This is a genomic window from Thalassospira sp. MCCC 1A01148, assembly GCF_001613795.1.
GTDB lineage: Bacteria > Pseudomonadota > Alphaproteobacteria > Rhodospirillales > Thalassospiraceae > Thalassospira.
The window spans coordinates 517,006-564,483 of the sequence record NZ_LPVZ01000012.1; the positions used below are offsets into that span (position 1 = coordinate 517,006).

The following is a 47,478-nucleotide window of genomic DNA, read 5'->3' on the forward strand; positions in this document are numbered from 1 at the left end:
CGACATTGTCGACAAGGTTAAGGCGGCTGTCTGGAACCCCGGCGTGCTTTCACTTGCGGATTTCGCCACCTATCAGGTCAAGGAACGTCCGGCTGTCTGTATCGAGTATCGCAAACATGACGTGTGCGGCATGGGGCCGCCTTCTTCGGGCGCGCTGACGGTTGGACAGATACTTGGATTGCTTGAACCATATGACATCGCAGCGATGGGCCCTCGTTCCCCACAAAGCTGGCGTTTGATTGGCGATGCATCGCGTTTGGCATTTGCTGATCGCGGCCGTTACATGGCCGATATTGACTTTGTTCCGATGCCATTGACCGGTTTGCTCGATAAAACCTATCTGACGGAACGATCCAGACTGCTTGATCGGAAGACCGCGCTTGAAACCGTCGACCCCGGCATGCCGAGCTTCAGCCACGCCATGAAATGGGCTGACGACAACGCGATTGAACTGCCAAGCACCAGTCATTTCTCGATTGTTGATATCTATGGCAATGCGGTTTCGATGACGACCACGATTGAAAACGGATTTGGTTCACGCCTTATGGTCAACGGGTTTATGCTCAATAACGAGCTGACGGATTTCTCATTCCGTACCCATTCCGATGGCGTACCGATTGCCAATGCTCTGGCACCGGGCAAACGGCCACGTTCATCCATGGCGCCCACCATCGTCATGAAGGACGACAAACCGCTTATTGTGACCGGCTCCCCGGGGGGATCGCGCATCATTGGTTATGTTGCGCAATCACTGATCGGCATGATTGACTGGAACATGTCCCCGCAGGAAGCCATTAACATGCCCCATCTAGTCAACCGGTTTGGCACCTTTGACCTTGAGGCCGAAACAGATGCGGAAATGCTTGCCCCTGCCCTTGAGGACATGGGCTTCAAGACCAGCATTCGCGACCTTAATTCCGGAATTCACACCATTATGGTGACACAAGACGGCTTGATTGGCGGGGCCGACCCCCGCCGCGAAGGCATTGTTATCGGTCAGTAAGGATCCCGTAAAAAGGGCAGCGCCTTTGCGGTGCTGCCCTTGTTTTCAGATCACCTGCCTAGGTACTTTCACCAGACCAACACCCAGTCTTCCAGCAGGCGATAGAGATCGTTGTGATCGGTTGCAATATGATGCGCGCCTGCATCAAGCAGATATTCAGCGGGCGTAATGTCCACAAGACCGACAGTCGTCGCCCCGGATGCAACGCCCGCCCGTACACCATTCTGGCTGTCATCCACGACGATACAGTCGCTGATATCCACACCGATCTTTTCTGCTGCCAGCAAGAACACGTCTGGATGCGGTTTGGCGTTGGCAACATCATGGGCAGAGCATACCCGCCCCGCAAAGCGGTCTTTCAACCCCACCTTTCCAAGCGACACTTCCATCTTTGCATGCGGGCCATTGCTTCCGATTGCCATCGGAATGTTATTTTGGTCAAGCAGATCAAGCACCGGGTCAAGATGCGGGAACGGTTTCAGATCATTGCGAAACGCAACAAATGTCCGCTCATAACATTCAGCAAGCCAGTCGTCGGGCAATGTCACCCCGAACATCGTTTCCATCTTTGGCGGCACCATGGCCAATGTCCCGCCAATGAAAAGGTCATGTGTTTTGGCCATATTCATGTCGCAGCCATAATCACAGAGCTGTTCGGTCAACACCCGGCATGCCAATGTCTCGGTATCAACCAACACACCATCACAATCAAAAATCACGCCACGAACGACAGGCTTGTCCATAGGTTTTCCCCTTATCAACCGGCCAGTTCCGTCCAGCGTGCCTCATCATAAGACACTGTGCGGGTAGATCCGAAATCGACAACCGGGCGCTTGATTACAGTCGGGTTGGCAGCAAGGATTGTGGCAGCCGCAGCACCGCCCTGATCAAGCGTTGCCTTGTCGTCATCGCTTAAGTTGCGATAGCTCGGCCCGCGCTTATTGATCAAAACCTTGCCACCGACTTCATCAAGCCAACCTTCGATAGTCTTGGCAACAATACCGTCAGCACGGAAATCATGGAGCTTGTTTTCAATGCCCTTTGCATCAAACCATTTCAGGGTTTTGCGGACAGTATCGCAGTTCTTGATGCCGTAAATCGTAACCATATCAATTCCTGTGCTTTAATATCTTCGGGATGCAGCCATGCATCACGCAATCGGTTTTGACCCTAAATCCCGGAACCTATATAAAGACCGCGCTTGGAATACAGCAACCCTCTTCACCCCGCTTTGATGAAAAACGGTAGGCATATGACTGTTAATCGGCGTATTTCCGTCGCCCCGATGATGGATTGGACGGACCGGCATGATCGCTATTTCCTGCGGCAGATCAGTCGTCATACGTTGCTTTATACCGAAATGGTCACAACCGGCGCCATCCTGCATGGCCGGGTAGACCGGCATCTGCGTTATAACAATGTCGAACATCCGGTTGCACTTCAGCTTGGCGGTAGCGATCCGGATGATCTGGCTCGTGCGTGTGAGATCGCCAATGAGTATGCCTATGACGAAATCAATCTGAATTGCGGTTGCCCGTCTGATCGCGTCCAGAACGGCGCATTTGGCGCCTGTCTGATGGCGACACCCGATATTGTTGCAAACTGCGTGAAATCGATGATCTCGGCCAGTGACGCGCCGGTTACGGTCAAGAACCGCATTGGCATCGATGATCAGGAAGATTACCCGTCGCTCAAACGCTTTACCGAAACGGTTGCCGAGGCCGGCTGCAAGACCTTTATCGTTCATGCCCGCAAGGCGTGGCTCAAGGGGCTGTCTCCGAAGGAAAACCGTGAGGTACCGCCGCTTAAATACGAATTGGTCTATCAGCTCAAACAGGAATTCCCCGAACTGGAAATCCTGATCAATGGCGGTATCAAGACGCTTGATGACACAGAAGAACATCTGAAGCAGGTAGACGGTGTCATGATCGGGCGCGAAGCCTATCAAAACCCGTATATTCTGGCCGATGTGGATCGACGTTTTTACGGCGACGACGCCAAGGCACCAACCCGCCACCAGGTGGTTGAAGCCATGCTGCCCTATATCGAAGAGCACCTGAAAGAGGAACATGGCACCATTGGCCATGTTACGCGGCACATGCTGGGCCTTTTCCAGCAAATGCGTGGGGCAAAACAATGGCGTCGCTACCTTAGCGAAAATGCCCATCGCAAAGGGGCTGGTACCGACGTCGTGCGCGAAGCCCTGTCCCTTGTCCCCGAACAGGATGACGAGGTCCTGTCTGCATGACCGCAGATCAAAATGCCGACGAAAAAGATCAAAAGGCCGGTGACATCACTTGGCGTGATGGTGACGTACCCTACTCCCCGCATTTTGGTGACATCTATTTCAACCCCAAGGACGGGCTGGCGGAAACGCGCTATGTGTTTCTGGGGGGCAACAACCTGCCCAATGCTTGGCAGCACCGGGAAAACTTCACGATTGGCGAGACCGGCTTTGGCACGGGGCTTAACTTCCTGGCTGCATGGCAATGCTGGGATAGCGATGCCAATCGCTCCAAACGCCTGCATTTCGTTTCGGTCGAGAAATACACGCTTACCCGCAATGACATGATCCGCGCCCATCAGAGCTGGCCAGAACTGTCGCAATACTCCAAAAAGCTTGCCGATATCTGGCCCCATGAGACCATGCTACCGGGCGTGCATCGGTTTTCCCTGGCGGATGGTGCGATCAGCCTCACCCTTCTGATCGGCGATGCGATTGAATGCTGGTCGGGATATGACGGCAAAATTGATTGCTGGTTTCTTGATGGTTTTGCGCCGTCGCGCAATCCCGAGATGTGGCATCCAGACTTATTTGCAGCGCTTGCCAGTGCCTCTTGCCCAACTGGCGCAAGCCTCGCGACTTTTACTGCAGCGCGCATCGCGCGCGACGGACTGGAAAGTGCTGGCTTTGAAATCAACAAGCGCAAAGGATTTGGCTATAAGCGCGACATGATCACGGCGACGCTTTCTGCGTTTGAAGAAGCTGACAATAAACCGCCAGTATTCGAGATCGCAGATGATCCATGGTTCAATCTGCCAACGCCCGAAAATGCAAAAGCGGTGGCCATCATCGGTGGTGGCCTTGCCGGTGCATCTTGCGCCGATGCCTTAAACGCACGCGGATGTGCCGTGACGCTTTTCGAGAAGGCCGATCAACTGGCGAATGCCGCATCGGGCAATCCAATTGGCATGCTGGAGCCCTATCTGACCGTTGATGACGCAATCATGGGTCGATTTTATGAGGCAGGCTATCGTTTCAGCCATCGCAAGATCAAAAGGCTTGCCGATCAGGGACAGGTAGAAGCCGAATTTTGCGGCGTGATTGATCTTGCCACCAACGCACGTAAACACGAACGGCTGGATGGTTTGATTGCCCGTCTTGGTGACAAAACTGATCTTGTTGAGGCGCTTGATGCAAACCAGGCGTCAGAGCGGTTTGGCCTGGCCTTGCCGTTCGGTGGCGTGTTCTATCCATCGGCGGGATGGGTCAATCCGCCGTCTGTCGTTCAGGCGTTTGCAAGCGGTATAGACATTCACCTATCGAGGACAATCATACGCATCCGTGATTGCGATAAAGGCAAATGCCTGACAGACGAGAACGGCAATGAATACGGTCCGTTTGACGCCGTTATCATTGCTGGCGCATTGGAGACCCTGACGCTGGATCAGACAAGCTGGCTTTCCAGTCATCTTAACCCCGTGCGAGGCCAAATCAGTTACCTGCCAGCAGAGCTTGTCGCAAAAACCGGCGAGCACGCCCGGATTAAATGTGTCCTGAGTCATAAGGGATACATTACGCCCGCCAGAAACGGCGTTCACGTGTTTGGCGCAACTTTCGGCCGCGATGATGCCCGGATTGATCTGCGCGATGATGATCACGATTTTAACGTCAAACAACTTGCCAAGGTCCTGCCCGATATCGCAGCAAATTTGTCGGCGACGAAGTTAGACGGGCGTGCATCCTTGCGGACCACAACCGCCGATCATTTGCCCCTGATCGGCCCTGCGCCGGATTTCGATGCCTATCTGGCCTCCTATGGCGATATAGACAAAGGCAAAAAAGGCGCCCGATATCCGGATGCGCCCTACCACAAAGACGTGTATATCTGTACCGGCTTCGGGGCGCGCGGCTTGATCGGTGCCCCACTTGCCGCCGAGATTATTGCCAGTGAGATTTGCGATATGCCCCTGCCTCTGGAAAAGGTGCTGATAGATGCCATCCACCCTGCGCGTTTCATCATTCGCGGCCTCAAACGACGGCAAATCACGGTATGAAAACACCAAGCGCCGCCGCGGCCTCAACGCCAAGACCAGACAAAGACCCTGATCGCATGAAAACGGCGACCGTACTGGCGCTGTTCTTTTCCGGCCTGTTTCTGATTCAAGGGGTATTTCTGCCATATTGGCCGGTTTGGCTGAAATCACAGGGTTTGTCGGCGGCCGAAATTGGTATTTTGCTGTCGTTGCCCAACTGGGTACGCGTCTTTGCCGATCCTTTGATTGCCCAGCGCGCTGACCGTACCGGCAACCGCAAAACGCCTATGCTATGGCTTGCGGGCATCTATGTGATCTCCATTTTGGCCTTTCCGCTCTCAAGCGACTTCTGGTGGCTTGCAGCCCTTTCAGTGGTTATCGGCTTTACGTTCTCCCCGCTTTTGCCCCTTGGCACCACAATTACGGTGCATGAATGCAAGGCGCGTGAGCTTGATTACGGACGGGTACGGCTTTGGGGATCGCTTGCCTTTATTCTGGCCTCCTATGGCGCAGGCTGGGTTCTTGACAGCACATCGACGGAATGGATCGTCTGGATGCTGTTCGTTGCCGGAATTGTGAATTTTGCCATCACAACCCGCATGCCTGATCCGCAAACGGACCGCCCGTTGCGGTCTGGGTCATCCCTGATTTATCTCCTGCGCAAACCGGTTTTCCTGATCTATCTGGCCTGCATCGGCTTTGCCCAAGGGGCACACGGCACCTATTACGCATTTGCGTCTGTCCACTGGGAATCGGTTGGTTTTTCCCATGAAATGATCGGTATTTTCTGGTCGATTGGTGTGATTGCGGAAATCGTTCTGTTTGCGGTCGCCGGACGCTTTGTCCGCGGTCGCCACCCGGGCATATTGTTTGCGCTGGGTGCCGCTTCAGGGATTTTGCGATGGATTGTACTGGGCACAAGCGACAATCTATGGTTGATTATTCTTGTCCAGCCTCTTCACGCCATGACTTTCGGGATCACGCATTTGGCAGCTGTCAGCTTTATCGCCCGCGCCATACCGCAACAACTTGCGACGTCGGCGCAAAGCCTAATGGCCACCTTGTCGATGGGTGTGTTCCTTGGCAGCAGCATCTGGGTTTCCGGACCGCTTTATGAACAGTTTGGGTCGCAGGTTTATTACCTGATGGCGGCTTTCTCTGCGATTGCATTTGGCTTTGCTATATGGCTATTGCAAAGCTGGCGCGGCGAGGATCAGACCTTTTGCGACGATTGAAACCAGCCAATAAGAAACGACTGAACGCCACATTGAATTCAAAGGGGCCTTTGCAATGACCTCCATGCCGTTCTCTCGCAGAATGCGTCGCTGGAAACTGGGTTTGAAGACCCTGTTTGGCAACGCGCCAGCAGGCTATTTCATTCCATACCGCTACGCCAATGAGACAGGCAAGGCCGTTGGACGCCCTACCTACCCGGCAATTGAAAACATGATGGACGGCGCGGCCCCCACCATGAAAGCATGGCTTACAAAGGCTGCACAGTATCATGATGCATTTGCGAGTTTCGGCAACGCCACCCCGCCCAACCCGCGCTGGCAGCAAAGTTGGTTTCCGCGCCTTGACGGCATGATGGCATATGTCTTTACGCGTGAATTTCGCCCTGATCGCATCATTGAAATCGGATCTGGTCATTCAACCAGATTCTATTACCGCGCGATCAAAGACGGCGAACTTGAAACATCATTTCACGCCATCGACCCGGCACCACGTGCCGATATCGCAAAGCTGCCAATCACGGTCGAGCGCACCATCGTCCAGAAGGCCGATCCGAAGGTGTTCGATACGCTGACAGGCGCAGACATCTTGTCCATCGACTCAAGCCATATTCTGATGCCCGGAACGGACGTTGACCTGCTTTTCTCATCGGTCATCCCGGCCCTGCCAAGCGGGGCGATCATTCATATCCACGACATCACCCTGCCTGATGACTACCCGGAAATCTGGCAATGGCGCGGATATAACGAACAACAGGGGGTCGCGGCCCTTCTGGCCGGCGGCGGGTTTGAAATCATGTGGTCAAGCGCATATGCCACGACCCGCATGCGTGACGAGGTTGATCACTCCATAGCCAACGGCATCCACCTTCCCGAAGGCGCGCATGAAACAAGTCTTTGGCTGCGCAAGCGCTAGATAACCTCGCTCAGAACAGCAAAAGGCAGCCTACGCGGCTGCCTTTTGCATGTGTGATGGTTATCGTGTGTCAGTTCTTGTAGGGGTCGGCCGCATCGCGCAACCCATCACCCAGGAAGTTAAAGGCTAGCACCACGACAACCACTGGGACAACCGGCAACATCAGCCAGGGATAAACCGCGACCGCATTGATGTTTTGCGCTTCATTAAGCAAAACACCCCAACTGGTCACCGGCGCACGAAGCCCCAGCCCAAGAAAACTAAGCGCTGTCTCGCCAAGGATCATGTTCGGGATTGAAAGTGTTACCGATGCGATAAGGTGGCTGGCAAAGTTTGGCAAAAGATGACGCCCGATGATGCGTTTTGGTTTTGCACCCATCAGGCGGGCTGCCAGGGCATAGTCTTCTTCGCGCAGAGCCAAAAGCTTTGACCGCACAGCGCGGGCAAGTCCGGTCCAATCAATCAGGCCCAGAATGATGGTGATACCGAAATAGATCAGGATCGGGCTCCATGTGACCGGCAAGGCCGCCGATAATGCCATCCAGAGCGGGATTTCCGGCAAGGAGCGAATTACTTCGATCGAACGCTGAGCTGTTGAGTCGACCCAGCCACCGTAATAGCCGGCCGCCCCGCCGATCAGAATGCCGAGCAAGAAACTTACCGCAATCCCGACAAGGCCAATGGTCAGCGAAACACGCGCGCCATAGATGATGCGCGAAAACATGTCGCGTCCCAGTCTGTCGGTACCAAATAAGAACAGTGTGCCGTTCTCTGAGGGGCAGATGAAATGGAAGTCCATATCAACCATGCCCCAGAATGCGTACTCATCCCCGGAACAGAAGAAACGAAGCTGTTCAAGCCGGTCAGGGTTAACCGTATAGATCGGCTTGAGCGTTTCCATATCCACCGAGAAATCCGTGCCATAGGTAAATGGCCCAACAAATTCCCCGTCATGGAAAAGATGCACCCCCTGCGGCGGATGGTGGATGTATTCGGAATTACGCGTTTCCTGTGCATAAGGCGCAATGAATTCGACGATAAAGACCGACGCGTACATAATCGCCAAAATAATCAGCGAAAAATAGGCCAGCCGGTGGCGTTTCAAACGCCACCACATCAATTGCCATTGCGAAGCGAGGAAATACTTTTCCTGCTCTGGCGTCAGTTCCTCGCGGTCCCAGGGATTGAACGGTGCAGTATCAACAAAATGTTCGTTCCGCTTTTCTGTTTCCTTGCTCATTTGCCAACCCCTCCCTGCAAGCGGATACGAGGGTCAAGCCAAGCAAGCAAAACATCGGAAACAAACATCCCGACAACCGTCAGCAGTGCCAGAAACATCAGGAACGAACCAGCCAGATACATGTCCTGACTTTGCAAAGCGGTAAGCAACATCGGCCCCGTAGTGGGCAATGACATCACAACCGATACCAGAACCGACCCCGAGACCACCTGTGGCAGGATGTTACCGATATCGGCAATGAATGGGTTAAGAGCCATACGGAGCGGATACTTGAACAGTACCTTGGTCGGTGAAAGCCCCTTGGCATGGGCGGTCACAACATACTGTTTGCCCAACTCATCAAGAAGGTTCGCACGCAGACGGCGGATCATGGATGCCGTGCCAGATGTCCCGATAACGACGACAGGCGCCCAAAGGTGTTCGACCACCGACATCATCTTGCCCAAGGACCAGCCTTGGTTGATGTATTCCGGGTCCATCAGGCCACCGATTGATGTGCCAAAAACGACGTTGGCATAGTAAAGCAGGATCAACGCGAACAGGAAGTTCGGCATGGCAAGACCAAGGAATCCCAGAAGGGTAAAGCCATAGTCGCCCCAGCTATATTGCCGGGTTGCAGAATAAATCCCGATCGGGAAGCTGACGATATAGATGAACAGAACCGTGCTGAAATTCAGGACCAGAGACAACCAAAGGCGGTCGCCAACCACGTCGGTTACCGGCAGGTTGTATTCAAAGGAGAACCCAAGATCACCCTGCAAAAGGCCCCACGCCCATTCGGCGTACTGAATATAAATCGGCTGATCGAGCCCATATTGCCGTTTGAGAAACTCGATCTTGGCTGGATCGACCGCCTCACCCTGTGCTTGAAGCTCGTTGAGATAGGTGGTCAGAAAATCACCGGGTGGCAGCTGAATGATCACAAAGACCAGCACACTGATTATCAACAGTGTGGGTATCATCACAAAAAGCCGTCTTGCCAGATAGGTCAGCATCGGCGCTGTTGCTCCCCCGATGCTGTTTCACGCCATTCCCTCAACAGCGCAAAACAGCAGGTTTCCAGTTAAAAGATTATCGATCCCACCAAAAGGTATCAGGTCGATAAATCCCAAAGAACGCGCCCGGCTCCCAGCTGTGGATGCCTTTTTCCGGCACGTTGCGCATATTCTTGTCGATGATCACCGGTTGCGGCACGTTACCGATCAGACCGATCGAAAACATGTTTTCGGAATTGATGTCCAGAATGGCCTGCCATGCTTTTTTCTGGCCGGCTTTATTGCTGGTTTGCCATTTGCGGTATTGTTCCATCAGTTCCTTGGCCGCAGGCATATCCGGTGCCTCGCCCGCTTCGCCGTCGGTTTGATAGTACTGCCCCCATTTGGGCCATTGCAGGCTGTCTTGCAGAACGGGAACGAACTCATCCGGTGCGGTATTGGGCGTGGCCAGTCCGTTATCAATACCGTTGAAGATCGACATGATCGTCTCGCCGCTATAGGCACGGCTACGCATTACTTCGCGCTGCAAGCCTTTGACGAACAACTTGATCCCGACCTTGCGCCAGCTGTCACCAATCAGTTCAAGCATATCGTCATGTTCGGGGTTCTCGCCAGATGTCTCTACAATGATTTCCATCGGGCGGCCATCGGGCAGAAGACGGATACCTTCGCCATTGCGTTCATCCAATCCGATCGCATCAAGCAGCCTGTTGGCTGCCTTGACATCGAAATCGGTATAGCTTTCGCGGTATTCCGGTTTGAAAAGCGGGCTTTTTGGCAGAACAGTGTTGTTGGTCGGCTTGGCCAGCCCAAAGAACATGACCCGATTGATCTCGGTCCGGTTGATCGCCAGTGACAACGCACGACGGAAACGCACATCGCGCAAAACTTCGCGCCAGACCGGATCGCTACATGTCAGGTTCGGGTACAGGGCGGCATAAGCCCCTGCCCCGACATCCCACAGACGCACATTATAATTCTGTTTGGCCTCGGACTGTTTTAGGAAGGTGTAATCCTTGAGCGACAGAATTCGGCTTTGCAGATCAACTTCGCCCGCACCGACCTTTGCCGGAACCAGTTTGGCATTCGAGATATCAAAAACCATCCGGTCGATATAAGGAAGCTGGTTACCTTCCGGATCGACCCGGTGGTAATACGGGTTTCTGACAAAAACAAACCGGTCAGACGGCTCTTCGGTTGTGATCAACCATGGTTCAAGCGACGGGCGCTGAATATTGGAAAGCTTGTAGGGCCGGTCCATGTCCGTATGTAAAACTGCCCAGCTTCGTAGCCCGCGCTCTTGAACAATTGCTTCAAGTTCGCTGGCGTCGCGATAGTTCTCGTGAAACTGTTTCAGATAATGCGCAGGACGATAAATGAAGGGCGGACGGGTTCCGGCCAGCTCCGTCAGGAAGAACGGGTTTGGCTGCGACCAGCTATAGCGCACTGTATATTCGTCAAGAATTTCAAAGGTTGCCGGTTCGTCGCCAACAAACAGGAAACGCGGCGGACCAACCGGAAACAATTCATCGTTATTGACGATATCTTCCCAATAATAGCGGAAATCCTCTGCCGTGAATGGTTCGCCATCTGACCATTTGTGGCCTTTGCGAATATGCAACGTGAAAACATTGCCTTCTTCATTCACTTCAAGATCTTCAAGGATATCGGGCTCAAGGTTCAAGTCCTGGTCATACCCGATCAGTCGCGCATACCCATAAACGACGGCCATCCGAATATCCTTCGACCGCCCCATAATCGTTACGAATTCCCCGCCATATTTGCCGATTTCCTTGTCCTCGGCAGCGAAGTCAATGACATGCGGGTGTTCCGGCAGGCGGTCGTTCATCGCGGGTAAGGAACCACTAGCAACCGCGTCCTCGAAATATGGGATTTCTGCATTGGCAGTCGACGCAATCGCACCTGCCCCCACGATGCCTGCTGTCATCACCAGACCGGTCAAGGCGCATTGAATCATAGACTTCGGCTGGTTCGAGGGACTGATCATATGGCGATCTCCTTAAAGTCGGCACGTTCGGCGCGAACAAAGTGATCTTCGGCGACCTGCATCATCGTGGGGTCGCTGGTCTGATTGATCGTGAATGGTGCAGGCCAACGGGACGGATCAGACGCCTTTCCATCCACGATCTTGTCAAAATCAAGCAGGTGGTCCAGATCCGCAAACGGCACAGCATGCAGCAACGCCTGGGTGTACGGATGGATCGGATTTTTAAACAGCAACTCACGCGGTGCAGACTCAACAATGCGCCCGGCACACATCACTGCAATCCTGTCTGCCACATAATCCACCACCGCCAGATTGTGCGATATAAACAGATACGTCAAATTAAGATCACGCTGCAAATCTTTCAAAAGATTAAGTATTTGCGCCTGAACTGACACATCAAGTGCGGATGTCGGTTCGTCAAAGATCAGCAAATCGGGTTTAAGGCTAAGCGCACGTGCAATCCCGATACGCTGGCGCTGTCCGCCCGAAAAACTGTGCGGATAGCGGTTCAAAAAGCGGGGATCAAGACCGACCAAATCCATCAGTTCCAGCACCATTTTCTGCCGATAGGCACTGTCCCCGACACCGTGGATAAGCATCGGCTCTGTGATGATGTCCTGTATCGTCATCCGCGGATTAAGCGATCCGAACGGATCCTGAAAAACAAATTGTATCCGTTTCCGGTATGGATTTAGCTGATCTTCATCAAGACCGGTCAATTCGGTCAACTGACCGCTTTCACCCCGAAACATAATGGACCCTTCATCCGGGCTCATCGCGCGCATGATAAGCTTCGACAACGTCGTCTTGCCGCAGCCACTTTCCCCCACAAGCCCGACACATTCACCCCGATTGACGGTCAGCGAAACGTCTGCGACTGCGGGTATAAGATGCTTTTCAGACTTGATCCAGTTGCCCTTGCGGGTGGTAAAACTTTTGCTCAGGTGACGCACCGCAAGAACCGGCTCGCTTGCCATGGTCGGATGCAACGCCAGCGACGCGGGAACATCGGATGGCTCACGGTCCGTTACCTTGTCACCAGCATCCGCCAGCAAACTGCCTGTTTTTGGCTTGATCTCGCGCAGGGGACGCAAACGTTCATCCGGTCCCATGTCAAAATGAGGAACAGCCGCCAACAATGACCGTGTATAGGCATGCCCGGGATTGATGAACACGTCATCGGTCTTTCCCGATTCCACAACGCGCCCGTCATAAATGACAACCATCCGATCTGCCATATTCGCCACAACGCCCAGATCATGGGTGATCAATAAAAGCGACATCTGAAGTTCTGACTGCACCTCCTTGATCAGGCGCAGAATTTGCGCCTGGATCGTCACATCAAGCGCAGTCGTCGGCTCATCAGCAATCAGCAATGCCGGTCGGCAAACCAATGCCATCGCGATCATTGCGCGCTGGCGCAAGCCACCGGAAAGTTCAAATGGATAGGTTTTAAGTGAATGGTTGGGCTGCGGAAATCCGACCAATGTCAGCATCTCAACGGCAAGTTCACGCGCCTCGGCCGCGCCAACCTTGCGATGAAGCTTTACTGCCTCGCAGATCTGGTCACCAATGGTGTGCAGTGGAGACAGGGAACTCATCGGTTCCTGAAAAATCATCGAGATTCGACCGCCGCGGATAGAACGCATTTCCGAGCCGGAACGATCCAGCATAGCAATATCGACACGCGTACCCGGCTTTTTAGGATCGGCAAAGATGATTGATCCGTTGGTAACTTCGGCCACCCTTGGCAGCAGCCCCATAATGGCCTGCGAGATCGTACTTTTACCTGATCCAGACTCGCCCACCAGCGCGACGGTTTCCTGCGCACCAATGCGAAAGCTTACATTCTCGACCGCCTTGACACGCATGTGCGGCAGAACAAACTCAACTTTCAGATCCTTGATACGCAGAATATCGGTCATTTCCAGTTCGTACCACCCTAAGTGCGTTCGGATGCGGCGGCCTTGACCAGCGTTTCCGCCTCATCCATGCGCATCAAGTTTGTTCTTGTGACGTCATCAACCAGCAATTGGTTATCTTTCGCCCAATCACGAGAAATTTCAAGGAGATCGTCAAATCCGTCCAGTGTCGATTCTGCGACAATTTTGGCTTCACCAGCTTGTAAGGTCAGCTCGAACCACCCCTTGTTACCGTCACGCTTGGTACTAAAGTAACGCAAACGGAACTTGGAAAGTTCCGGCCACGCGAAAGCCGTTCCTCCGCGCAGACTGGAAAGACGTATCCCGTACTCCGAAACATAAATCTTCGACTGGAACCGCAAAATCGTGCGCGCAAAATAGAATACGAACAGCAACGCCAGCCCTGCCGCGGTCCATTGAATAATTTCAAGCATCTCGGGGATCAGCGCGATTACCCCGCAAATCAGCAAACCGACAACAGACTTTGCCAAATCAGGCGCCATCAGCTTTGACGGATAGCCCATGGTCTGAACTTCGCTGTCACCAACACCAGCCGGTTTTACGGGATCCGCAGCACTGGGCGTTGCAGGCATGCTGGTGGTTGCATCTGGCTCCAGATGTTCTTTGGGACTTACTGCCATGGAAATACTCCGGGTATTCTCAGCCAGCACAAAGCTGAATGGTCCATCGAAAACAGATTATCAAGGAACTTCGTGGTGGCTTCGTCATGCACAAGATGATGGGTCAGAATGCCGGTTGGTTCATCGGCATCCACCTGACCGGTTCGTCTGGCGGCAAGGTGACTGATCATTGCCCCAAGGGCGATATCTTCGCCAACAAAGCCACGACTGCCTCGCCAATCAATAACATCCACATGTGTGTTGACCTGCATGATGCCTTTGTATGGCTCTGCCACCTTGCGCGGATTAAACGTGCTAATTCCGCAAAAGCCAAGGGAATGCAACGCCGCCACGACATCTTCGGCCACCCTGTTCCATGGCGGCACCAAGACCGGCAGAAAACGATTACCAAACCGCGATTGTAATACAGAAAATCCGTTACGCAGATCAGCGACCACATCGCCGATGTCACGCACGTCATCAAGTTCCTGTTTCTTGCGCCCTTCTGGCATATGGTTCTGATGAGACCAGCCATGCTGCAAGACCCGCGTATCGAGGGTCTCAACCAGACGTTCAACCAAGTCGTCCTGCAGTTCTGCCGGGATAACAGCCAGTGCAAGCGGAACCTTGTAATCCTGCTCCAAGGCTAAAAGGGTCTCAAGTTCAGGGGTAACGGAAACCGCATCATCGTCGCGCCACCATGCCGTGGCCGTCCTTCCTTCGGACTGCCACAGATCAAGTTCCGCGCGCAAATGGTCCCAACTGCTCATGCCTGCCCTTTTATATTTTCTGCGATGATAGACGCAGTTCTCGCCGCGCCATCCAAGTCAATCTTAATCCCGCTTGGATCTCTGGCGTTATCTATTTGTTTTGCTAATGATTGCGCAGACAGGCCATCAAGATCAAGCAGGGAAATAACCCCTTCATCTGCAAGAACTTCCGCACGCTCCGTTTGTTCGCTTTCACCGCCTTCTGCAAACGGCACCATAACCGCAGGTGTTTGCGTTGCCAGCACATCCATAAGTGTATTGTATCCGGCCTGGGACACGGAAACCGCTGCGCCCGCCATCCGGTCACGAAAATCAGACAAGAACCGATGCAAAACGACACCGTCGGGCAGGTCTTTGTTCAGCATTTCAAAATGCGCTGACGGGAAATGCGGGCCAGTCACAATATCCCATTTGGCGTCATGGTAGTTCCGAGAGTGGGCGCGCGCAGCAATGGCATGTCTGATCAAATCGGCCCCGACGGCCCCGCCACCTGCAGAAACCAAAACCCCCTGGCGATGGCCATTACCAGTGTTGCTCGGCGGGTTCGGGACTGTTGGTGCGACATAGCCCGTGTAGGTAATCAGATCAGCGATACCGTCAGCAAGCTCAAAACTGCGGTCAAACCCGAACAGTTTCTGATCTCCGTGGACCAGCACTGCATCAAGATATTTGCGCGCAGTATCATGCATCCACTGTGTTTTACGGATGTCTTTTTTGCGCACCAAAAGGTCTCTGACAGAACAAACCACGGGCACTCCGGCTTCTTTTGCCGCGTCAAACAGCGGAATCAATTCAAACCGGAACGCTCTGCGGCCGAACGGGAACATCTCAATCAAAAGAAGCTTGGGCGATGATGATTTGAAAGCCGCCAAAAGCTGACTCTTACGCTTTTCCTGCCAATCATCACCTAATGGATTCCCATAGGGATCGACAAGCGCAGAGAAACCCGTATCAGACGTCTTGCACGGTGATAGCTGAACCACCTCATCAGCCGCAAAATCAAGATTGTCATCCGGGACACCGCCGCTTGCGACGATCACACTCAGACCCCGGTTACGAAGCGCCTGATTGATCAGCGCCATGCGGCGTACATGCCCAATACCAAGCAGGTGCTGCACATAAACCAGAACGTCGCTCATAACTCTGGCTCCGAGGATACAAGTGGCACGTTCAATGCCTCGATAGATAGGCCAGACATCTCGGACCAGCCAAACACCTGCAGACATTGCCAATCAAGTTTGTCAGGAATCTTGCCCATCATGTTCCAGCCACGCGCGGCGGCATAAACCGATCGTATGACACCCTTGTGGGTCACGACACCAAAACTTGGCATATCGCAGCCCCGCAAAAACGCTGTGACACGTTCAAGAACATCTCGCGGACTTTCACCCTTATCCGGTCGAAAGTCCCAACCACGGTCCTCGTTCTCGCGAAGCTGTTCTCCAAGTCGGGTGCGAAGATCAGGAAGTTTCTCGCCTTCCCACATACCCCAATCCATTTCAATAAAAGGTGATGCTGGCGCTATGGACCCGATCCCCAAAGCGTTAGCTGTTTCACGGGTGCGCGATAGCGGAGAAGTAAACCAGGGCACCTGACACCAGTCCTCGGGCAATTTGTGCTTTTGATACCAGGCAACGGTTTCTGGCGTGATTGATATATCTGTGTGCCCCTGAATGCGTTTTTCAGCATTCCATTGGGTTACGCCGTGGCGCAGCAGGGCAAAACGGGTATTGATCATGCGCTGCTTTGCCCGTCCTGTTGATTTCCGTAGTTTGATACGACCTGTGTGATGGTTGCTGACAGCAGGTCTGCTGCAGCCTCAACCGTATGAAGCTGTTTGGCTTTCGACGCACCCGCATGCCCAATGGTCCGCAACACCGGCGCATCGTCCTTGATACAGCGGGAAAGTCGGTCTGCAAAGGCGTTCACGTCCCCAACCGGAACAAGCCAACCTGTTACCCCACCAGACACAATACCGGACACGCCGCCTGCATCCCCAGCCAAGACAGGAAGGCCGCTGGCTTGGGCTTCGAGCAGCGCCATGCCGAATGCTTCGTTGATGGCTGGCCAGACAAACAAATCAGACTTGCCAAGAATGTCGCGGGTTTGCTGCGGCGTGGTTAACCCCATAAACGACACTGCATTTTGCCCAATGCTGGCATCATCAAACAAGTGTTCGACCGTTTGGCGTGCCGGACCATCGCCAATAACCGTCAGATGCCAGTTATCAATCCCCTCCCCCAAAAGTTTCCCCAATGCCTTTGCCAGCGCCTCGTAGGATTTCAGTTTGTCACCATCGCGCATCATTGCAGTTGTCACCAATCGGATGCAGTCGCGATTGATCTCGGGGCGCTCGGTGACTGTCCAGTCATCTACCCGGTTAAAGGGGTGTAAAAAATGCAAACGGCTTGATGGGCACACCTGTTCAAGGCACGCCATATCCGCGCGGTTTAGGGAAAAAACTGCATCCGCCTGTTGCAAGGCGGTTTTAACGGCCACATGGCTTTGCGCCCATAAACCAGTGGCGCGTTTTGGTGCGAAAGATGCTTCGGCCACGACATAGGGAATACCCAATGCATCCGCGACAATCGGCCCGATCCAGTCTGGTGCCTTGTAATAGAGATGATAGGTAAACCACACGTCCGGTTTGGGGCGGAACCCGGAGTGATATTGGCGAAGCAACCTTGCCGCAAGATTTGTCCCGACTTCTGCCATCCGCGCCTGCCTGAAGGCGTTCCCATCCGCGACCCGGCTTCGAAGGCGCACCGCAACGTTAACGTTCATACCTGCCGATTGCAGGGCGTCGCAAAGCATGCGCGCGATCAGACGATCACCAGACGGAACTGGATGATCAATCGGTTTTAGGGGCGCATAAAAGGCAACCTGCAAATGTTTGCCTCCTACTCTGCAGCAGATTGATCGGTGGGCCTTGAGCCCTGTTCTGCTGGCTGAACCACACCAAAGCGGTCTGCCAGATCTTTCATGCCGCGATAGAATGAGAAGTCACGGCGGACGATTTCGTTGCCCTTGCGCCCCATTTCTTCGCGGAGCTTCGGGTCAACAATCATGGTTTCAAGAGCAACCGCCAAAGACGCGGGATCACGTTCAGGCACAAGCTTGCCGTTCACACCGTCCTCGATCAGCTCAGGAATGGCCGATATCGCCGTTGAAACTGCCGAAAGTCCGCAAAGCTGTGCTTCCATCAAGACGTTTGGCAGACCATCGCGGTCGCCATCCTTCTCAATGCGACTGGCCAGCACAAACAAATCAGATGACTGACAAGCAGCAATCACTTCCTTCTGATCACGCGCGCCTTGCCAATCGCAGCGATCGGCAATGCCAAGTTCCCTGGCCAGCTGTTGGTATAATTCGCCACTGCCGCCACCAATGTGGACAAAACGCCAATGAAGGCCATCGGGCAGTTTCGCCAATGCGCGCAGAAGATCGTCATACCCCTTCTTCCCAACCAACCGCCCGACAGACAGGATCACCACCGGGTTTTCAGGATCGCTGCCATCGCGCAAGGGCCGTTCTGACAAATCTTCCGGGAACCGGGAAAAATCCAGACCATGATAAAGAAGATGAACCTTTGCGGGGTCTTCGGCAAGCGTACGCAGGTAGTCGACATTGGCCTTGGTGCAGGTCACGAGCCAATCCATATCACGCAGCTTTTCACGCATATCCCAGTCCTGACTGGTATAGATATCCTTGGCGTGGGCCGAACAGGACCACGGGAGACCACGCATGATGGCGCAATATCGGGACACAGAAGCCGGTGTATGCAAGAAGTGCGCGTAAATGCGCGTGATATCATCTGGAAGTTCTGCGGCCATCACCATTGCCTGCGCAAATCGGCGTGCGCGATTGGCTGTACGGTCGCGCCGGTAATCCTGCCACCAGAGATTCACGGCACGACGGTATCCCGGCATCTTGCGGGCCTTGAACCAGCCACGCAAAACGCGCATCGGTTCCTGATAGACATATTCAGGCAAGTAATCGACCGAACCGGCAATGCGCTCATTGATCGGGTGACGTTTTTTGTCGGTTGGATGACGCAGTGAGACAATCCGATAAGGAATTCCGGCCTGTTGAATGCCGAGAATTTCCTGCGCTATGAAGGTCTCCGACAATCGCGGATATCCCTTCACCACGATTGCCAGACTATCGCGTGCCATCAACTTGTTTTCCCGATGCGTTACTCTGCGGCCATTTGCGGCGGAAGCCAGCGATCCACAAGATCACCCACGCGATCCAGCCCGCCCATAAGGTTCGGAACAGTGACATTGGACGGTTTTGGCTGCTGGATCAAACCATGCAGTGCATCCGCCATCTCACGCGGATCACGCCCGTCATCCTCTGTAAGCATTTTGACCAGGCCAAGTTTTTCAGCTGCCGAAGCGCGCACATATTGTTCAAGGCGTGGCACGGTGCGTGGCACGATGACAGCTGGCTTGTCAAAGGACAGGATCTCGCAGAACGTATTGTAACCGCCCATGCCGATCACCCCGGCCGACTTGTGCATCAGTACTTCGACATTGGCATCAAAGGTAATGACAGACAGCTTGTCGATCTTCTCGGCACGCTTCATGAATTCATTTTGTTGCACCGGGCCCATGAATGGCCCAAGAACCACAAGTGAGGGTACCGGAATGGTCGGGTCGGTCTCGTAGGCACTGATCACCCAATCCACCAGATTGACCCCATCCCCACCGCCACCGGTGGTAACCAGATAAAACGGCTCTTCCAGGCCAAGCGCGCCGTGCTCTGGTGCTGGCCGGCGGGTCGCCGTACGCGGCAGATAGCCGGTATAGGTCATCTTTTCTTCAACGCCCGGGGGCAAATCGATCCCTTCGAGCGGATTGCAGATTTCCTTGAGACCATAGACCCATATTTCATCATACAGATCTGCCAGAGCCGGAACGCATTGCTTCCTGTCCCATTCCTCGCGCAGGTGCACCGGATCATCCATCACATCTCGCAAGCCCATCACCAAACGGGTGCGGCGATGGCGCAGCATCTGCAGCGTAGATTCGACCTCGCCGCGCAAACCAAGCGGTTCCTTGTCGACGATAAATATGTCCGGGTTGAATACATCTGCCGTGTGCTGAATGATCGACTCTCGCATCGCGAGGATCTGGTCGACATCAATATTGAGATTGAGCGAGGTATATTCGCCATTGGAAAGCTTGATCACACCCGGAATGCGGACAAAGTCAACGCGCGAACGAAACTCGAAACTGCCAATGATCGGCGAGCCTGACAAAATCAGAACCGATACATCATCACGTCGTGAAACCATCGCATGCGCAATGGTGCGGCAACGGCGCAAATGCCCAAGCCCGAACGTATCATGGCTATAAATCAGAACCCGATAACCGGAATTCCCTACGATTGACATATACCCGCCCGTCTGCGTAGTGGTCTCACACCCCGACACAACCTGATAACAGGGTGACAGGTTCTTCTTGTTTGACAAGTGAATCCGTGACTTCGGGGTTTTCCCCCTTCATTTGGCTTCCGGGTAATTGCTCTCACACTGACCCGATATCGCGCAAGACTTTTTCGAGCATCTCCTTCCTTTCTTCTGCCGTTTCAAGCGAACGCAGCTTCTCGGAAAGTGCTGTTACTGTACCTGCATAAAGGTTGTGCCAGTCATCACGCGACAGTTCTTCCCCTGAAAGTCTTGCGGCCGGAACCTCCGTTTGTGCCTTGCCCTTCTTGAGCGTGACCGTGTCATCAAGCATTGGCATGGCAATCAGTTTTTCGTCAATGCCCTGCCCCATCAGCACTTCGCGGAATGCCGCACGCGCGCCCTCTTCACCGTGGGTAAGGAAAATGCGCCGCGACACCGGCAGACGACTTTTTGTCCAGTTCAGAAGCATATCCTGATCGGCGTGACCAGAATAGACATCAAGGGTTCGAATACGTGCGCGAACCTCGATTTCTTCGCCATGGATACGCACATGTTTCGCACCACCCTGCAGAACGCGCCCAAATGACCCCGCCGCCTGAAATCCGACGAGCAGAACCGTGCAGTTAGATCGCCACAGATTGTTTTTCAGATGATAACGAATGCGGCCCGCGTCGCACATGCCGCTCGCCGAAATGATGATGGCGCCACTTTTAACCTGAGCCAGTTGTTTGCTGGCCTGTACGTCGGGCACCATATGGAATTTCGGGTGGGACAATGCCTGTGCATCGCCACGTTTAAGGTGTTTGGCAAACACATCGGTCGCACGCTGTGCAAGTGGACTGTCGACAAAGACATTTGCAGGCGGCAACTTTCCACGGTTAAACAGATGCGCCAGATCGACCAGCAACTCTTGGGTTCTGGCCACCGCAAAGCTTGGAATTACCAGATTGCCCCCACTGCCAAGCGCATCCTGCACTTCCTGCCCCAGCAGTTCGCGGCGTTCTTCGTCGGAGATGACCGGACGATTTCTATCCCCATAAGTCGTTTCGACAAACAGGTAATCCAGATCTGTCGGGGCCTCAGGGGCCTCGTTAAACACGGCCTCACCGGTGCCAACATCGCCGGAAAACAGTAATCGGGTAGGTTTGTAGTCTTTATCGCCGTTTTCGATTTCAATTTCGATCGAAGCAGACCCCAGAAGATGTCCTGCGTCCCAGAAACGGGCCCGAACACCATCAATCACCGGTAGCCATTCGTGGTATTCGACCGTTTTGAGCTGTGAAAGCGTATTCTCGGCATCTTCACGCGTATAAATCGGTGTGACTTCCGGACGGCCACGACGCGCATTGCGACGGTTGAGTCGTTCGACTTCGCTTTCCTGAATGTAACCGGAGTCCGGCAGCATATATGTCAGCAGATCACATGTCGGCTCCGTGGCATAAATCGGGCCACTGAAACCGGCCTTAACCAGTTTGGGAACCAGACCTGTATGATCGATATGCGCATGGGTCAGCAGTACCGCTGAAATCCGGGATGCTTCAAACGGGAACTTGCCATAATTCAGTTCACGGACCGTTTTGCTGCCTTGGAACATGCCGCAATCGACAAGGAAATTACCGTGACCGGTTTGCAAAAAATAGCAAGACCCGGTCACACCGCCAGCCGCACCACAAAACGTCACCGATATTGTCATTCTATTCACTTTCACGGATTGTAAGAGATCCAAACGTCCGGCAAAGCACCTCGCTTTGCAATGACATGGATCATTACGGGCGCAATCACTGTAGCCCTTGTAACGGCAGATAGAGAACCTGATCACCCTTCACGACCTGCCCGCAATCTTCGGGCAGTTCAATCAGACCTTCGGCCCACACCATGGATGACAACATGCCCGAACTGGTCGAGGCAAAGGCAAGCGCTTCGAGCTCACCATTATCATTCCGAACAAGACGTGCGCGCAACCATTCACGACGCCCGGTGCCACGTTTGAAATCGAACCCTGCGCGCACAGGAATGCGCGTGGGTGCGAGGTGTGACCGGGCAGCCCCCATCGCATGACGCAACAGCGGTTGAACGTAAAGCAATCCTGAAACCAGCACAGATACCGGGTTCCCCGGCAACCCGATAACCAGGCAATCACCGATCTTGCCCCGCATCAGGGGTTTTCCCGGCTTGATCGCAAGTTTCCATGCCGTGATATCGCCCAGACTTTCGACAACCGGCTTCAACAGATCAGCCTTGCCAACCGAAACACCGCCTGACGTCATAATGACATCGTGGGTGTCAGCCGCATTCGCCAACGCGTTCTGCAAAACGTCAAAATCATCTGCCAGCAGGCCAAGGTCGGTGACATCGCAGCCAATGGCTCGCAGCATGCCGATCATGGCAAACCGGTTGGAGTCATAAATGCCACCGGGCGGCAATGGGTCCCCGGGTTTTGCCAACTCGTCACCGGTTGAAAAAACCGCCACCTTCAATGGACGGGCCACCGACAGAACACCCACCCCTTGCCCGGCGGCGATCGCAATATCCTGCGGGTGCAGGACGGCTCCTGCCTTAAGAACGATATCCCCGGCTTTGATATCTTCACCTTGCCAGCGGATGTTTTGGTGCAGACTGGTACGTGCGATCACATCAGCAGAAATTTCAATTACCGTTTCATCAGCGTTGGCCGTGACATTTTCCTGAATGACCACACAATCCGCCCCGCCAGGGATCGCTGCACCTGTCGCAATGCGAATTGCAGCACCCTTTGGCAGCATTCCCTCATACGGATGACCGGCCAGCGAAACACCTGCCACCGAAACCGGTCCGTCGATCGCGGCAATATCCGAATGACGCAGCGCATAGCCATCCATGGCAGAGTTATCCACTGATGGAACAGAGACCCTTGCGATCACATCCTCACGCAATATGGAACCGTAGCATTCGTTAAGCGGACGTTGTTCGGCGGGCGTCATAACCGGCACTTCGGCAAAAGCAATATCGAGCGCATCGGAAAGCGTTGTGAGCCCCGGTTTGAGATCACTCATCTGGAAAGTCTCCTGCTTGCGGTCGCCATATATTGTTCCGCTGATTTGATATCAGGACAGCCCGGACACAAACCGGTGTATCATGATTGTCCACTGTGCCCCGGACGGGATTTTGAAATCGCACGACTAAGCATAATCACCGGCACCACCCCGACAACCACAATTGTCAATGCGCCCAATGCAGCCTGTTCGATCATTTCATCCTTGGCAAATTGATAAACATGGGTGGCCAGCGTATCAAAATTGAAAGGACGCAGAATAAGTGTGGCTGGCAGTTCCTTCATACCATCGACAAACACCAGTACCGACGCGGCCAGAATGCCCCCACGAACCATCGGAAAATGAATGCGCTTAAGCGTTCCCCAAGGGCTTTCACCAAGGGTACGGGCCGCGTCATCCATGCTTGGACGTACCTTGCCAAGGGCAGCTTCGATCGAGCCATAGGATACCGCCATAAACCGCACCGCATAGGCAAAGACAAGCGCAAACACCGTCCCACTTAACAGCAATCCGGTCGAAATCCCGAAGGTGTCGCGCATAACAGCATCAAGGGCATTGTCAAATCGCGCAAACGGGATCAGCACCCCGATCGAAAGCACAGCACCGGGCACCGCATAGCCAACCGATGACAGGCGGACAAAGAACTTCAGAAGCGGTTGCGGGAAAAGGCGCAGGGCATAGGCCATGAAGATCGCGCACCCTACCGCCAAAAGTGTCGCCAACCCTGATACAAGAAGGCTGTTGCCTGCAAACTCGAAAAAGTCTGCTGTCCAGCTTTGATCAAAATAGCCGATGGAATAGTAGATCAGCACCATCGACGGTACGACAAAGCCCAGAACAATCGGCAGAATGCAAATCGCCAGCGCAGCGGTCTTGGCCAACGGGGCCAGTTCATAGCCCGGCAGTTCCTGAAAACGGCTGGTCGTGTCGTGGAAACGTTGACGGCGGCGGGAATAACGTTCGATCACCATAAGGGCGATTACAACGGCAAGCATGGTCAGTGCAATTTGTGCCGCACCACCGGCATTGCCCATCCCCAGCCAAACATTGAAAATACCGGCCGTCAGGGTATGCACGGCAAAGAAATCAATCGTTCCAAAGTCATTGAGGGTTTCCATCAACGCAATGACAACACCCACGACAATTGCCGGGCGCGCCAGCGGCAAGGCCACGGTAAGAAACGAACTCCACGAACTACGACCAAGAATACGGGCAGCTTCAATCGCGCAGATTGATTGCGACAAGAATGCAGCACGCGCCAGCATGTACACATAGGGATAAAGCGTCAGGCTAAGCACGATGATTGCACCACCCTTGGTGCGAATATCCGGGAACCAGTAATCCATCGCCGTCTGCCAGCCAAACAGGTCGCGCAGCATTCTTTGCACCGGACCGGCATATTCCAGAAGATCGGTATAAACATAGGCGACAATATAGGCCGGGACAGCCATCGGAAGCAGCATTGCCCACTCAAAGAACCGCTTGCCCGGCAATCGGCACATGGTCACGACCCATGCCGAAGACACACCAATCAAAGTCACGCCGATGCCAACGCCCAGCATCAGAATACCGGTGTTCTTGAGGTACCTTGGCAACATGGTCGATGCCAGATGCGGCCAGATATTCTCTGTTGGAAACAGTGCAATCCAGGCAACAGCGACAATCGGTGCAGCCACCATCGCCGCAACAACAAATGCCCCGATCAACCAGAACGCCGATTGACCACGCGGCAGCCACCGCATTGCGGTAAGCCCTGTCGGGGAGCGCATCGGGTCAAAGGTATCCGCAACGGCGGCGGGCCGAATGTCGTCATCCTTTTGCGTCTGGAAAGCGTTATTCAAAGCTGTTTCCGTTTCATCCGTCGCGGGTCACACACCCGATGCAGGCCGGCTGGTTTTGATACATTGGGGTTAATCGCAGGTCTACTCGTTGAAGCCGACCTCATCAATCAGACGGATTGCCGCCCCACGATTGGCCGCCACCGTGCTAAGCGTCAGGTCATCGTGAACAAAGGTGCCCCATGCCCGAACCCGCTCGGACCAGGCCACACCCGGCTTGACCGGATATTCAAAATTGATATCGGCATACATGTGCTGGGCTTCGGTGCTCGAGAGGAATTCCACCAGTTTGATGGCGTTTTCCTTGTTGGGTGCATGCTTCATCAGCGCAACACCGGAAATATTAACATGTGTGCCGCGCCCGCCCTGATTGGGGAAGACGATGCGCACCTGTTTGGCGGCACCCGCTTTATTCGGGTCATCAAGCATCTTGCCATAATAGTATGAGTTGCCAATTGCCACATCACACACGCCTTGTGACACGGCCTCGATCTGGTCGGTGTCACCACCCTGCGGTTTGCGCGCAAGATTGTCCTTAACTGCAGTCAGCCAGGCTTTGGTTTCTGCTTCGCCATGATGGGCAATCATCGATGCGATCAGGGCAATATTATAAACATGCATGGCCGAGCGCACACAAATGCGCCCATTCCATTTCGGATCCGCCAGTTCCTCGTAGGTGGTGATGGCATCCGGCGCGACACGATCAAGCGAGGTATAAAATACACGCGCACGTGTCGTCATCCCCACCCAAAGCCGGTCATCATCGCGAAACTGATCGGGAATGTTCGCGTCCAGAACAGCACTTTCGATCGGTTGGGCAATGTCGGCGTCAACCGCGTCCTGAATGCGTCCGATATCCACCGTTAAAAGCAGGTCAGCCGGGGTATTGCGCCCTTCATGTTTGATCCGTTCCACCAGACCGCTTTGCGAAAACAACGTATTGACGCGAATGCCCGTTTCCTCGGTAAAGCGCTTGAACATCGGTTCGATCAGGAACGGCTGTCTGAGCGAGTAGACATTGACCTCTTCTGCGGCATGCGCGGCGGGCAAAAGGGAAAGCCCCATCGCCGACATAACAAGACCAAGAACGGTTTTGCGCAGAGAAATCATAAATGCCTCGTTTGGATCAGTTGCAGGTGGCACAGCAATTAGGAATGATTTGTATTTGCTGCGGCCGAAATTAAAGGGCCTGCACCGCCTTTTGCAAGCAAGAAAACCACATAAGAGCCATACACATGGTCACGAATCCGCGACAATCCCCCACCCTTCGCCTGACATTGGAAATGCAAAAAAGGGGTGGCATTGCACCACCCCTTTCAAAAAGCCATTCAAGCTCAGTCGGTTTGACTATTCGTTATAACCGATCTCATCGACCATCTTGATCGCATCCGGGCTAAGGCGGGCGATTTCCGCCAGCGACAGGTCATCGGCCTTGAACGTGCCCCATGACTTTACGTTGTCAGCCCATTCGACGCCCGGTTTGACTGGATATTCGTAATTGACCTCGGCGTAGATTCCCTGCGCAACGTCGTCAGACAGGAATTCCATCAGCTTGATCGCGTTTTCGCGGTTTGGCGCGTCGGCGATCAGGCTCATGCCCGAAATATTCATCGACATGCCACGGCCATTCTGGTTGGGGAATACAAGGTTGACGGCATCTGCCCACGGACGCTGTTCCTCGTTATCAAGCATTTTGCCGTAATAATAGGTGTTGCCAATTGAAAGGTCGCACACGCCTTCCTTGATCGCCTTGACCTGTGCGCGGTCATTGCCCTGCGGTTTGCGTGCAAGGTTGTTCTTGAGACCCTGCAACCATTCCTTGGCCTTTTCTTCGCCATGAACGCTGATCATGGATGCGAACAATGCCACGTTATAAACATGGCTGCCTGAACGGGTGCAAATGCGCCCTTCCCATTTCGGGTCGGCCAGATCTTCGTAAGAGGTAATCTCACCTTCTGCGACGCGATCCTTGGAGGCATAGATCGCACGACCGCGCTGGGTCAGGGCAAACCAATGGCCTTCCGGATCACGGAGATGGGCCGGGATATTGGCGGCCAATGTATCGTTGGAAACGGCCTCGGTCACGCCGGCGTCAACCGCCTGCTGGATACGGCTGATGTCAACCGTCATCAGGATATCGGCCGGGCTGTTCGCCCCTTCCTGCTTGATGCGTTCGACCAAGCCTTTTTCGGCAAAGATCACATTAACGTCGATGCCGGTTTCAGCCGTGAATTTCTCAAACAGCGGTTCGACCAAAAAGGCCTGACGCAGGGAGTAGACATTAACTTCCTGTGCAACTGACGAAGTAGCAGCCAGCGCAGTCGCGCCGAACACGGCACCACCGATGAGTTTTTTGATATCCATGAGAACGATCCCCGTTGAATTTGGTTCAGGCGCGATGCGCCTTGACGATGCAAATCACTTGCATACGCAATGCAATTAAGATCAAATCGCACTTAATTCAACAGAATTTCGCCTATTCCGACAAAAAAATGTGAACAAACTCACACCAAAGCATACCCGTCATGTCTGAATAAACCAGCAATCACAGCGCGTTAAACGATCCGTCACTTGATTGCCGCCAGGCATCAAGAAACTCCTGATAGGCGGGAATGTCCCCTGCCCGTTCTTCAAGCCAACCCACGGTCAAATTGATCGCATGATTGTAGCCATCATGATCGGTCAGCCCGGTATGAAGCGCGTGACGCAGATACAGCAAATAAGTATTGAGAACATCAGTCTCGCAATAACGGCGAATGCCATCGATCTCGCCATTGTCATACATATCCGAGATCTTGCTGCCATCAACCCCGGTCTTGCCCGGCAGATCAAGGGCCGCACACACCTCGTTCATCTTTGTGCGTGCCGATGCACCGTAATCCGATAACACCTCGGCCAGATCGCAATGCCAATGCGGCGCATAGCGCGCGGTATAGTTTTCCCACTTGTTCGATGCCTGATGCAGCCAGCCCGCCGACACCCCATGCTTCATCGCGCGGTACTTCAACACCGGCAGATCAAACCCGCGACCATTGAAACTGACCAATCGCGGATACAACTTGCCGCAATAGGCAAAGAACCCGTTCACAAGGTCCTTTTCCTCGGATGCCAGTTCTCCACCCGATCGCAGTTCCTCTATCTCGTACATTTCGGTATCGCCGTCGCGCTGAATGGTTGCGCGCAGGAAGCTGATCGCCACCACCTTGTGAAACGGCTGACGCGGGAAGCCATTGCGGCCACTGGTGATTTCAAGATGATAATCTTCGAGCATCTTGCGCCCGGTTTCCGGATCGGGTGCCGTTTCACCGGTCAATTGCGGCAAGACATCAATATCGGGGACGGTTTCGATGTCAAAGACGAACAGGCTGGAATGCATCATGGTGGCCCCCGATGGTGTGTGCCGGTGAATGTCGCGGGTTTGTCCTGCGCCCAACATAACGACAAAGCCAGACAAATTCACGGGCGGAATTAAACCAATCTCTACGACAACCGTAAATCATAGTACCTGACATCTCCTGCCATTCCTGTCAGGAGCATTGTGCAATGATCTCAGGGCCCAAACGACATCACGTCACCGTTACATTCCATACCCGGGGTTGCACCTGCCTGAGAGCCATGTCTAGAATTGGTGCACCTGTATCAGGGGCACGGTCATATGAATGCTCCGGACCAAAAGCGATCCGGACGTTTGCGGGGGATACCGCACCGACCATGCATTTGATGCGATTCCGGACCGCAACAACGAAGGGACAGAAGGATGAAAACCCTGCCTACCGGAGCCGCAATGCTGATGGCCGCTGGCCTCGCATTTATTTCTCATTCAAGCGCAAACGCGCAAGAAGCAACCTGCGAGATTGATCGACCGGTGATGTTTGCCGGGCTCAATTACGACAGTGCGCTTTTCCATAATGCCGTTGCCCGCTTCATTATTGAAAAGGGCTATGGCTGTCAGACCGATGCCCTACCGGGCGATGTCATTCCGCTTTTGACGGGTGCAGGCAAGGGGGACGTTGATGTCGTCATGGAAATCTGGCGCGACAACGTTGCCGAAGCCTGGACCAAGGCCGAGGACGCTGGCAATGTCAGCCAGATCGGGGTGAATTTCGATGACGCCGTTGAAGGCTGGTTCGTGCCAAGCTACGTGATCGAAGGGGATGCTGATCGCGGCATTGAACCGATGGCACCCGACCTTAAATCGGTCGATGATCTGGCAAAATACACCGAGCTGTTCGAAGACCCGGAAGAACCCGGCAAGGGCCGTTTTTATAACTGCCCGTCAGGCTGGGTCTGTGAAAAGGTCAATTCGGCCAAACTTGGTGCCTATGATCTTGATGACAGCTTCACCAACTTCCGCCCGGGCACGGGTGCAGCCCTTTCGGCTGCCATCGCATCGGCGCATAAACGCGGCAAACCGGCCCTTTATTACTATTGGGGGCCGACCTGGGTCATGGGTCTTTATGACAGCACGCGTCTTGAAGAACCGGCTTATGACAAGGCGATCTTTGATGCGCTGAAAACAGAAGAAAACCCGACCAAGGCAACAGCTTACCCGCAAAGCACGATCACGATTGGTGTCAATAACGACTTCAAAGCCGCCGCACCAACTCTGATCACCTTCCTGACCAACTACGAAACCAGCAACGCGCTGGTCTCGGAAATGCTGGCCTATATGCAGGAAAACAACGAAAAGCCGGATGGGGCTGCGATGTATTTCCTGAAATCCAAGCCGGACGTCTGGAAAGCCTGGGTACCGGAGGATGTTGCTGCACGTGTTGAAAGCGCGATGTAATCGACCTAGACCGGAAAGCGATCAAACACCCCGCAGAAGAAATCTTGCGGGGTGTTTTGTTTGGCGATCCTAATACTTTTGAAATTGGCCAATCAGTTTTGTCGCGGCTGATCCGCGACAGCCGCAACTTGGCAATGAGTAAGGCGTTTGAAGCGCCATGCGGCCCACAGTCGATATACAAGATTTGCGATCTGCCGAATAACCGGCAGCGCAACAACGGCTGCCAAAACACGCCATCGGTCAAGCTGGCGCCAGATCAGAATGAACGCATCTGCACCTGCATGCCATTGCCCGTCTGAATCCAGTGCACGCATTTGCTTTAACCCTTCGACAAGGGAGATGCCGTGCTTTTCAAGATCACCTGCGTGTTCCCTGACGTCGCGCCATTCGAAAACGCCGCTTGGTGCGATATTGCGGTAGTAATTGATTTCGCGCGAACACAGACCGCATTTTGCGTCATAGAACACCGTGATCATCGCAACCTCTCTGGAAAGCAATATTGTCTTTGAGTTACGACTATAGCTGGCCTCTGGATTATCAATCACAGGAATAGGCTACCAAAAGAAGTCAGGAGATGTCAGTCAGAGTTCGATTTACGGTCGCGCGGCCCACGTGATCTTGTTAGGCTCTTACGCTCATTGATTTTTTGAGCAGATCGGGCCAATTGCGCCATGTTTCCAGAACAGTTGAATGTGCCTTTGGGCAAGTGGGTCAATCAGTTTGTTGATTGGCTGGTGGTCAATTACGGCGCGGCGTTTGAGGCCTTTGCCGACAGTTTGCTGACCGTTCTGGTCGCACTTGAGCAGGTTCTGCGTGGTGCACCCTGGTGGGTGGTTTTGATCGCCATTGCTGCCATCACCTGGCACGCCAGCAAAAACTGGAAGCTGGTTGTCGGGCTGGTTGTGGCGATGTTTGCCATTGGCATGCTGGGCCTGTGGGACAAGGCGATGCAAACCCTGGCCCTGATGATTGTCGCCACATCGCTTTCGGTTCTGATTGGCATTCCGGTGGGAATTGCCATGGCAATGTCCAATCGCTTGCGGGCCGTCATGCTGCCTATCCTTGACACCATGCAGACCATGCCGAGTTTTGTCTATCTGATCCCGGCCCTGATGTTGTTTGGATTGGGCAAGGTTCCGGCCATTCTGGCGACGGTGATTTATGCTGCCCCGCCCGTCATGCGCCTGACCGATCTTGGTATCCGTCTTGTTGATCAGGAAGTGCTCGAAGCATCCCGGTCATTTGGCGCCAGCCGAAAGCAAATCCTGTTTGGTGTGCAGTTGCCACTCGCCCTTCCCAACATCATGGCCGGGATCAACCAGACGACGATGATGTCAATCTCGATGGTCGTGATTGCCTCGATGATTGGCGCGCGTGGATTGGGGGAACAGGTTCTGATGGGTATTCAGCGTCTTGATGTCGGGGCTGGCATGGAAGCCGGTATTGCGATTGTGCTGCTGGCCGTGGTGTTTGACCGGATCGGTCAGGCCTATGGCAAGCGATCACAACGATCGCACGATGCGGAGGACGCGTAATGAGTTACATCGAAATCCGCAATATATTCAAGATCTTCGGGCCCGATCCGCAATCCGCACTTGAACTGGCAAAGGGCGGTTCAGACAAGGATGAAATCCTTGCAAAAACCGGTCATACGGTGGGCCTTCATGATGTGTCGCTGTCGATTGAACAGGGTGAAACCTTTGTCGTCATGGGCCTGTCCGGATCGGGCAAGTCGACCCTGATCCGTCATCTTAATCGCCTGATTGATCCGACTGCAGGCTGCATCTCATTTGGTGGTGAAGATATCCTTGCGATGGATATTCCGACCCTGAATGCGTTTCGCCGCAAGCGGCTTGGTATGGTGTTTCAGCGCTTTGGCCTGCTCCCCCATCGCAATGTGATGGATAACGTTGCCTACGGGCTCGAAATTCAGGGTACTGTGCGCAAGGAGCGCGAGGCCGCGGCATCGAAATGGATCGAGCGGGTTGGTCTTGCCGGATATGAGACCAAATATCCCGATCAGCTATCCGGTGGCATGCAGCAACGCGTCGGCCTTGCCAGGGCCTTAGCGACCGATCCGGAAGTTTTGCTGATGGATGAAGCGTTCTCGGCCCTTGATCCACTGATCCGGTCTGACATGCAGGATGAGCTGATGAAGCTTCAGGCGGAGCTTCACAAGACCATCGTGTTTATCACCCACGATCTGGATGAGGCACTGAAGATCGGGGATCGGATTGCGATCCTGAAAGACGGCAAGCTTGTGCAGGTCGGCCGGCCAGAAGAAATCGTGCTTAGACCGGCAGATGACTATGTGCAGGCCTTTACCCGCGACGTGAACAGATCACGCGTCTTGCGCGCAAAGTCGATTATGGAACCGATCAATTCTGGAGAAAGCCAAGCAGTACGTGAAGACTGGCCAAGCATTCAGGCACATGCGCGTCTTGCCGATATCCTGCCTGTTGCGCTTGCCAATGGCACGTCAATGACGGTGCGTGATGCCAAAGACACCCCGATTGGTACCCTGTCGCCACAGCAGATTGTCGATGCGCTAGAAAGTTAAACCCAGGCGTCTTGCGAACACCTAGCTGTCAGCAATCTGGCAGCGTCGAAAATAGCGCAGTTCCGATTGCGCTGCCGCGTCGGTGGTTGTTTGGTGAATGATGCGATAAAGCCCGCTATCGCCTGCGCGATTGTGTTCGGTGGCAATTATCAGCCACAGAAAACCGTTTTCATCGGCTCGGGCCCGGTCTGTCGGCGATGGCAATGCCTTGCCATTGGGGTGGGAATGAAAACACCCGACCACCCGTTCACCCTTTTGCCGGGCCGTACGGTGACAATCAATCAGGGTCTGCGGATCGATCTCGAACGTTGTGAGCGGTTCTTCTGCCACGTTTTTGGCGAAAACGACCCGTTCGATCCGGTTTGGGGTATCCTTGGCGGCGATCAAAAGACCACAAGCCTCTTCTGGCCATTGCAAGGCGCATAAATCACGAACTTCTTCGTGCAGGGCATTGGTGAACACGATACAGGTGTGATCATCCTCACCAGCTGTTCTGTTGCTTGCAATCCCCTGCCCGTTCCCCATTTCGGCATGCTTTCCCTTAAGACCGGGTCACTGTTCAGACGATTGCAGGATGATGCGACCAAGAACCTTTTTCTCGACCAGCGAAACGACAACGAGGCGTGCGCCTTCACCATGGCGGCTTTCGATATGAAGAGTGGCCTGCGCGCCATTTATCGAATAGCCGACAAGTCGTTCGCCCTCATCCACATCAATTGCGATGTCGCCGAATGCATCCAGCGTCGTTTGCCCGATAACAGTTTTGGTTCCGGCAACCGGAACCGACGGGGTTACAGTCGGTTCGCTTGTTTCAACGCTTGTATCCGCATTGTTCTTGTCCAGTGACAGGCCATAGACGACCAACCCGATGCCTACCACGATCAGAACACCCATGAACGCGACCAAAGCCTTAACTACACGCATTGTATTTCCAACTGACAAAGCTTGATGAAACCTGCATGCTCGCTTTAAACGCGATCATACGAAACCATGTTCAAGGCCATAGCGGCAAGCACACCCAATTGCAAGGCAACAAACACCACATGATATCGCAATTCGTTGCAATCGCCGCATAAAGCGCTACAAGCTGCCAGAACCGATTTGACCCTGGTTACGACCAACACTACAGCGCGACAGCCAACTATGTCTGACAATCTGAGTTACACCGCAACGGCCGATGACGAAGGCGCCCGCCTGGACAAGGTGCTGGCGTCCGCCTGGCCCGACCAGTCGCGTTCACGGATCAAGGCATTGATCGAAGACGGCCAGCTCAGCGTTAATGGCAATCCGACGACCAAGATGTCTGCCAAGGTCAAGGCAGGCGACGCTTTTGAGCTGGTCATCCCGGAGCCGGAATTGGCAGAGCCCGTCCCAGAGGACATCAAGCTTGATGTTCTTTATGAGGATGAAGACCTTCTGGTGATCAACAAACCAGCAGGCATGGTTGTACACCCGGCGGCAGGCAATGAAAGCGGAACACTTGTGAATGCGCTTCTTGCCCATTGTGGCGACAGCTTGTCGGGTATTGGCGGCGTCAAACGCCCGGGTATTGTCCATCGACTGGACAAGGACACCAGCGGTGCCATGGTGGTTGCCAAGAATGACATGGCCCACCGCGCGCTTTCCAATCTGTTCTCCGAGGACAAGGAAAATATCGACCGCGCTTACCTTGCAGTTGTATGGGGTACCCCAAGGCCACTGAATGGCGATATCGAGGGAAATATTGGCCGCAGCCCGCGTAACCGCAAGAAGATGGCCGTGGTCAAAAACGGGGGAAAATATGCACTCACCCACTACAAAACCCTGCAATCTAGAGACGACTCGTTGGTATCACTGGTTGAGTGCCGTCTCGCAACCGGGCGTACGCATCAAATCCGCGTTCATATGAACCATATTGGCCACTCACTTGTGTGTGATCCTGTTTACAGCCGAAATAGAGCTATTCAAAAGTTCAACTTTAAGGCGCAAGAGATTTTGAAAGGATTCAACAAACAGGCGTTACATGCTCGAACCTTAGGATTTCTGCACCCGCGCACCGGTAACTACATATCGACCGAGGCCCCAATTCCGGATGATCTTTTATGCCTAATGAATGCCCTGGAACTATACGTGTGAGTAGTTAAGACTAACCTTAATGTCTAATTTTCCATTGACGGTATCTAATACCCCCGTATAAGATTTTTGAAAGTGCAAGGGGATAAACGCACTTTTTGAAAGCAATACGGGAGGCTTCAATGAAACAGGGAAACGCTCTTCCAACCATCTCTCAAGACGGTCTCACAGTTTATTTGCAGCGTATTCGCCGCTACCCGATGCTTACCCCGGAACAGGAAACAACTTATGCCTGCGATTTCCGGGACAAGGATTGTGACAAATCCGCAGAAAAACTGATCACCAGCCATCTGCGTCTCGTCGCCAAGATCGCAATGAGTTACCGTGGTTATGGCTTACCCCTTAACGAACTGATTTCCGAAGGCAATGTCGGGCTGCTCCAGTCTGTCAAACGGTTTGATCCTGACAAGGGCTTCCGCCTTGCGACTTACGCCATGTGGTGGATCCGTGCCGCCATTCAGGAATATATCCTTCATTCATGGTCGCTTGTGAAAATGGGCACGACGGCCGCCCAGAAGAAGCTTTTCTTCAATCTGCGCAAACTTAAAAGCCAGATGCAGGCAATTGATGAAGGTGACCTGCAGCCTGAACAGGTCGAATTGATCGCAACCAAACTTAACGTGTCTGAAGATGACGTCGTCATGATGAACCGTCGTCTGGCCGGTCCGGATCATTCGCTGAATGCGCCTGTACGCATCGAAGGCGATGGTGAATGGGTCGACTGGATTGAAAGTGACGATGAAGACCAGGAAAGCCTGTATGGCAAACGCGAAGAATTCCTGCAGCGTATGGGCATGCTCAAGGACGCCATGTCACATCTTAATGATCGCGAACGCGACATTCTGACTCAGCGTCGCCTGCTTGAAAGCCCGGTAACGCTTGAAAACCTTAGCGTCACCTACGGTATTTCGCGTGAACGCATTCGCCAGATCGAAGTGCGCGCCTTTGAAAAGGTCCGCAAATCAATCCATACGGACCTGCCCCACTAACAACTTTTCATCTTTTCCCTTCTGAAATGACTTGCGGCGGACCTTTGTCCGCCGCTTTCTTTTGCAAACAGCATTTGCGTCGTGTTTCACGTCTGGTCAGTTTCCAGACCGGTCCACTTCCTTGATCAAGCTGTCTCCCCAGGTCTTGATCAGGCCACGTTGTTTTTTGCGAAGTTCACTGACGCGACGCTGCGCCGACAGGTTCAGAACATTTGCCACAATCGGCGGCATTGCCAAATACAGCAACCAGCCAAGCCCGGCCGCCCCATACATGATCGAAAGTGCAAGCGGCTGGAAGATTTCCTGCGTGGCACCGCCAACCGTTTGTGCGGGTTGCTGCCAGATTTCAAGAATATAGGGCGCGACGCCCGAAAAATTCAGACCAAACACACACCGTGCCATCGTTCGGCCCGGACTGCGATCAAAGATAAAAGCGACCAGCGACGGCAACAAACCCACTGTTAGGGTAATGAAGGTCGGAAGTGCCACCATGAACAACAGCACAGCGGAGGCAACAACCGACAAGCCGGAAAATGCGCTGCGACCGCCCTTTGACCGTGAACCTTTGCCTTTTGCCATGTCGTTCCCTTAAAAGATATGCATCAAGAACAGCGCAGATACCGTCAACAACGCGATCATCGTCGATGCAAACGCCGCAGCCTGTTGCCCGACTTTCTCTGCCAGTTCCATTCGCGCTGGTCCCGAAGATTCCAGATCAAAGACTTCGCTTTCCGCTTCAGAATATTCGGCAACTGCCTCGACAAACTCTGACTGGTCTTTGCGGCGTTCCTGCTCGTCATTGATCAGATTGTAAAGTTCGACCAGATTGCCGCGTTTTGCCAACTTCGGGATCTCGGTTTCAACACGTTCTCTCCGTGCCTTGCTGTGAAACACCTTGATCGCCGGTTCCATCAAACGCGCAACCCAGTGCGACAGATTCTGAAGATTGTCCGGACCATGACGCCATTGCACGATCGCCAGCATGCTGATGATCGCGCGGCTGTATTCGACCTCGTCCGACGGGTTTTGCATTGCCATCAGCTGACCCTCGACATCGTCTTCAAGACGGGTCGCGATAAATGCCGCGATATGACGATCAACCGGCCAGCTGTCTTCTGACGCCGTCTCTGCTGCCTTTTCCAGTGCGGGCAGAAGATCGGCAACATCAATGACGAACTCCTCTTCGACCAAGGGGCTCAGGCAATGCTGGTTGCGCACGGTGGCATACAAACAACGCTCATAGCCATACCCGGCACTTTGCTGCTGAATGTAGTAGCGCAGATTTTTGTATAGCTGCTGCTGTTTCTGAACTTCGGGACTGTATCCTTCCTGTCGTCCGAACCAGAAAGACGGAATATCGCGCACGATTACATCGGCAAAACGTTGCGGTCCGCGCCCATGCTGCACGTCATAGGAAAGCATGAAGCCAAGTCCATCGACCATCGCCGAGAACCCCTTGAACCTGACAGGTCCTGATGGATCGAGAATCAGGATTGAACGCGCAACCAACACGTCTTCGGCCGAACGTTTATCCGTTCCGGCCCATTGCAATTGCCGCATGGCATCTGACAGCGCCTTGGCACGTTCATTGTCGCCCAACCCGCGCCGCAACCAGATTTCAACCGTGCTGTCACGCAGCGGGCCAAGTGCCGTTACCCAGTTCTTGGAAATCGCCTGTGCCAGTGCACGAACGGTATAGTAGTCCCGGCCGGCAAGGTTTTGGGCACGTGCGGCGCGTTTTTCCGTGTTGGCCTGAACCGGTTTGGTCCTGCGTCCGTCAAGCCAGGCATTCAGTTCGGCAAATCCCCAACGTTCTTCAGGGTCATCGCACAACAAACCGCGCACGGGTTCAATCAAGATAAGCGGCAGTTTTTCCTGCGAAGCAATCGCCTGAAAAGAGCCCTTGGCCAGTTTCAGCTCCATGATCTCTTGATCATTGAGTTTCTTGAGCGGTTGTCGCCCAACGCCCAATTCCGCCAGCATCATGCCAAGCGCGTAAAAATCATCGGTAAGATTGCCCGACCCACGCCCAGCGGGTTCGGCACTCATCCGCGCAGTGGTTTCATAGACGGAAGGTTGATCATATCCGGGCGGGCCACTGGCACAGTCACCCAGAACAACCTTTTCGCGCATCGGGTCGGCGAAAAACAGGTTATCTGCACGAATGTTGCGATGCGCAAGGCCCTTTTCGCCAAAGGCCTGCAGGACACTCAGCAACGGCTCGACCACGACAGTTCCGATGTCATGTTCGTCGATTGCCAGTTTTTTGTTTTCTCTGGGAACGACTTTCCCGCCAGAAGGCTTGTCATAGAAAAGCACCATGGTCTTGCGACCAAATGGCGGCCAAAAAGCGATTTCGTAATCAATCAGGTCAATTTGACCGGCCATATGCATGCCGGTCAGAAAAACAAGATGGTCGTGGCGGGTTGGCAAAACAGGATCGGTTACCAGCGCAAAGGCATTCCCCTCATCCCGGCGCAGGTTGTCTGCGGAAAAGGCCTTGCAATGACCCATGTCGAATTCGGGCAAGCGCAAGTCCATAAAGACACGGAAATTACCGATCTCGACACTTTTGCCACCGGCATTAAGTGCGACATCTTCGGAATCAGAACCTGTTTCCGGTTCTTCAGGCGCAACAGAACCGCCGCCCGGTGCATCCATCACCGGCTCAGTCGCAGCACCATTCGAAACGTCCTGTTCCTGATCTTCTGCTTGCTCTGCCATGATCCCGATATTCTTTATGCGTTATCATTCCCCGAGTGACGCGCAGTCCACTGACTGACAGTCCTCCTGACCTATCCATCAGAACGCTATCCTCAAAAGGTTGATAAAACGATACTTGTGATCCCCCTTGCGGGCAAGCTGTTATCCATGTGCAACACCACGTGACAGCGTACAGACTGTTCATCTGCAAACGAAAAAAGCCACCGGCAGTTTGCCGGTGGCCTTCAAGATCAGGTGTCGTCAGGTGCGATCACGCGCTGAACGGATCATGTACCAGGATGGTGTCATCACGTTCCGGGCTGGTCGACAGAAGCGCAACCGGCGCCTCAATCAGTTCCTCGATGCGGCGTACATATTTGATCGCAGCGGCCGGCAAATCAGCCCAGCTGCGTGCACCCATCGTCGTATCAGACCAACCTTCAATGGTTTCGTAGACCGGCTTTGCCTTGGCCTGCAGACGCTGGTTTGCTGGCAGATGATCATAGATTTTGCCGTCAATGTCATAGCCGGTGCAGATTTTGATTTCGTCAAAACCGTCAAGCACATCAAGCTTGGTCAGTGCGATACCGGTAATACCGTTTACCTTGACCGACTGACGGACAAGGGCCGCATCAAACCAGCCACAACGGCGCTTGCGCCCGGTAACCACACCGAATTCATGACCACGCTCGCCAAGACGGGTGCCATCGTCGTCAAACAGTTCGGACGGGAACGGACCCTCGCCAACGCGGGTGGTATAGGCCTTGGTGATCCCAAGGACATAACCGACACCAGACGGCCCCATGCCGGAACCGGCAGCAGCCTGCCCGGAAACGGTGTTCGAGGAGGTCACGAACGGGTACGTGCCATGATCAACATCAAGCATCGTGCCTTGCGCGCCTTCAAACAGGATACGCTTGCCCGCTTCCTTGAACTGGTTCAGCGATTTCCAAACCGTGTCAGAAAACGGCAGGATTTTTGGTGCAATTTCCTTAAGCTGATCAAGCAGCTCTGCACCATCAACCTCCGGCTGGCCAAGGCCACGCAGCAATGCATTGTGATGGGTCAGAAGGTTTTCGACCTTTGCTTCGAGCAAATCGACATCTGCCAGATCACCAACACGGATCGCACGGCGACCAACGCGGTCTTCATATGCCGGGCCGATACCACGACCAGTGGTGCCGATCTTGTTGTCACCCGATGCTGCGGCTTCGCGTGCACGGTCAAGGTTGCCATGCAGCGGCAGGATCAGGCAGGCATTTTCCGCCAGACGCAGGTTTTCCGGGGTAATATCCACGCCCTGCTCTTTGAGGCGGGCGATTTCGGCCAGAAGCGCCCAAGGATCAACAACAACACCGTTGCCGATCACGGACAGCTTTTTCTCGCGCACGATGCCTGATGGCAGCAAGCTGAGCTTGTAAGTCTTTCCGTCGATCACCAAAGTATGACCGGCGTTATGACCGCCCTGGAAACGCACAACAACGTCTGCCCGTTCGGACAGCCAGTCGACGATCTTGCCTTTACCTTCGTCCCCCCACTGGGAACCGATCACGGCAACATTGGTCATCGCAAAACTCCTTGTGCGATAAAAAGTTCGTTCAGTAAGGGCCAGAACCCTAAGCGTTTAGCGGCACAACCTTACCGCCAAGATAAATGTGGTTGCAGCCCATGGCTTCTGCCTCAACCCGGGCAGCGGCCTCGGTTTTGGCTTCGGCAGCCCCTTCAAGGGCAGCAACGGTATAATGACCTTCTGCACGCAATTTGCGCGCTTCGCGCTGTGGCGTGCCCAACGGCAGGTAAACCCGATCAATCAACTCTGCATCCGGAAGGCCGCGCAAAATGCTGTCCATGTATAGTGACATACCTGTTGCAGCCTCGCCCGAAGCACCACCGGCACGGTAGCGACCGCCGCGGCCGATCTCGCCACGCACGTTGCGGGCAAACAGGGTAAAGCTGACACCTGTCTGATAGCGGAAACCGGCCATTTCGACCGGATCAATGGTCAGGGCCGCATCAAGGCCAGATGCCAGGACACGTTCAGCGACATCAATCAGTCGATAGAGTTCTTCGGAAGCACCGAGCGGCAATTCAAGTTTTTTGAGTTTCGGCAACGCCGATTGAGCTGGACCGGCCGCTTCAAGCAATGCCACCAGAACGCCTGTAACCTTGCCGTCAGCAGCACGCAAGGCCGCAACATCGCGGCGTTCAAGTGCTTCGGTCAAAGCTTCGCGGTCATCGCGCGACACACCAAAGGCATCAAACAAACGTACTGGCAAAGTCGGGAGGTTAAGGTCTACCGAGACGTCGGCAAGGCCAATGCTATCGAGCGCTTCCAGAGCAAGGAGGACGATTTCGGTATCAGCTGCGGCACTTGATACACCAATCAGCTCTGCGCCTACTTGCGCGAACTGACGTTCTGGACGCAGATGCGATCCCTTAATGCGCAGAACATCGCCGGAATACGAAAGGCGCAGCGGGCGCGGCGCATCGACCAGACGGGTTGCAGCAATACGCCCGACCTGCGGGGTCATATCCGAACGCAGTCCCATCATACGGCGCGATTCAGGATCCATCAGACGAAATGTCTGCGTCGCCAATTCCGGTGCAGCACCTTCAAGCAGGCTTTCCTCAAACTCGACAAGCGGCGTTTTCACGCGGTCGTAGCCTGCATGCGCCAGGCTGGCCATCAGCTTTTCACGGATTTCAGCTTCCCGTGCGGCGGTTCCTGGCAGGACATCCTGCAGGCCGGCGGGCAAAAGAGCTTTCCTGGCAAGTTCGGTCATGTTGTGTGCTTTCCCGGACGAGGCGCGCAAATTCAAATTGATAATATCCCAAGCAACGCTCAGGGCTCACTATCCGGTAGCGGTTACTACCGCGTTGTGCCGGACAGGGCAACGGGGAAAACCCCTGTAACGCAAATAATACGTACGAATTATTTCCTAGCTGGCCTGAAATTCGGCCTTAACAACCGCATAAGCCCAATCCAGCCACGGCAGCAACGCCTTGATATCACTGGGCTCAACGGTTGCCCCGCCCCAAATACGCAAGCCGGCTGGCGCATCACGATATCCGTTGATATCAAGTGCGACATTTTCCGCTTCAAGAAGCTGGGAAATCTTTTTTGGCAGTGCCGCCTGCTGATCAGCTGGCAAATTCAATGCCCACGGATCAACAATTTTGATGCACATCGACGTGTTTGATGCCGTTGCCGGATCCTCGGCAAGATCGGCGGCCCAATCACTGTTCGCAAGCCAGGCATCAAGGTGCGCCCGGCTTGCCTGCGTGCGGCTCAAAAGCCCTTCAAGCCCACCGAGCCCTTCTGCCCATTTCAGGGCATCAATCGCATCCTCGACCACAAGCATCGACGGGGTATTGATGGTTTCACCACGGAAAATGCCATCAATCAGTTTGCCACCTTTGGTCATGCGGAAGATTTTTGGTAACGGCCATGCTGGGGTATAGCTTTCAAGGCGTTCAACGGCGCGCGGGCTCAGAATAATGATCCCGTGACCACCCTCGCCGCCCAGAACTTTCTGCCAGCTATAAGTCACGACATCGAGCTTATCCCACGGCAATTCCATTGCAAAGATGGCCGAGGTCGCATCACAGATCGTCAGACCCTTGCGGTCATCAGCGATCCAGTCACCATTGGGAACGCGGACACCCGCGGTCGTGCCGTTCCAGGTGAAGACAACATCACGGTCGAAATCAACTGCGTTCAGATCTGGCAATTTGCCATAGTCACCTTCAAGGGTTCGCACATCGTCAAGTTTGAGCTGCTTGATCACATCGGCAACCCAGGTCGACCCGAAGCTTTCCCAAGCAAGCATGTCAACGCCGCGCGCACCCAACATCGACCACAGCGCCATTTCAACAGCCCCTGTATCGGATGCCGGAACCACGCCCAAAAGATAGTCATCAGGCAGGTTCAGGATGGCCCGCGACCGGTCAATTACCTCTTCAAGGCGTTGCTTGCCGAATTTGGAACGATGCGAACGACCAAGAACTTCCGTCTGCAATGCTTCTGCGGACCAACCCGGGCGCTTTTTGCACGGACCCGATGAAAAATTCGGGCTGGTCGGACGAAGTGTTGGCTTTGCAATTTCGGCAGTCTGGGCCATCTGTAAGTTCCTGAGAAAGAAGAATAACCGCCAAGGGCTATGTCAGATCAATTGAGGAGCCTGATCCTATTGCCCCGAAGGCAAAAGTCAAACGCCTTCCGCACAGACATGACAGCCATTTTTGCATGGCTTAAGTCGCATGAAATTGGCGTCATCCTGCCCGAATTAACAAAACTCAGAATGCCATGTCGTAGTACCATGGCGCAAAGAGGCTGAATGCGATCCAAAGAACGATAATCAGCGGCGTTCCGGCCTTGAGGAAGTCGATAAACCGGTAATGCCCGGGGCCCATAACCAACAGGTTTGTCTGATACCCGACAGGTGAGGCAAACGAACAGTTGGCCGCCATCACCACCGCAATCGCAAACACATGTGGCTCCACGCCAAGTTGCTGGGCCATACCAATGCCGATGGGTGTAAACAGAACCGCACAGGCATTGTTTGACAGCACATTGGTAAAACCGGCCACAATCAGGAAGAACAATGACAAAATAACCGGTGCTGGTGCGCCACTTGTCGCCGCCAACAATTGATCGGCAACGAATTCGGCCCCGCCGGTCAACTGCAACGCATTGCCAAGCGCAAGGGCCGCTGCAACCAGCAGCACAATTTTGCGGTCAATCGCACGTGATGCCTGACGCAGGTTAAGTGCGCCGGATGCAATCATCAAACCGGCCCCGATAAAGCTTGAAACCATGATCGGCACGATCCCGGTCGCAGCCAGCGCAATCACACCAAGGAAGATCGCCGCAGCACGACGCGCATGGAACGGGCGCGGCAATGTGCGCGTCGACCATTCCAGCAACACGACATCACGAATGGTACGCAATGCTTCGACATCTTCTGAGCGTCCCTGCACCAGAAGGACATCACCCGCTTCAAGCCGGATTTCTGTCATCTGGGTGCGGATCATGCGTGACCGGCGCTGAATCCCCAGCACAAGGCACTTGTACTGATAGCGGAACCCGATCTGCTCAAGGTTAAACCCGATCAGCCGTGAACCCGGCGGCAACATGACCTCTGCCAACAGCTGCGTTGATTTTTGCGGGGCTTCATCGCCTTCTACAGCCGCGGCATCAGAATGCAGCAAGCCCGGATCTTTTTGCAGTGCTTCAGTCAACGCCTTGCGCGTGGCCGCTACGACCAATACATCGCCTGCCTGAATTTCCATATCGTCTTCGAATGGCGGCAGTTCGGCATGTTCGCGCCGTACGATCATTTGAATGGTGATATTTGGCAGGTTCTTGAAGAAACCGGCGACCGGTTTTGTGCCGATCATATTGGCGGCAGGCCCGACCGTGATCTGTGCAATGAATTGCTTGCCACTGCTGTCAGGGTTGGCGAGCTTGCTGCGCATCGACGCCAAAGCCGGCAACAGGCGCGGCGCAATCAACAACACATACACAAACCCGACAAGCGCCAAAACACTGCCAATCGTCGTGAACTCAAAGAACTCAAGACCGGGCATCCCAAGCTCGATCAGCGAACTCGACACCAACAAGTTGGTCGAAGAGCCGATCAGGGTGGTCATGCCCCCAAGGATCGCCGCGTAGGATAACGGGATCATGAGCGCGGATGGAGAACGCTCAATACGTTCGGCAAGGGCCTGAATGATTGGAATAAAGATAACGACAACCGGCGTGTTGTTCAGGAAGGCGGACATGACCATCACAACAAACAAACCGATGAAAATCGCGACCGAGGCGTTCTTGCCACCATGTTCGGTAATCAACCCGGCGATGTAACTGACACCGCCGGTCAGGACCATGCCCTGCCCGACCACCAGCAATGACAGAACCGTCAACAAGGCCGGATTGGCAAAGCCTGACATGATGGTTGACGGCCCAAGCAGGTTGTCACCATCCGCATCAAGCAGCGGGAAAAACTCAAAGAAAAGCAGAAGAGTCGCGATCAACGCGATGCTGGTCAGTTCAAGCGAAATACGCTCCAGCCCATACAGAACAAGCGATCCGGCAACGAGTGCAAGAACCACCCACATCTGCATCGGCGTTGCAGAACTGGCAACAACACTTTCGAGCACGATAAACTTTCCCCTGTAAAGCCCTTGGTCTTGCGTTTTCACAGCCTGTCAAACGGGTGTGACTTGGTCGCAAGATACCTATTTTGCCTTTTACTTAGACGAAAGCCCCACCGCACGGTCAATAAAAAAACAAAGTAAATCAGGATCAATGCGGATTATTGGGTAGATTTTTCACCGGCCAACAGCACCCGATCCAGATTAAAAATGGCGGGCAAATTAGATCCTGCCCGCCACAATAATGTTTTCTACGCTGCCATGACGATGGTCATCGTGGCACGACTATTTCGCCCTTGAGGTACAAAACCGCCTCACCTTTCAGGTGGACGCGATCACCGTCAATCTTGCACGCCACCACGCCGCCGCGCGCAGATGCCTGATAGCCGACAACATCTTCCTGGCCCAGTTTTTGAGCCCAGAACGGGGCGACAACGCAATGCATGTAACCTGTCACCGGATCTTCATCAATGCCAAGGGCGGGCAGGAAATACCGCGACACCATATCAAGTCCGGTCTTATCGCCGGGTGCGGTCACAATCACACCGCGGTCCGCCAATTTGCCCAGTGCGGACATATCCGGGCGCATATTGCGAACAATGGATGCCTCATCAAACACAACCACGATGTCCGTATCACGACTTACGACGCCAAATGTCTCGATTGGCGTCGCACCGCCAAGCGCATCAAGAACGTCGCGTGATACGGGTTCGGCCGAGATTGGCTGTTTCGGGAAATTCAAGACAATTCCATCCCCATCACGCCGGGCTGTCAGCACACCGCTTTGGCTTTGCAATCTGATCTGATCACTGTCAAAGCCAAGCTGATTGAAAATCACAAACGCACTGGCAAGTGTTGCGTGACCACAAAGCGGCACTTCGACCGTCGGCGTAAACCAGCGGATGTGGAAATCAGCATCATCGCCGACACAAGGAACAAAAAAGGCCGTTTCCGACAGATTGTTTTCCATCGCGATCTTTTGCATCAAATCATCTGGCAACCAATCCGATAGCGGCACAACCGCAGCCGGGTTGCCGGAAAACAAAACATCGGTAAAGGCATCAATCTGGTAGATCGACAGAGTCTGGGGCGTCATCATACTATCCTCAGCGCAGCACTTGTTTGATCTGGTGGATCAATTTTCGGGAAGCTTATCGGTGATTTCAGTGGGTGTTTACAAGGCCGATTCAATGGCCTGTTTGATGATTACAAGATCATCATCGCAGGTCCGCCAATTGCTGAACGCTGCACGGAAACCAAACCGCCCGCCATAAACTGTGGGGGTCATAAAGACCTTCCCGGTCGCGTTGATTCGCGCCAACAAAGCACGGTTATCCTCGTCACTCCCGCGCGCAGCAAACATTGTCACATTGAGTTTGGGCTCACTGAACAATTCAAGCCTCTCATGGGTGCGAACCCACGCTGCAAGGTCCGCTGCCTGATCACAATTTGCACGGATAACCGACGCAACCCCGTCACGCCCATAAGCCACCATCGTCATCCAAAGCGGCAAGGCACGAAAACGGCGGGAGTTCTCCACACCACGATTTATGTAGCTATTCCCATCAGCCTTGGTGTCGAGATATGGCGCGAAGGCACGGCAACAGGTTTCGAGGACCGAAATGTGCCGCGTGAGGAATATCCCGCAATCGTAAGGCACATTCAGCCACTTATGCCCGTCGGACGTAATTGAGTCCGCGCGTGCAATGCCCTTGGTAAAGTCGGCACGTCGATCATCAAGCGCGGCAAAGAACCCGAATGCTGCATCAACGTGCAACCACGCACCATATGCGGCACACAGGTCGGCAATCGCTTCAAGATCATCGAAGTCGGTGGCATTTACCGTCCCGGCAGACGCAATAACAATCTTGGCGCGTGCATCACTGGCGCTGATCTTGGCTTTCAGGTCCGCGATATCGGTTTCTTCTGATCCTGGCTTGGTTGCAACCTTGGTAAAGTTGTTGCGGCCAATGCCGGTGATAGACAGATCCTTGATCATACTCGCATGCGGACTTGCAGCGAAAACCTCCAGATCTGGCAGAACACCTGCGCCATCAGCATCGACATTCACACCAACCTGTTCACCGCACCATTGCCGGGCTGCCACAAGTCCCAAAAGGTTCGATACCGTGGCACCAGTCGTCAGAACACCATCAAAACGGTCCGACGGGACACCGCCAAGATCACATAGCCAGTTGATGACTTGTTCCTCTACAGCGGCATTGACCGATCCTTCCGGGCCAGTTGCATTCTGATCAATTGCACTGGCAAGCCAGTCGCCAGCAAGAGCGGCCGGTGTCGTGCCGCCGGTTACAAATCCAAGATATCTCGGACCTATTGATGCGGCGAGCAGCGGCAGAATTTCTTCTTTCGCTGCTCGCAACGCATCAAGCGTGCCGCGGCCCTGCCCCTGTAACGGGCGCGAGGGGTCAAAGGCAGAGAAATCGCGGCAGGTTACATCCATGTCATCCGCCCCCTGAATGAAGCTGTGCGCGATATCTCCTGTTTCGACAAGGATACGGCCAAGCTTTTCAAGGTCATCAAACATCAGATGACGCTCATCAACAGTGGGGCTGTTCGACGAACGATTTGAAACGTGGTTCATTTGTTTTCTCCTGAGAGGATGCGGGCATAGTCGGCGCGATCTATGTTGGCTCCGGTCAAAATCACGGCGACTTTCTTGCCAATATTGCGTTCACGCTGCGCAATGGCGGCCGCCAGCGGCACAGCACCTGCACCCTCAGCAAGGGTATGGCACGAACTGAAATAAAGGCGCATGGCCTCGGCAATTTGGGCATCACTCACTGCGACGATGTCGGCAGCGCCTTTTTTGATGATATCGAAGGCACCCGGATCAGGACTGCGGCATGCAACACCATCGGCAAATGTTGTGGCGGTTGGAGTCTGGAAAATCTCACCCGCC

General features: G+C 54.0%; 41 protein-coding genes (1 of these 41 only partly in view). 10 read left to right on the forward strand and 31 right to left on the reverse strand.

The genetic code is table 11. The features are described from left to right. Positions 1–1,003 carry the 3' portion of a gamma-glutamyltransferase gene (ggt, locus tag AUQ43_RS05310; RefSeq protein ID WP_232310592.1) on the forward strand. 785 nt of this gene lie to the left of the window's left edge, so the window shows 1,003 of its 1,788 coding nt (coding positions 786–1,788); its start codon lies off the left edge, out of view; the stop codon is at positions 1,001–1,003. Positions 1,004–1,071: 68 nt separating this feature from the next. Here the strand turns inward: ggt and AUQ43_RS05315 are convergent, their stop codons facing one another. Both AUQ43_RS05315 and AUQ43_RS05320 read right to left on the reverse strand, forming a co-directional pair. After that, complete coding sequence (locus tag AUQ43_RS05315) at positions 1,072–1,746, reverse strand: HAD family phosphatase (protein WP_062955187.1); 675 nt, start codon at positions 1,744–1,746, stop codon at positions 1,072–1,074. Positions 1,747–1,760: 14 nt separating this feature from the next. Further along, positions 1,761–2,111 carry an ArsC/Spx/MgsR family protein gene (locus AUQ43_RS05320; RefSeq protein WP_062955188.1) on the reverse strand — a complete coding sequence of 117 codons (351 nt, stop codon included), beginning with the start codon at positions 2,109–2,111 and terminating at the stop codon, positions 1,761–1,763. 144 nt (positions 2,112–2,255) lie between these two features. On the opposite strand from AUQ43_RS05320, the gene dusA reads away from it, so the two are divergent. From dusA to AUQ43_RS05340, 4 genes are read left to right on the forward strand one after another with little or no spacing between them, the layout of a single operon-like run. After that, positions 2,256–3,251 (forward strand): tRNA dihydrouridine(20/20a) synthase DusA, encoded by a 996-nt coding sequence (dusA, locus tag AUQ43_RS05325; RefSeq protein ID WP_062955189.1) that lies wholly within the window; start codon positions 2,256–2,258, stop codon positions 3,249–3,251. Then, positions 3,248–5,281: a bifunctional tRNA (5-methylaminomethyl-2-thiouridine)(34)-methyltransferase MnmD/FAD-dependent 5-carboxymethylaminomethyl-2-thiouridine(34) oxidoreductase MnmC gene (gene mnmC, locus AUQ43_RS05330; RefSeq protein ID WP_062955190.1), complete on the forward strand. Its 2,034-nt coding sequence runs from the start codon at positions 3,248–3,250 to the stop codon at positions 5,279–5,281. The genes dusA and mnmC overlap by 4 nt, the downstream gene beginning before the upstream one ends. Next, positions 5,278–6,495, forward strand: a complete 1,218-nt coding sequence (locus tag AUQ43_RS05335) for a 3-phenylpropionate MFS transporter (protein ID WP_062955191.1) — start codon at positions 5,278–5,280, stop codon at positions 6,493–6,495. Before mnmC ends, AUQ43_RS05335 begins: the two co-directional genes overlap by 4 nt. Before the next feature lie 55 nt (positions 6,496–6,550). Beyond that, the gene (locus AUQ43_RS05340; RefSeq protein ID WP_062955192.1) at positions 6,551–7,408 is read left to right on the forward strand and encodes a class I SAM-dependent methyltransferase; all 858 of its coding nucleotides are present in this window, start codon (positions 6,551–6,553) and stop codon (positions 7,406–7,408) included. A 70-nt stretch (positions 7,409–7,478) separates the two neighbouring features. Here the strand turns inward: AUQ43_RS05340 and AUQ43_RS05345 are convergent, their stop codons facing one another. The 17 genes from AUQ43_RS05345 to AUQ43_RS05425 form a co-directional block, all read right to left on the reverse strand. Continuing rightward, entirely contained in the window at positions 7,479–8,648 is a 1,170-nt protein-coding gene (locus AUQ43_RS05345; RefSeq protein ID WP_062955193.1) for an ABC transporter permease, read from the reverse strand. Next, positions 8,645–9,643, reverse strand: coding sequence for an ABC transporter permease (locus tag AUQ43_RS05350; protein WP_062955194.1), 999 nt, complete (start codon positions 9,641–9,643; stop codon positions 8,645–8,647). The genes AUQ43_RS05345 and AUQ43_RS05350 overlap by 4 nt, the downstream gene beginning before the upstream one ends. A 76-nt stretch (positions 9,644–9,719) precedes the next feature. Then, on the reverse strand, positions 9,720–11,651 hold the full coding sequence (locus AUQ43_RS05355; protein ID WP_084271991.1) for an ABC transporter substrate-binding protein: 1,932 nt from the start codon (positions 11,649–11,651) through the stop codon (positions 9,720–9,722). Then, complete coding sequence (locus AUQ43_RS05360) at positions 11,648–13,576, reverse strand: ABC transporter ATP-binding protein (protein ID WP_062955196.1); 1,929 nt, start codon at positions 13,574–13,576, stop codon at positions 11,648–11,650. Before AUQ43_RS05360 ends, AUQ43_RS05355 begins: the two co-directional genes overlap by 4 nt. 17 nt (positions 13,577–13,593) lie before the next feature. After that, complete coding sequence (locus tag AUQ43_RS05365; protein ID WP_062955197.1) at positions 13,594–14,214, reverse strand: hypothetical protein; 621 nt, start codon at positions 14,212–14,214, stop codon at positions 13,594–13,596. Then, positions 14,205–14,963 (reverse strand): polysaccharide deacetylase family protein, encoded by a 759-nt coding sequence (locus AUQ43_RS05370; RefSeq protein ID WP_062955198.1) that lies wholly within the window; start codon positions 14,961–14,963, stop codon positions 14,205–14,207. Before AUQ43_RS05370 ends, AUQ43_RS05365 begins: the two co-directional genes overlap by 10 nt. Continuing rightward, the gene (locus tag AUQ43_RS05375) at positions 14,960–16,102 is read right to left on the reverse strand and encodes a glycosyltransferase family protein (protein ID WP_062955199.1); all 1,143 of its coding nucleotides are present in this window, start codon (positions 16,100–16,102) and stop codon (positions 14,960–14,962) included. The genes AUQ43_RS05370 and AUQ43_RS05375 overlap by 4 nt, the downstream gene beginning before the upstream one ends. Then, entirely contained in the window at positions 16,099–16,701 is a 603-nt protein-coding gene (locus AUQ43_RS05380; protein ID WP_062955200.1) for a histidine phosphatase family protein, read from the reverse strand. Before AUQ43_RS05380 ends, AUQ43_RS05375 begins: the two co-directional genes overlap by 4 nt. Next, positions 16,698–17,852: a glycosyltransferase family 4 protein gene (locus AUQ43_RS05385; RefSeq protein WP_062955201.1), complete on the reverse strand. Its 1,155-nt coding sequence runs from the start codon at positions 17,850–17,852 to the stop codon at positions 16,698–16,700. The genes AUQ43_RS05380 and AUQ43_RS05385 overlap by 4 nt, the downstream gene beginning before the upstream one ends. A gap of 11 nt (positions 17,853–17,863) precedes the next feature. Continuing rightward, positions 17,864–19,138 (reverse strand): glycosyltransferase family 4 protein, encoded by a 1,275-nt coding sequence (locus tag AUQ43_RS05390; protein WP_062955202.1) that lies wholly within the window; start codon positions 19,136–19,138, stop codon positions 17,864–17,866. A gap of 20 nt (positions 19,139–19,158) precedes the next feature. Further along, positions 19,159–20,361 (reverse strand): glycosyltransferase family protein, encoded by a 1,203-nt coding sequence (locus AUQ43_RS05395; RefSeq protein ID WP_062955203.1) that lies wholly within the window; start codon positions 20,359–20,361, stop codon positions 19,159–19,161. A 133-nt stretch (positions 20,362–20,494) separates the two neighbouring features. Next, the gene (locus tag AUQ43_RS05400) at positions 20,495–22,069 is read right to left on the reverse strand and encodes an MBL fold metallo-hydrolase (RefSeq protein ID WP_062955204.1); all 1,575 of its coding nucleotides are present in this window, start codon (positions 22,067–22,069) and stop codon (positions 20,495–20,497) included. Between the two features lie 85 nt (positions 22,070–22,154). Then, a complete protein-coding gene (gene glp, locus AUQ43_RS05405; protein WP_062955205.1) occupies positions 22,155–23,408 on the reverse strand; it encodes a gephyrin-like molybdotransferase Glp in 1,254 nt (417 codons plus the stop codon). 80 nt (positions 23,409–23,488) lie between these two features. After that, the gene (locus tag AUQ43_RS05410) at positions 23,489–25,177 is read right to left on the reverse strand and encodes an iron ABC transporter permease (protein WP_062955277.1); all 1,689 of its coding nucleotides are present in this window, start codon (positions 25,175–25,177) and stop codon (positions 23,489–23,491) included. A gap of 153 nt (positions 25,178–25,330) precedes the next feature. Next, entirely contained in the window at positions 25,331–26,356 is a 1,026-nt protein-coding gene (locus tag AUQ43_RS05415) for a Fe(3+) ABC transporter substrate-binding protein (protein ID WP_062955206.1), read from the reverse strand. Positions 26,357–26,593: 237 nt separating this feature from the next. Continuing rightward, a complete protein-coding gene (locus AUQ43_RS05420) occupies positions 26,594–27,610 on the reverse strand; it encodes a Fe(3+) ABC transporter substrate-binding protein (RefSeq protein ID WP_062955207.1) in 1,017 nt (338 codons plus the stop codon). 181 nt (positions 27,611–27,791) lie between these two features. After that, a complete protein-coding gene (locus AUQ43_RS05425; RefSeq protein WP_198157145.1) occupies positions 27,792–28,625 on the reverse strand; it encodes a 3'-5' exonuclease in 834 nt (277 codons plus the stop codon). A gap of 378 nt (positions 28,626–29,003) precedes the next feature. Between AUQ43_RS05425 and AUQ43_RS05430 the strand changes: the two genes are divergently transcribed. Further along, positions 29,004–30,035, forward strand: coding sequence for an ABC transporter substrate-binding protein (locus tag AUQ43_RS05430; RefSeq protein WP_084271993.1), 1,032 nt, complete (start codon positions 29,004–29,006; stop codon positions 30,033–30,035). 92 nt (positions 30,036–30,127) lie between these two features. On the opposite strand, the gene AUQ43_RS05435 is transcribed toward AUQ43_RS05430, so the two are convergent. Continuing rightward, on the reverse strand, positions 30,128–30,511 hold the full coding sequence (locus AUQ43_RS05435) for a thiol-disulfide oxidoreductase DCC family protein (RefSeq protein WP_062955208.1): 384 nt from the start codon (positions 30,509–30,511) through the stop codon (positions 30,128–30,130). A gap of 195 nt (positions 30,512–30,706) precedes the next feature. Between AUQ43_RS05435 and AUQ43_RS05440 the strand changes: the two genes are divergently transcribed. Both AUQ43_RS05440 and AUQ43_RS05445 read left to right on the forward strand, forming a co-directional pair. Next, on the forward strand, positions 30,707–31,570 hold the full coding sequence (locus AUQ43_RS05440) for a proline/glycine betaine ABC transporter permease (RefSeq protein ID WP_062955209.1): 864 nt from the start codon (positions 30,707–30,709) through the stop codon (positions 31,568–31,570). Next, entirely contained in the window at positions 31,570–32,595 is a 1,026-nt protein-coding gene (locus tag AUQ43_RS05445; RefSeq protein WP_062955210.1) for a glycine betaine/L-proline ABC transporter ATP-binding protein, read from the forward strand. Before AUQ43_RS05440 ends, AUQ43_RS05445 begins: the two co-directional genes overlap by 1 nt. 21 nt (positions 32,596–32,616) lie before the next feature. Here the strand turns inward: AUQ43_RS05445 and AUQ43_RS05450 are convergent, their stop codons facing one another. Together AUQ43_RS05450 and AUQ43_RS05455 are read right to left on the reverse strand one after the other, a co-directional pair. After that, positions 32,617–33,120, reverse strand: a complete 504-nt coding sequence (locus AUQ43_RS05450) for a Mov34/MPN/PAD-1 family protein (RefSeq protein ID WP_062955211.1) — start codon at positions 33,118–33,120, stop codon at positions 32,617–32,619. A 27-nt stretch (positions 33,121–33,147) separates the two neighbouring features. Further along, a complete protein-coding gene (locus AUQ43_RS05455) occupies positions 33,148–33,519 on the reverse strand; it encodes a hypothetical protein (RefSeq protein ID WP_147250447.1) in 372 nt (123 codons plus the stop codon). A gap of 219 nt (positions 33,520–33,738) precedes the next feature. On the opposite strand from AUQ43_RS05455, the gene AUQ43_RS05460 reads away from it, so the two are divergent. After that, positions 33,739–34,710, forward strand: coding sequence for an RluA family pseudouridine synthase (locus AUQ43_RS05460; protein WP_062955213.1), 972 nt, complete (start codon positions 33,739–33,741; stop codon positions 34,708–34,710). 119 nt (positions 34,711–34,829) lie between these two features. Next, entirely contained in the window at positions 34,830–35,696 is an 867-nt protein-coding gene (gene rpoH / locus AUQ43_RS05465; RefSeq protein WP_062955214.1) for an RNA polymerase sigma factor RpoH, read from the forward strand. Positions 35,697–35,792: 96 nt separating this feature from the next. Here the strand turns inward: rpoH and AUQ43_RS05470 are convergent, their stop codons facing one another. From AUQ43_RS05470 to AUQ43_RS05510, 9 genes are all read right to left on the reverse strand, one after another. Then, positions 35,793–36,275 (reverse strand): hypothetical protein, encoded by a 483-nt coding sequence (locus AUQ43_RS05470; RefSeq protein ID WP_062955215.1) that lies wholly within the window; start codon positions 36,273–36,275, stop codon positions 35,793–35,795. Between the two features lie 9 nt (positions 36,276–36,284). Further along, on the reverse strand, positions 36,285–38,420 hold the full coding sequence (locus AUQ43_RS05475; RefSeq protein WP_062955216.1) for a hypothetical protein: 2,136 nt from the start codon (positions 38,418–38,420) through the stop codon (positions 36,285–36,287). 250 nt (positions 38,421–38,670) lie between these two features. Next, the gene (locus tag AUQ43_RS05480) at positions 38,671–39,966 is read right to left on the reverse strand and encodes an adenylosuccinate synthase (RefSeq protein WP_062955217.1); all 1,296 of its coding nucleotides are present in this window, start codon (positions 39,964–39,966) and stop codon (positions 38,671–38,673) included. Positions 39,967–40,015: 49 nt separating this feature from the next. After that, positions 40,016–41,182 carry an ATP phosphoribosyltransferase regulatory subunit gene (locus AUQ43_RS05485; protein WP_062955218.1) on the reverse strand — a complete coding sequence of 389 codons (1,167 nt, stop codon included), beginning with the start codon at positions 41,180–41,182 and terminating at the stop codon, positions 40,016–40,018. Between the two features lie 156 nt (positions 41,183–41,338). Then, entirely contained in the window at positions 41,339–42,520 is a 1,182-nt protein-coding gene (locus AUQ43_RS05490) for a phosphoserine transaminase (RefSeq protein WP_062955219.1), read from the reverse strand. A 175-nt stretch (positions 42,521–42,695) separates the two neighbouring features. Continuing rightward, positions 42,696–44,561, reverse strand: coding sequence for an SLC13 family permease (locus tag AUQ43_RS05495; RefSeq protein ID WP_062955220.1), 1,866 nt, complete (start codon positions 44,559–44,561; stop codon positions 42,696–42,698). 265 nt (positions 44,562–44,826) lie between these two features. Next, on the reverse strand, positions 44,827–45,651 hold the full coding sequence (locus AUQ43_RS05500) for a PhzF family phenazine biosynthesis protein (RefSeq protein ID WP_062955280.1): 825 nt from the start codon (positions 45,649–45,651) through the stop codon (positions 44,827–44,829). Between the two features lie 78 nt (positions 45,652–45,729). Beyond that, positions 45,730–47,160, reverse strand: a complete 1,431-nt coding sequence (locus tag AUQ43_RS05505; protein ID WP_062955221.1) for a pyridoxal-dependent decarboxylase — start codon at positions 47,158–47,160, stop codon at positions 45,730–45,732. Beyond that, positions 47,157–47,478, reverse strand: a 322-nt coding sequence (locus AUQ43_RS05510) for a pyridoxal-phosphate dependent enzyme (RefSeq protein WP_157088433.1), incomplete at its 5' end; no start/stop codon positions are given. The genes AUQ43_RS05510 and AUQ43_RS05505, both read right to left, overlap by 4 nt.

Bases quoted from the DNA above. Each gene is read 5' to 3' on its own strand.
- AUQ43_RS05315 (WP_062955187.1), bottom strand. From the start codon at position 1,746: ATGGACAAGCCTGTCGTTCGTGGCGTGATTTTTGATTGTGATGGTGTG.
- AUQ43_RS05320 (WP_062955188.1), bottom strand. From the start codon at position 2,111: ATGGTTACGATTTACGGCATCAAGAACTGCGATACTGTCCGCAAAACC.
- dusA (WP_062955189.1), top strand. From the start codon at position 2,256: ATGACTGTTAATCGGCGTATTTCCGTCGCCCCGATGATGGATTGGACG.
- mnmC (WP_062955190.1), top strand. From the start codon at position 3,248: ATGACCGCAGATCAAAATGCCGACGAAAAAGATCAAAAGGCCGGTGAC.
- AUQ43_RS05335 (WP_062955191.1), top strand. From the start codon at position 5,278: ATGAAAACACCAAGCGCCGCCGCGGCCTCAACGCCAAGACCAGACAAA.
- AUQ43_RS05340 (WP_062955192.1), top strand. From the start codon at position 6,551: ATGACCTCCATGCCGTTCTCTCGCAGAATGCGTCGCTGGAAACTGGGT.
- AUQ43_RS05345 (WP_062955193.1), bottom strand. From the start codon at position 8,648: ATGAGCAAGGAAACAGAAAAGCGGAACGAACATTTTGTTGATACTGCA.
- AUQ43_RS05350 (WP_062955194.1), bottom strand. From the start codon at position 9,643: ATGCTGACCTATCTGGCAAGACGGCTTTTTGTGATGATACCCACACTG.
- AUQ43_RS05355 (WP_084271991.1), bottom strand. From the start codon at position 11,651: ATGATCAGTCCCTCGAACCAGCCGAAGTCTATGATTCAATGCGCCTTG.
- AUQ43_RS05360 (WP_062955196.1), bottom strand. From the start codon at position 13,576: ATGACCGATATTCTGCGTATCAAGGATCTGAAAGTTGAGTTTGTTCTG.
- AUQ43_RS05365 (WP_062955197.1), bottom strand. From the start codon at position 14,214: ATGGCAGTAAGTCCCAAAGAACATCTGGAGCCAGATGCAACCACCAGC.
- AUQ43_RS05370 (WP_062955198.1), bottom strand. From the start codon at position 14,963: ATGAGCAGTTGGGACCATTTGCGCGCGGAACTTGATCTGTGGCAGTCC.
- AUQ43_RS05375 (WP_062955199.1), bottom strand. From the start codon at position 16,102: ATGAGCGACGTTCTGGTTTATGTGCAGCACCTGCTTGGTATTGGGCAT.
- AUQ43_RS05380 (WP_062955200.1), bottom strand. From the start codon at position 16,701: ATGATCAATACCCGTTTTGCCCTGCTGCGCCACGGCGTAACCCAATGG.
- AUQ43_RS05390 (WP_062955202.1), bottom strand. From the start codon at position 19,138: ATGGCACGCGATAGTCTGGCAATCGTGGTGAAGGGATATCCGCGATTG.
- AUQ43_RS05395 (WP_062955203.1), bottom strand. From the start codon at position 20,361: ATGTCAATCGTAGGGAATTCCGGTTATCGGGTTCTGATTTATAGCCAT.
- AUQ43_RS05400 (WP_062955204.1), bottom strand. From the start codon at position 22,069: ATGACAATATCGGTGACGTTTTGTGGTGCGGCTGGCGGTGTGACCGGG.
- glp (WP_062955205.1), bottom strand. From the start codon at position 23,408: ATGAGTGATCTCAAACCGGGGCTCACAACGCTTTCCGATGCGCTCGAT.
- AUQ43_RS05410 (WP_062955277.1), bottom strand. From the start codon at position 25,177: ATGCGCTCCCCGACAGGGCTTACCGCAATGCGGTGGCTGCCGCGTGGT.
- AUQ43_RS05415 (WP_062955206.1), bottom strand. From the start codon at position 26,356: ATGATTTCTCTGCGCAAAACCGTTCTTGGTCTTGTTATGTCGGCGATG.
- AUQ43_RS05420 (WP_062955207.1), bottom strand. From the start codon at position 27,610: ATGGATATCAAAAAACTCATCGGTGGTGCCGTGTTCGGCGCGACTGCG.
- AUQ43_RS05425 (WP_198157145.1), bottom strand. From the start codon at position 28,625: ATGATGCATTCCAGCCTGTTCGTCTTTGACATCGAAACCGTCCCCGAT.
- AUQ43_RS05430 (WP_084271993.1), top strand. From the start codon at position 29,004: ATGAAAACCCTGCCTACCGGAGCCGCAATGCTGATGGCCGCTGGCCTC.
- AUQ43_RS05435 (WP_062955208.1), bottom strand. From the start codon at position 30,511: ATGATCACGGTGTTCTATGACGCAAAATGCGGTCTGTGTTCGCGCGAA.
- AUQ43_RS05440 (WP_062955209.1), top strand. From the start codon at position 30,707: ATGTTTCCAGAACAGTTGAATGTGCCTTTGGGCAAGTGGGTCAATCAG.
- AUQ43_RS05445 (WP_062955210.1), top strand. From the start codon at position 31,570: ATGAGTTACATCGAAATCCGCAATATATTCAAGATCTTCGGGCCCGAT.
- AUQ43_RS05450 (WP_062955211.1), bottom strand. From the start codon at position 33,120: ATGGGGAACGGGCAGGGGATTGCAAGCAACAGAACAGCTGGTGAGGAT.
- AUQ43_RS05455 (WP_147250447.1), bottom strand. From the start codon at position 33,519: ATGCGTGTAGTTAAGGCTTTGGTCGCGTTCATGGGTGTTCTGATCGTG.
- AUQ43_RS05460 (WP_062955213.1), top strand. From the start codon at position 33,739: ATGTCTGACAATCTGAGTTACACCGCAACGGCCGATGACGAAGGCGCC.
- rpoH (WP_062955214.1), top strand. From the start codon at position 34,830: ATGAAACAGGGAAACGCTCTTCCAACCATCTCTCAAGACGGTCTCACA.
- AUQ43_RS05470 (WP_062955215.1), bottom strand. From the start codon at position 36,275: ATGGCAAAAGGCAAAGGTTCACGGTCAAAGGGCGGTCGCAGCGCATTT.
- AUQ43_RS05475 (WP_062955216.1), bottom strand. From the start codon at position 38,420: ATGGCAGAGCAAGCAGAAGATCAGGAACAGGACGTTTCGAATGGTGCT.
- AUQ43_RS05480 (WP_062955217.1), bottom strand. From the start codon at position 39,966: ATGACCAATGTTGCCGTGATCGGTTCCCAGTGGGGGGACGAAGGTAAA.
- AUQ43_RS05485 (WP_062955218.1), bottom strand. From the start codon at position 41,182: ATGACCGAACTTGCCAGGAAAGCTCTTTTGCCCGCCGGCCTGCAGGAT.
- AUQ43_RS05490 (WP_062955219.1), bottom strand. From the start codon at position 42,520: ATGGCCCAGACTGCCGAAATTGCAAAGCCAACACTTCGTCCGACCAGC.
- AUQ43_RS05500 (WP_062955280.1), bottom strand. From the start codon at position 45,651: ATGACGCCCCAGACTCTGTCGATCTACCAGATTGATGCCTTTACCGAT.
- AUQ43_RS05505 (WP_062955221.1), bottom strand. From the start codon at position 47,160: ATGAACCACGTTTCAAATCGTTCGTCGAACAGCCCCACTGTTGATGAG.